Origin of the sequence: Paramicrobacterium humi, from assembly GCF_900105715.1 — a bacterium.
GTDB lineage: Bacteria > Actinomycetota > Actinomycetes > Actinomycetales > Microbacteriaceae > Paramicrobacterium > Paramicrobacterium humi.
In genome coordinates this window covers 509522-566585 of the sequence record NZ_FNRY01000001.1, presented here as the reverse complement: position 1 = coordinate 566585, position 57064 = coordinate 509522, and the positions used below count along the sequence as shown (strand labels likewise).

Sequence of the window (57064 nt, the reverse complement as noted above, 5' to 3'; positions counted from 1 at the left end):
TGAAGCACCTCGAAGAGCAGATGGCGATCGAGCTGACCCGGTGGGACCCGGAGCTCACGATCACCGCCCTGCGTTTCTCGAACGTGATGAACCCCGAGGACTACGCGGCGTTCCCCGACTTCGACGCCGACCCGAGAGGGCGCAAGTGGAACCTGTGGGGCTACATCGACGCGCGCGACGGCGCCCAGGCCGTGGCGAAGGCGCTCGCGCTCGAGAAACCGGGATTCGACCGCTTCATCATCGCGGCCGCCGACACGGTCATGTCGCGCCCGAACGCGGAGCTCATCGCCGAGGTGTTCCCCGGCGTGCGTGTCACTCGCGAGGTCGGCGAGCATGACACGCTGCTCTCGATCGACAAGGCCCGGCGCGAGCTCGGCTTCGAGCCGCGTCACTCATGGCGGGACTCCGTGTAAGTCCCCCGTCCGGGGCCTACCCCTGAAGGGGGAAGCCGCTTACCATGACGACATGCGAACGAGGGTGGGGGTCGTCCGCGTGATTGTGGCGTGCACTCTCATTGCGGCGATCTTCACCGAACTCGTGCGCACCGCCGAGACCGATTCTCTCGACGTCGCCCAACACGCCGCGAACTATTTCAGTTACTTCACGACGATGTCCAATTCGGTGACGGCGCTCACGCTCGCCGCGGGGGCGTGGTTCGCCTTCCGGCGCGCAGCGGATCCCCCGTGGTACGACCGCGTGTTCTCGTCGGCGGTCACCTATATGCTCACGACGGGCGCCGTGTACAACATCGCGCTGCGCGCCGTCGCGACAAACGGCGACAGCTGGGCGAACGAGGTGCTGCACGTGTTCGGGGCGCTGTTCGTGGCGAGCGCATGGGTCGCGAAACCGGGAAAGCCCCTGCTGCCGTGGCGGCGCGTCGCCGGCATCACGGCGGTTCCGCTCGTCTGGCTCGGCTACACCATGGTGCGCGGCGTCGTCACGGGCTGGTACCCGTATGCGTTCCTCGACCCGGGCCAGCCGGGCGGCTACGCGACGGTGCTCGGGTACGTCGGCATCGTCGCGGGCATCATCATGACCGTCGCGTGCGGCGTCGTCGCGGCGAGCCGGCCGCTGCGGCGCCGCGCTCAGTCGTCGAGGAACCGCGCGACGGCCGCGAGCAGCTGGTCGATGCGCGGGGCGCCCGTCGCCCGGAACAGCTCGGCGCCCGCCGCGGAGCGCATGATGATCGTCGGGGTGGATCGGATGCCGTCGGCGACCGCGTCGGTTTCGAACCGGACGACGTCCCTCTCGGTCGTGCGCAGCTGCGGGACGAGCCGCTGCGCCTCTGCGAGCGTCGCGCGCGCGGACGCGCACGGCGCGCAGAACGCCGAGGTGTACAGCACGAGCTCCATGCCGAGGTCAACCTCGCGAGGGCCGGATCTGTTCCCTCAGCCCGCGAGGCTCTCGTTGAGCTTGGCGATCAGATCTCGCAGTCGCCGGATCTCCTCGGCATCCCACGCCATGAGGGTGTCCCGCAGCACGGTGCGGTCACTCGCCATCGCCGATTCGAGCCGGCGCCCCGCATCCTCGGTCAGAGCGACGAGCTGAACGCGCCGATCGTCGGCATCGGTCGTGCGCTCGACGAGCCCCAGCTCCTCGAGGTGACGCACGGTCCTGCTGACCACGCCCTTGTCGGCGTGCAGCGCCTCGACGAGCCCGCCCTGGGGGCACTCGCCTTGGCGCTGCAGCACGCGCAGCGCTTTGAAGCCGAAGATCGAGAGTTCGGGGTGCACCTCGGCGGCGCGCCGCGTGAGCACGAGCCGCGTCTGGTTGTACATCTCGTTGAACTGCGCCTCGACCTGGCCGATGGCTTCGTCCACTTCGGCGTCCGTCTCAGGACGTGGGGTCGTCATGCTCGTCATGCTAGCGAGCGGGGGCCTCGTCGTCGCCGGAGCCGCGCACGACCTCGAGAGAGTCGGTCCGCGGTGTCGCGGCGATGCTCGCCTCCGCGATGTCGGCCAGTTCGTCGCCCGCCGTCGATTCCGTGTGCGCCGTCTTCGAGCTCATGCGCTGGTGGTTCGTCTGCGTGCTGAGCGAGAGGTTCGGCAGGAACGCGATGGCGATGATCGTCACGAGGGCGAGGGGCGCGGCGACGAGGAAGATGTCCGCGACAGCCTGACCGTAGACCGACTCGATGATGATCCGCACGCTCTCCGGCAGGGAGTTCATCTCCGGCAGCTGGCCGCTCGTGAGCGCGTCGGCGACGGCCTGACCCTTCTCGCCGAGCTTCATGATCGCGGCCATGAGGTCCTTCTGGCGGTCGGCCATGAGGCTTGTCGCCTGCGAGCCGAGCACCGCGCCGAGGGCGGAGATGCCGACCGTGCCGCCGAGGCTGCGGAAGAACGCGACGCCCGAGCTTGCGACGCCGAGCTCCTTCGGGTCAACGGCGTTCTGCACGATGAGAACCATGTTCTGCATGACCATTCCGACGCCCGCGCCGAGCAGCACCATGTAGAGCGAGACGAGCGCGAAGTTTGTGTCGTACTCGATCGTGCTCATGAGCACCATGCCGATCGTCAGCAGCACCGAGCCGAGCACCATGTAGCGCTTCCACACACCGGTGCGGCTGATCACCATGCCGATGAGGGTGGACGAGATCAGCATTCCGCCGATCATCGGGATCGTCATGAGGCCCGACTGCGTCGCGTTCGCGCCGCGGGCCAGCTGCATGTACTGGCTGAGGAACACCGACGTGCCGAACATGGCGACGCCAACGGAGATGCTGCCGACGACAGCGAGCGTGAACGTGCGGTTCTTGAAGAGGCTCAACGGGATGATCGGGTTCTTCGCCTTGAACTCGACGATGACGAAGATCGCGAGGATGACGAGCGAGCCGGAGACCATGACGATCGTCTCGGTGCTCCACCAGTCGAACTGGCTGCCTGCGAGGCTGACCCAGATGAGGAGCAGAGAGACACCGGCGGCGAGCAGGACGGTTCCGATGTAGTCGATCGACACCTTCTGCTCGGGAAGCTTCGGCAGGTGCAGCGTCTTCTGGAGGAGCAGGATCGCGACGATCGCGAACGGGATGCCGACGAAGAAGTTCCAGCGCCAGTCGATCGCGTCGGTGAGGAAGCCGCCGAGGAGCGGACCGCCGACCGTTCCGACGCCCATGACGGCGCCGAACAGGCCCATGTACTTGCCGCGCTCACGCGGGCTGAGGATGTCGGCCATGATGATCTGGCTCAACGACGTGAGCCCGCCCGCGCCGAGGCCCTGGAACACGCGGAACGTGATGAGCGTGCCTGGGTCGTGCGAGAAGCCGGCCGCCGCGGAGGAGGCGACGAAGATGACAAGCGAGATCTGAATCAGGAGCTTGCGGTTGAACAGGTCCGCGAGCTTTCCCCAGATGGGCGTCGATACGGTCGTCGCCAGAAGGGTGGCCGTGACGACCCACGTGAACGAGGCCTGCGTGCCGCCGAGGTCCGCGATGATGATCGGCAGCGAGCTGCTCACCACCGTGCCCGCGATGATCGAGACGAACATGCCCATGAGCAGGCCCGAGAGCGCCTGCAGCACCTCGCGGTGCGACATTTTCGCGGAGGGTGATGGTGAAGAAGAAGTCGCCGTGTCGGCGGCGGGGGAAGCGGATGTCACGCGGGAAGGCTCCAGTCCAAGATGGTTGTGTTCAGCAACTAACTATAGAAATATAGTTGACCGATCGCAACTAATAGCCCGGCTCTGCATTCGCATCTCAGTAACTTCTCAGCAACCGCGCCCGACGTGAGACTCTCCTCCGGCAAGGTCAAAGCCGAGACATAGGTTTCTCATAGGCCGCCGCGGATACTGGAGCTATGAGCAACTATCCTTCTGCGTCTCCCGCTGTCGCAACCAAGCTCACGCACCCCGACGGTTCGCCCATCCGCGTGCTGGCGGTCGACGACGAGCCGAGTCTCACCGACCTCATGAAGATGGCTCTCAAGTATGAGGGCTGGGACGTGCGAACGGCCGCAAGCGGGGAGCAGGCGCTCAACGTCGTGCGCGACTTCCGCCCAGACGTCGTCATCCTCGACATCATGCTGCCCGATCTCGACGGCATGAGCGTGCTGCAGCGACTGCGCACCGCCGGCGACGACGTGCCCGTGCTGTTCCTCACGGCGAAGGACTCGCTCGACGACCGGATCGCGGGTCTCACGGCCGGCGGCGACGACTACGTGACGAAGCCGTTCAGTCTCGAGGAGGTCGTCGCCCGGCTGCGCGGACTCATCCGACGCACCGCGCTCACCGCCCCCGCGGCGGACTCCGTCATCACCGTGGGCGACCTCACTCTCGACGAGGACAGTTACGAAGTGAGCCGTGCGGGGCAGCAGATCGATCTCACGGCGACCGAGTTCGAGCTCTTGCGGTTCCTCATGCGGAACCCGCGCCGCGTGCTCAGCAAGGCGCAGATTCTCGATCGCGTGTGGAGCTACGAGTTCGACGGCAAGGCGAGCGTCGTCGAGCTGTACATCTCCTACCTGCGGAAGAAGATCGACAACGGGCGCACGCCCATGATCCACACCGTGCGCGGCGCAGGCTACATGCTGAAGGCCGCTGACTGAAGTGCCTGCGCGACGTTCACCCTGGGCGCTTCGCCGGACCCTCGTCCTGGCGACCGTCGCACTGATCACGACCGCGGCCCTCGTGATCGGCATCGTGAGCGTCGTGAGCGTGCAGTCCATCCTCATGGGGCGCATCGACGCGCAGCTCACGGCGGCCACCTCCCGGTCGACGGACGCCGTCGGGCCGGATCCCGGACAGACTCCGCCGGGGGGAAGCTCGTCGCCGGACTTCATCCGCACGCTCGGCCAGTCCGTCGGGACGCTCGGCGCCGTGAGCGTCGACGGCACGATCGTCGCGGCGGCCTATCTCGACTCGAACCTGAACAGCCCCGTGCTCACGGGCAGGCAGGTCGCGGAGCTGCAGGACGCCCATATCGGGTCTGCTCCCACAACCGTGTATCTCGGCGCCACGCTCGGCAACTACCGCGCCGTCGCGCTCAAGCTCGACTCCCACGTGTCGATAATCGTCGGCCTTCCGCTCGCCGACCTCGAGGCGACGATCTCCGAACTCGTCCTCGCCGTTCTCGCCGTGACCGTCACCGCGCTCGTGCTCGCCGGCGCGGGAGCCTACGCGCTCGTGCGCTTGAGCCTCCGGCCGCTCGAACGCGTCGCGGGAGCGGCGACGGCCGTCTCGAGCATGACCCTCGACCGCGGCGAGGTCGCCCTCGCCGTTCGGGTGCCGGATGCCGATGCCGACGACAGCACGGAGGTCGGCCGTGTCGGCGCGGCCATCAATCGCATGCTCGAGCATGTCTCCCATGCGCTCACCGCGCGGCAGGCGAGCGAGGACAAGGTGCGCCGCTTCGTCTCGGATGCCAGCCATGAGCTGCGCACGCCCCTCGCCTCCATCCGGGGCTACGCGGAGCTCACGCGCATGGGCGGGCAGGAGCTTCCCGAGGATGCCGCCTACGCCCTCGGCCGCATCGAGTCCGAATCGCAGCGGATGACGTCGATCGTCGAAGACCTGCTGCTGCTCGCCCGGCTCGACGAGGGCCGGCAGCTCGAGCGTGAGCCGGTCGATCTGACGAGCGTCGTCGCGGACGCCGTGAGCGACGCTCGCGCTTCGGCGCCCGATCATTCGTGGCGCATCGCCGACGGCGGGGGAGCGGTCGTCGTGCTCGGCGACCGGCAGCGGCTGTTCCAGATCGTCATGAATCTCCTCGCGAACGCGCGTGTGCACACGCCTGCGGGCACGAACGTGACGGCGTCCGTGACGGTGGAGGGGGAGTCGGAGGCGCGCCGTGCTGTCGTCACGGTGCACGATGACGGCCCGGGCATCGATCCCGACCTCGTCGGCGCCGTCTTCGAGCGCTTTGCGCGGGGCGATTCGTCGCGCACGCGTGCGACGGGGAGCACGGGGCTGGGGCTCGCGATCGTGCAGGGTGTCGCCGCGGCACACGGCGGAGCGGCATCCGTCACGAGCGAACCCGGCTCTACCACGTTCCGCATCGAGCTCCCGCTTACGGAAGGGGCGCCGGAGTGAGCCGACCGGACGTCCGTCAGGTCAGGGACCTGGCCGAGCGCCTGCTGACCGTGCCGTGGGCGGAAAACACGAGTGAGGCACGCATCGCGCTGAGCGCTGCTGGTTTTCACCCTGGCTCCGGCGATGGCGAACAGATGAGTGATGGTGACCGCATGCATGAGCTGGTGACGTCAGGGGACGGGGTTGCCGGGCACTGGGTCACGACAGCCAGGGGAGCCCTGCAGTCCATCGTTCTGATGATGGAGGGCACGCGCCAGGAAATCGAGTGGCTGCACGCGGCGGCGACGGTGGAAGTGTCAACCCTGCTCGACGTGCCGAAGCGCGAATTCGGAACTCACGGTGCGCCGCGTCTCAGCTGGGAAACGGGAGACAGAGTCCTGGGTCTTGACGCGTACTGGGCGGATCCGCGCCTGTCGGTGCTGATGCTGAGCGTCGAGAGGGCGCGATGGGGCTGAGTTCTGCGATCTCCGCCTCAGCATCGATTTGTGAGTCTGTCGGTCATGCCGTAGTCTGGGGGAAACCAAAGACCGCTGGTCTGTGCTGTGCCCTCGGGTGCATCCACGAAGGTTCTCCCACGAGAACGGCCCGCGCAGGTGGAATGAAGTTCTCGCAGAATCTCTGCAAACGCTCCGTGCCTCCTGTGCCGGAGCTTTTTTCATGTGCGGGCCACCACGGTTCAGGGACACGTCGCTTCCGCGACGTGGAGACGAATACATAAGGAGTGGCCATGGCGAACAAGGAAGCCGCGGTTGCCGAGCTCACGGACAAGTTCCAGAGCTCGAGCGCCGTTCTGCTGACCGAGTACCGCGGCCTCACTGTTGGCCAGCTCAAGGAGCTGCGCAAGTCAATCAGTGCGGACGCAACCTTTGCCGTGGTGAAGAACACGCTGACCAAGATCGCGGCGAACAACGCCGGCATCTCCTCGCTTGACGCGGAGCTCGCCGGACCGTCCGCTATCGCCTTCGTGCACGGTGACCCTGTCGCCGTCGCAAAGGGCCTGCGCAACTTCGCCAAGGCGAACCCTCTCCTGGTGATCAAGGGCGGTTACTTCGACGGTAACCCGCTGACCGCCGAAGAGGTAGGCAAGCTCGCCGACCTCGAGTCCCGCGAAGTCATGCTGGCGAAGCTCGCCGGTGCCTTCAAGGCCTCGCTGTTCGGAGCCGCATATCTGTTCAACGCACCGCTGTCGAAGGCCGTTCGCACGGTCGACGCGCTGCGTGAGAAGCAGGAGTCCGCTGCGTAGGTTCAAGCCTTCGCGCGGTGAGTACACGAAACAACAAGGAGAAAACAATGGCAAAGCTGTCAACTGAGGAGCTCATCGAGGCCTTCAAGGAGCTCTCGCTCATCGAGCTCAACGAGTTCGTCAAGGCGTTCGAGGAGACCTTCGAGGTCACCGCCGCTGCCCCCGTCGCCGTTGCTGCCGGTGCCCCGGCCGCTGCTGGCGCTGCTGAGGAAGAGGTCGAGGAGAAGTCCGACTTCGACGTCATCCTCGAGGCTGCTGGCGACAAGAAGATCCAGGTCATCAAGGTCGTCCGCGAGCTCACCTCGCTCGGCCTCGGCGACGCCAAGGGTCTCGTCGACGGCGCCCCGAAGGCTGTGCTCGAGGGTGCGAACAAGGAAGCTGCCGAGAAGGCGAAGGCTGCTCTCGAAGAGGCCGGCGCCACCGTCACGCTCAAGTAATCACGCCCCGCAAGGGGGAACACGTGAACGCGCAGGGTCCCGCTCCGATTGGAGCGGGACCCTGTCGCATTTTCCGCCGCGATTTGATTAGATAGATAGGCTATGCATATGATGGATGCCGTGCCCGACGAGTTCCGCAACGAGAACGAGGCGGCGCTCCAGCCCGAGCTGCTCATCACCGACCTCGTGATCTCCGCTCATCGCCTGACCCGACTGGCGGCGCAGGCGATCGTGGATCCGCAGAACCCGGCGGTGTGGCGCACGGTCTCCGCGCTCGACGCGATCGGTCCCTCCCGACTGGGCGAGCTCGCTCGCCAGTCGCGGGTGTCGCAGCCGACGATGACAAAGATCATCAACCATCTCGAGTCGCTCGGCTGGATCACGCGCGTGAGCGATCCGCAGGACGCGCGGGCACAGCTGCTCGAGGTCACCGATGACGGCCGAGCAGCACTGGGAGAGTGGCGAGCCCGAATCGGCCGCGCGCTCGCGCCGTACTTCCACGGGCTCGGCGCCGACGAGATCGACATGATCGCGCGGACGCTCCGGCTTGTGAACGAACGAACGTCGGTGGACCTCAAGAAGCCGAGCGAACAGAAGGAGTAGTTTTCGTGACAGCAGCCTCGGACGGTGGCATGCGCAGCATCCTGACGCAGCCCAAGTCGGTGTGGGCGGTGGCCTTCGCCGCCGTCATCGCATTCATGGGCATCGGGCTGGTTGACCCGATCCTGCCCAGCATCGCGGCGGATCTCGACGCGACGCCGACCGAGACCGAGATGCTCTTCACGAGCTACCTCGCCGTCACGGGAGTCGCGATGTTCTTCACAAGCTGGCTCTCGAGCCGACTCGGCGCGAAGCGCACGCTCATGTTCGGCCTCGCTCTCATCGTGCTGTTCGCTCTGTTCGCGGCTCTCTCCAACAACGTCGAGGCCGTCATCGGCTTCCGCGCCGGCTGGGGGCTCGGCAACGCGCTGTTCATCTCGACGGCGCTCGCGACGATCGTCGGCGCCGCCTCGGGCGGGTCGAGTGCCGCGATCATCCTCTACGAGGCGGCCCTCGGCCTCGGCATCGCCATCGGGCCCCTGCTCGGCGGACTGCTCGGCCACATCAGCTGGCGCGGACCGTTCTTCGGCACGGCCGTGCTCATGGCGATCGGATTCATCGCGATCCTCACACTCCTGAAGTCCGAGGGCAAGGACGAGAACCGGCCGGCGCCCATCGCGCTGTCGGCGCCCTTCAAGGCGCTCGCCCGTCCCGCACTCGGGCTCCTCGCGATCGCCGCGCTGTTCTACAACATGGCGTTCTTCGTCCTGCTCGCGTACTCGCCGTTCCCGCTCGGCCTCGACGCGCTCGGACTCGGCTTCACATTCTTCGGCTGGGGCGTCGGCCTCGCCCTCACGAGCGTCTTCGTCGCTCCGATGCTCTCGGCACGCCTGCACCGCACGACCGTGCTGCGCCTCGCACTGAGCCTGCTCACCCTGACGCTCGTCGCCGCGGGCTTCTCCGTGCATTCGATGCCCGCGCTCATCTGCTGCATCGTCTTCGGCGGGCTCGTGCTCGGTGTGCTCAACACCGTGCTCACGGAATCGGTCATGGAAGCGACGGATCTGCCGCGTTCGGTCGCCTCGTCCGCGTACTCGGGCGTGCGCTTCGTCGGCGGCGCGATCGCGCCGACCGCCGCGACGGCTCTCGCCGAGGTCTTCGGCGATCCGGTCCCGTACTTCGCGGCAGCCGGGGCGGCGCTCATCTCCGTGGTCGTCGTCTTCGCCGGACATCGTGTGCTTCGCCGGGTCAACACCTCGATCTCGAGCGAGCTCGAAGAGGCCGAGGCCATCGCGGCTGGCGAGCCCTCCTGAGCCGATCGTCATGCCCCGGCCGGGGCGGGAACCCTCGCGATTCCCGCCCCGGTCAGGGCATTTATCACGCGCATCCGTCGCGGCTGAGGGTGGCAAGACGTATACCCATTTGTGATCCGGGATCCCTTGAATGCCTCGGAGGGGGTGCGTAAGTTGGCACGTGGGACCGATCCCTGACGGTTCCGTGAGCGGTGAACGTGATCGCCCATTGCACGACTCGATGAGGAGGCAGGCCATGGTACTCACACGGCAACGGAAAGCACTCATTCCCCTGGCAATCGCGGCAGCGGTCGGTATCGCGCTGTCCGGCTGCTCCAGCAGCGGCGGGGGAGGAGGCGGCGGGGAGAGCACCTCGGGCGGCGACCAGTTCTCGGGAAAGACGCTGTCGGTCTCGGCGTCATGGTCGGGCGCCGAGCAGAAGAACTTCGAGGCGGTGCTGAAGAAGTTCGAAGACGACACGGGCGCGAAAGTGAACTACACGAGCTTCGGCGACAAGGCGTCGACGACGCTCGGCACCCAGATCGAAGGCGGGAACCCGCCGAACATCGCCGTGATCTCCCAGCCCGCGCTGCTCGACGAGCTCGCGAAGGCCGGTAACCTCAAGCCGCTCTCCGACGCGACGAAGAAGATCGTCTCCGACAACTACTCGCAGAGCTGGATCGACCTCGCGACCGTCGACGACGAGCAGTACGGCGTGTGGTTCAAGGCTTCGAACAAGTCGACGGTCTGGTACAACAAGGACATCTACGACCAGGCCGGAGCGACAGTTCCGAAGACGTGGGACGACTTCCTCAAGCAGCTTCAGCTCATCACGGATGCCGGCTACGCGGGTATCTCGATCGGCGCCGACGTCGGCTGGCCCCTGACCGACTGGTTCGAGAACGTCTACTTGCGCACGGCTGGCGCTGAGAAGTACGACCAGCTGACGAACCACGAGATCCCGTGGACGGATCCGTCGGTGAAAGAGGCGTTCGACGTGCTCGCCACGCTGTTCGGAACAGACCTCGTCGAGAAGGGCGCGACCCAGCGGACCTTCCCCGAGTCGGTGACCGAGGTGTTCGGGGCGCACCCGAACGCGGGAACCGTGTACGAGGGTGACTTCGTCGCCGGAAACATCGCGGACGACGGAAACTCGACAGTCGGCAAGAACGCGCTGTTCTACAACTTCCCCTCCGTGAACGGCTCGGAGCCCGCCGTCGTCGGCGGCGGCGACGTCGCCGTCGCCTTCTCCGACGACGATGCAACGGACGCCCTCATGCAGTATCTCGCCTCGCCGGACTCGGCGGAGGTGTGGGTGCCGGAGGGTGGACTCACCTCGCCGAACAAGTCTGTGGACACGTCGCTGTACCCGGATGACATCTCGCGTCAGATCGCCGAGGCTCTCGTGAGCGCGAAGACGTTCCGGTTCGACATGTCAGATCTCACGCCGAGCGCCTTCGGCGGAACCGAGGGTCAGGGCTTCTGGCAGATCATGATCGACTTCCTCAAGAACCCGAAGGACGTGTCGGGTACGCAGCAGGCACTTGAGGATGCCGCGGCCAAGGCCTACAAGTAGCGGCGAGCCGACGGGAGGAACTCGCCGTGAGCACGCCACCCGCATCGGTAGCTGTGACCGGCACGGGTGACCGGGGGACATCGAAAGCGTCCCCCGGTCGCTCGGGCCGCAATCGCGGCATCCTGATCGCTCTTGCCTTTCTCGCGCCTGCGCTCGTTCTGCTCGGCGCGATGCTCGTCTACCCGATCGTCTACACGCTCTTCCGGTCGTTCTACGATCCGAGCGGCGACCAGTTCGTCGGGTGGGACAACTACGTGACGATGTTCACGAACGACTCGACGTTCACCGCCATCCGGAACAACATCATCTGGGTGATCGTCGCGCCCATCACGTGCACGGTCCTCGGCCTCGTGTTCGCCGTGCTGCTCGACCGCATCAAGTGGTCGACGGCGTTCAAGCTCGTGATCTTCATGCCCATGGCGATCTCGATGCTCGCGGCAGGCGTGATCTTCCGCGGCATGTTCCAGGAGAGCCCGCAGCTGGGCGTCGTGAACGCGGCGATCGTCGGCGTGAGCAACTGGGTGAACGGCGGCGTGTCCGCGTATCCGGGAGCGACGCCGCGCGAGGATGCCGGCATCGTTGAGGACCACGGGATCATCGCGGGGCAGGACGCCGTGCAGCCCGGTTCCGAGCAGGACTTCCCGCTCGTGCGCATCCGCGCCGAGGACGTCCCCGACAAAGCCGGTCAAGCGCGAGCCGCCGAGTCTCCGGGAGCAGACCAGATCTCCGGCACGGTGTGGCTCGACACCATCCGCGGCGGCGGAGGCACGAACGGGCAGATCGACAAGGGCAAGTTCGGGCTGCCCGGCATCCGCGTGGACGCGGTCGCCGAGGGCGGCACGGTCGCGGCGACCGCGATAACCGATGATTCGGGCCGGTATGTGCTCGAGGGCCTCGATCCCGGTGAGTATCGGGTCTCGCTGCCCGCCTCGAACTTCGGTGAGGGGTATCAAGGCGTGAGCTGGCTCAGCTCCACGTTCATCACGTCCGTCATCATCCTGTCGTACGTGTGGATCTGGGCAGGGTTCGCGATGGTCATGATCGCTTCGGGCCTCTCGGCCATGGACCGCTCGCTCCAAGAGGCGGCGCGGATCGACGGCGCGAATGAGTGGCAGGTGTTCCGCCGCATCACCGCGCCGCTGTTGTCACCAGTGATCATCGTCGTGTTCGTGACGCTCATCATCAACGTGCTCAAGATCTTCGACCTCGTCTACGTCATCCCGCCCGGAGCGTCCAAGCCCGCGGCGAACGTCATCGCCGTCGAGATGTGGCGGGTGTCGTTCGGCGGCGGAAACGACCAGGGGCTCGGGAGCGCGCTCGCGATCCTCCTGCTGATCGTCGTGCTGCCCTCGATGATCATCAATATCCGCCGCTTCCGGCAGGAGCGTGAGCAATGAGCCAGCTCACCCTCGCGGGCAGCCGCAACAAGACCGTCGCGCAGCGCGTCGTCGGATTCTTCGGCAACAGCGTCGTCAACATCGTGCTGATCATCGTCGCCGTGTTCTGGCTGGTGCCGAGCGTCGGGCTGCTCATCCTCTCGCTCCGCAGCGGCGCCGACGACGCCTCGTCGGGCTGGTGGACGGTCTTCGCGAAGCCGGCGCAGCTCACGCTCGAGAACTATGTGAACCTGCTCTCGAACCCGACGATAACGGGGTCCTTCGGCAACACGATCCTGATCGCGGTGCCGGCGACAGCGCTCGTCGTCATCATCGGGGCGCTCGCCGGATACGCGTTCGCGTGGATCAAGTTCCCCGGGCGTGAATGGCTGCTGATCGTCGTGATCGTGCTCCTCGCCGTTCCCGTGCAGGTCGCGCTCATCCCCATCGCCCGGCTGTTCGGCGCGCTCGGCATCTTCGGCTCCGTGCTCGGCGTCGTTCTCTTCCACACCGGGTTCGGACTGCCGTTCGCGATCTTCCTGCTCCGCAACTTCTTCACGCAGATCCCCGGGGAGCTGCTCGAGGCCGCGCGGATCGACGGCGCGAGCGAATGGCGCATCTTCTTCCGCGTCGTGCTTCCGCTCGGCGGACCGGCGATCGCCTCACTCGCGATCTTCCAGTTCCTGTGGACGTGGAATGACATGCTCGTCGCGCTGATCTTCACCGACTCGGAGACGCAGCCTCTCACCGTCGCCATACAGAGTCAGCTGCGGCAGTTCGGCGCGAACATCGACGTGCTCTCGGCGGGTGCGTTCCTCTCGATGATCGTGCCGCTCATCGTCTTCTTCGCGTTCCAGCGTTACTTCGTGCAAGCGCTGCTCGCGGGTTCGCAGAAGTGACGGGCGGTCAGGGCGCGGGGATGAGTCGGCTCGTCGAGTTGCGCACGCGCAGCCGGGTGGGAAGGTAGGTGACGCCGTCGGGGGACTCGCCCGTGTCGATCGCGCGCAGCAGCAGATCGACGACGGCGGTGCCCTGCTCGCGCGGCGCCTGCTCGATGGTCGTGAGTGAGAACATCGCGGCGCACTCGTGTCCGTCGATCCCGATGACGCTCAGCTCTCCTGGCACGGCGATGCCCAAGCGGCGCGCCGCGATGATCGCGCCGACGGCCAGTTCGTCGCACGCCGCGAAGAGCGCCGTGGGGCGGCGCCGCGGATCGCTCAGCACGTCGATTCCGGCCTCGTAGCCCGCGGGGATCGACATCTCCACCTCGAGCGTGCGGGCGCGCTCGCCGAGACCCGCTTCCGCCATCGCCTCCTCGTAGCCGGTTCGTCGCTTGCGCGGCACGGAGAAGTCGGCGCGCTCGCTCGAATCTCCGCCGAGGTGCACGACGTCCGTGTGGCCGAGCCGCAGCAGATGCTCCGTGGCCATCCGCGCGATGCCGACGTCGTCGACGGCGATCGTCGCCAGACGGGAGATCGGGCCGCCGATCCCGACGACCGGGCGGCCCGTGTCGAGGAGTCGAGCCACGTCGTGCTCGTCCGGGTCGATAGCGACGATGATGATGCCGTCGAACCGGCGGCGCGCGATGATGTCGCCGAGCACTTCGTCCCCGCGCGGCCCCGGATGCACGTTGTACACCGTCATGTCGTAGCCGTGTGCGCGCAGGCGCGCTTCGATTCCCTCGAGAACCTCCCCGAAGAACCAGCGGGCGAAGAAGGGGATCATGACGCCGACGTTCTTCGTGCGACCCGTGACGAGGCTCGTCGCGATCGGCGACGCGCTGTAGCCGAGTTCGGCGGCGGCGGCCAGCACCTTCTCTCGCGTCTCCTGCGACACGTAGCCGCCGCCCGAGAGAGCGCGGCTCGCGGTCGACTTGGACACGCCCGCCAGTTTGGCGACGTCGGCGATGACGCTCATGTCTGCTCCGAGGGTTCACAGGGTGGATGCCGCTGCCGCGGCGTTCTCCGCGGCCGCCCCTCCGCGGTATTTGTGAGAATACCGCGACCGACGGGATTGTGGAACCGGTCCCATTATTCGAGAGCGCTCTCATGTGGGTGCGGCGGGGATATCCATTCGTGATCTCGCGCGTCTTGTGTCGAAACTGTGAATTGCGTATGTTGTCACTGGAACCGGTTCCTTACCGGAGGCGGCTGCTTCCCGGCATCCGCGACACAGCACTCAACGAGGAGAAGACTGATGAGGTTCTCACGGCGCAGCAGACGCGCTCTCATCCCCATCGCGTTCGCCGGCGCCGCCGGGCTCGCTCTGACCGGCTGCACGGGAGACATCGCCGCCCAGGACAAGGCAGACGTCGACTGCGCCCCCTACGAGCAGTACGGGACGTTCGACAACGAAGACGTGAGCATCAGCGGCACGATCGTCGACACCGAAGCCGACCTCATGACGCAGACGTGGCAGGACTTCGCCACATGCACGGGCATCGACGTCAAGTACCAGGGCACCCAGGAGTTCGAGACGCAGATCGCGGTGCTCGCGAAGGCCGGAAACGCCCCCGACATCGGCATCGTCCCGCAGCCGGGTCTGTTCAACACCCTCGCCGAGGGCGGATATCTCAAGCCCGCGTCGAAGGCCGTCGAGGACCACGTGGACGAGTTCTGGTCGGAGGACTGGAAGAAGTACGGAACGTACGACGGCACCTTCTACGCCGCGCCGCTCATGGCGAGCGTGAAGGGGTACATCTGGTACTCGCCGAGCGAGTTCAAGGACAAGGGCTACGAGATCCCCACCACTCTTGACGAGCTCACGGCCCTGAGCGAGAAGATCGCAGCCGACGGCGACCACAAGCCGTGGTGTGCGGGCATGGAGTCGGGCGAGGCGAGTGGCTGGCCCGGTACGGACTGGATCGAGGACTTCGTGCTTCGCCAGGCCGGCCCCGACGTGTACGACCAGTGGGTCACGCACGAGATCCCGTTCAACGACCCGCAGATCGTGAAGGCGTTCGACGCCGCGGGCGAGTACCTCAAGAACGGCGACATGGTCAACGGCGGACTCGGCGACGTGTCCACAGTGATCTCGACCGCCTTCGGCGACGGCGGCCTGCCGATCCTCGACGGCGACTGCTCGCTGCACCACCAGGCATCGTTCTACGAGGGCTTCTGGCCCAAGGGAACGAAGGTCGCGGCGGACGGCGACGTCTTCGCGTTCCTCATGCCGCCGGCATCCGCCGACTCCGGCCAGGCCGTGACCGGTGGTGGCGAGCTCGTCGTCGCGTTCACCGAGGGCGACGCCGTCGAGGCCGTGCGCGCGTACCTGTCGAGCGACACGTGGGCGAACAAGCGCGTCTCGCTCGGCGGCGTCATCAGCGCGAACAAGGGACTCGACCCTGAGAACGCGCAGAGCGACATCCTGAAGGACAGCATCAAGATCCTGCAGGACCCTGACACCGTGTTCCGCTTCGACGGCTCCGACCTCATGCCGAGCGCCGTCGGCGCCTCCTCCTTCTGGACGGGCATCATCGAGTGGCTCAACGGCAAGAGCTCACAGCAGGTCGCCGACACGATCGAAGCGAGCTGGCCGAGCAGCTAGCGGCATCCGTCACCGGGTGGGGTCGCACGGCGGCCCCACCCCTCAACTTCGACGACGAAAGGCGCTGATCAATGACGACCGCTGATCTCATCGGCAAGATCATCCAGCTCATCGGCGGGCTCGCTGTCTTCGCCGCCGTGATCGGGCTTCTGCTGTTCTTCCTTGACAAGGCGCCCAAGCGCGGACGCGACATCTGGCAGGTTCTCGCGTTCCTCGCCCCGGCGATGATCCTGCTCATCGTCGGCCTCATCTACCCCGCCGTGCGCACGACGCTGCTGTCGTTCACCGACCGCAACGGCAACTGGAACGGCTGGGACAACCTCATCTGGATGTTCACGCAGCCGACCATCCTGCGCACCCTCCTCAACACCATCGTGTGGGTGCTTCTCGTCCCGACGATCTCCACGACCGTCGGCCTCGCCTACGCGGTGTTCATCGACAAGTCCCGCGGCGAGAAGTTCTACAAGGCTCTCGTGTTCATGCCGATGGCGATCTCGTTCGTCGGCGCGGGCATCATCTGGAAGTTCGTCTACGACTACCGCACGGGAGGCAAGGAGCAGATCGGACTGCTCAACCAGATCGTCGTCTGGTTCGGCGGGGAGCCCGTGCAGTGGCTGCAGACCTCGCCCATCAACACGTTCCTGCTCATCGTCGTCATGATCTGGATCCAGACCGGATTCGCCATGGTCGTGCTCTCGGCGGCGATCAAGGCGATCCCGACGGAGCAGCTCGAGGCCGCGGAGCTCGACGGCACGAACGCGTGGCAGCGGTTCCGCAACGTCACGCTGCCCGGCATCCGCGGAGCCCTCGTCGTCGTCGTCACGACGATCTCGATCGCGACGCTCAAGGTCTTCGACATCGTGCGCACGATGACGGCGGGCAACTTCGACACGAGCGTGATCGCCAACGAGATGTACACGCAGGCGTTCCGGGCGAACGAGCCGGGACGCGGATCGGTTCTCGCTCTCGTGCTGTTCATCCTCGTTCTGCCGATCGTGATCTACAACATCCGCGTGCTGAGAAAGCAGAGGGAAATCCGATGAGCGTGACACCGGTCGAGGTCGCATCGGATGCCGCGACCACGCAGCAGCTGACAACGGGGCGCCGACTCGAGACGGGCAAGGCGGGTCGCGTCAAGCGTCGCCTCACGTCGCGCACCGCGACCGTCGTCGCCCTCGTCATCGCGGTCGTGTGGACGATCCCCACGTTCGGGCTGCTCATCTCATCGTTCCGGCCGCCCGAGCTGCTGCAGTCGACGGGCTGGTGGACGATCTTCCAGAACCCCGGCTTCACGCTCGACAACTACCAGGAAGTGCTGCTCTCGGCATCGCAGTCGTCGCCGCAGCTCGGCGCTTACTTCGCGAACTCGCTCGCGATCGCCATCCCCGGCACCGTATTCCCGCTCGTGCTTGGCGCGATGGCCGCATATGCGTTCGCGTGGATCCGGTTCCGCGGCTCGAACTGGATCTTCATCCTCGTCTTCGCGCTACAGATCGTGCCGCTGCAGATGGCGCTGCTGCCGCTGCTGCAGACGTTCGTCGTCGTGCTGAAGCCACTGCAGGCGGGAATCCACGACGTGCTGCCCATGATTCCCGAGCAGAACTACCTGCCGATCTGGATCGCGCACACGATCTTCGGGCTGCCGCTCGTGATCTTCCTGCTGCACAACTTCATCTCCGAGATCCCGGGCGACGTCATCGAGGCCGCCCGTGTCGACGGAGCGAGCCACGGTCAGATCTTCTTCCGCATCGTGCTGCCGCTCGCGCTGCCCGCGCTCGCCTCTGTCGCGATCTTCCAGTTCCTGTGGGTGTGGAACGACCTGCTCGTCGCCCTCGTCTTCTCGGGCGGCACGCAAGACGTCGCACCGCTCACGCAGCGTCTCGCGGAACTCACCGGCACGCGCGGGCAGGACTGGCAGCGGCTCACGGCGGCCGCGTTCGTCTCGCTCATCGTTCCGCTCATCGTGTTCTTCAGCCTGCAGCGGTACTTCGTGCGCGGCCTGCTTGCGGGATCGACGAAGGGCTGAGTCCCCCATTCCGGCGAATCGTCGCCTCGCGGCATCCGCTCGTGCCCGGGCTGTCTAGGGTGAGTACATGAGCATGCGCGGCGGACGATCGGTGGGCGGTGCAGCGCGCGCCGACTACCAGGCGCTCAAGGAGCAGAACGCCACGGCGCCGCAGATCCCGCACCTCCTGCGGCGCATCCTCGGACTGTTCGCGCCGCACCGAACGGCAATCATCACGACGATGGTGCTCGTGCTCGTCACCGCCGCGGTCTCGGTGATTCCGCCGCTTCTGGTCGAGAACGCGTTCGACGTCGGCCTGTTCCCGGAGCGCGGCGGACCGAACCTCACGGCGCTCGGGGTCATCGTCGCGGCGATGATCGCGCTGTACGTGCTCTCGGCGGGCCTCGGCGTCTGGCAGACCTACCTCACGGCGACCGTCGGCAACAGCGTCATGGGCGCCCTGCGCGTCACGCTGTTCCAGCGGCTGCAGTCGATGGAGCTCAGCTTCTTCGCCCGCACGAAGACCGGCGTCATCCAGTCACGGCTGCAGAACGACGTCGGCGGCGTCGCGAACGCGCTCACGAACACCGTGTCGAGCGTGCTCGGCAATACCGTCAACGTCATCGCCGCGTTCGTCGCCATGGTGCTGATCAGCTGGCAGCTCACGATCGTCGCTCTCGTGCTCATGCCGCTGCTCGTGCTCGTCCAGCGCCGCGTCGGTCAGGTGCGGGCGCGCATCGCGGGGCAGACGCAAGAGTCGCTCTCCGACATGACGGCGATCACGCAGGAGGCGCTGAGCGTGTCGGGCGTGCTGCTGGCCAAAAGCTTCAACCGGCAGGATGCCGAGACCGAACGCTACCGCGAGGCGAACGCCCGCCAGATCGGCCTGCAGGTGAAGCAGTCGATGAGCGGGCAGTGGTTCTTCGCGCTCGTGAACATCTTCATGTCGTCGATTCCGGCGATCGTGTACCTCAGCGCCGGACTGCTCATCACCCGCGGCAACGTCGAGATCACGGCCGGCGCGATCGTCGCCTTCACCACCGTGCAGTCCCGGCTGCTGTTCCCGCTCACGAGCCTCATGCGCGTCGCCCTCGACCTGCAGACCTCGAGCGCCCTGTTCGCCCGCATCTTCGAGTACCTCGACCTCAAGCCCGCGATCACCGAGAGCCCTGACGCTATCGCTGTCGAGCAGGCGCTTGGGCCGCTCGGCTCCGTGCGCTTCGAGGACGTCACCTTCCGCTACCCCGACGCGGCCGCTGAGACCCGGCCGACGCTCGACGCCGTCTCGTTCACGATCGCCCCGGGCCAGTTCGCCGCGTTCGTCGGACCCTCCGGCGCGGGAAAGACGACGGTGTCGTATCTCGTGCCGCGCCTGTACGACGCGAGTGAGGGTCGGGTGCTGTTCGCGGGGGAGGACGTGAAGAACCTCACGCAGTCCTCGCTCATCTCGCACATCGGCATCGTGAGCCAGGAGACCTACCTCTTCCACGCCACGATCGCCGAGAATCTTCGCTACGCCAAGCCCGAGGCGACGGATGCCGAGCTCGAGGCCGCCGCGCGATCGGCGAACATCCACGACACGATCGCGTCCTTCCCCGACGGGTACGCCACCGTCGTGGGGGAGCGCGGCTACCGCCTCTCCGGCGGAGAGAAGCAGCGCATCGCGATCGCGCGCGTGCTGCTCAAGGACCCCGCCGTTATCGTGCTCGATGAGGCGACGAGCGCTCTCGACACGCTCTCGGAGCGCGTCGTGCAGCGCGCCCTCGACGCCGCCGCCGAGGGGCGCACGACCATCGCGATCGCCCACCGGCTCTCGACGATCGTCGACGCGGACGTGATCTTCGTCGTCGACGGCGGCCGCATCGTCGAGAGCGGCACGCACGCGGAACTGCTCACGTCCGGCGGCGTGTACTCCCGCATGCACCACGATCAGGTCGCCGGTCACTCCTGAGCGGCAGCGGGCATGTCCGTAGCATCCGGGCGTGCTCTCCTCGCGCGCAGTAGGCTCGGTGTGACGCCACAAGCGACCGCAGACGAAACGGACTACCGTGCACTACGCCTCATCGATCACCGAACTCATCGGCGACACGCCCCTCGTCAAGCTCAACACCGTGACCGAGGGCATCGCCGCCACGGTGCTCGTGAAGCTCGAGTACCTGAACCCCGGCGGGTCCTCGAAGGACCGCATCGCCGAGCGCATCATCGACGCGGCCGAGGCCTCGGGCGAACTGCGCCCGGGCGGCACGATCGTCGAGCCAACCTCCGGCAACACGGGCGTCGGCCTTGCGCTCATCGCGCAGCAGCGCGGCTACAAGTGCGTCTTCGTGCTTCCCGACAAGGTCGGTGAGGACAAGCGCAACGTCCTCACCGCCTACGGCGCCGAGATCGTCGTCACGCCGACCTCCGTCGCTCCCGACGACCCGCAGTCGTACTACTCGGTGTCCGACCGGCTCGTCACCGAGATCGACGGCGCGTTCAAGCCCAACCAGTACTTCAACCCCAACGGGCCTCTCAGCCACTACGAGACAACCGGACCCGAGATCTGGCGCGACACCGACGGCGCCGTCACGCACTTCGTCGCCGGTGTCGGAACCGGCGGCACCATCAGCGGAACCGGCCGTTACCTCAAGGAAGTCTCGAACTCCGCCGTTCGCATCGTCGGTGCCGACCCCGAGGGCTCCGTGTACTCGGGCGGCACGGGCCGCCCGTACCTCGTCGAGGGCGTCGGCGAGGACTTCTGGCCGGGTGCGTACGACCCGAGCGTCGTCGACGAGGTCATCGCCGTCACCGATGCGGAGTCGTTCGCCATGACCCGGCGGCTCGCGCGCGAAGAGGGCCTGCTCGTCGGCGGCTCGAGCGGCATGGCCATCGTCGCCGCGCTCAACGCTGCGAAGGACCTGCCTGCCGACGCGATCGTCGTCGTGCTGCTGCCCGACGGCGGGCGCGGCTACCTCGGCAAGATCTTCAACGACAAGTGGATGCGCTCGTACGGCTTCCTCGACGACTCGGGGGAGCGCACCGTGGGCGAGGTCGTCGCCGCGAAGAGCGGCGACGTGCCCGCGCTCGTGCACGTGCACCCCGACGACACGGTGCGCGACGCGATCGAGATCATGGCGGAGTACGGCGTCTCGCAGCTGCCCGTGCTCTCGACCGAGCCGCCTGTCGTGATGGGCGAGGTCGCCGGCGCGATCATCGAGCGCGACCTGCTCGACCGCGTCTTCACGGGCGAGAGCGCAATGACGGATGCCGTCTCGACCGTGCTCGGCGACCCGCTCCCGCTCATCGGCTCGGGCGAGTCGGTGTCGGCCGCGCGCGCCGCGCTCGCGGCATCCGACGCCCTTCTGGTCACGCACGACGGGAACCCGACAGCGGTGCTCACCCGCCAGGACCTGCTCACTTACCTCAAGAACTGAACGCAAACCGCACCCACCACACGGAGGGAAGACCATGTCACACGTTCCCGGATTCGCCACGCGAGCCATCCACGCCGGCCAAGCCGTCGACGAGACCACGGGTGCGGTGATCCCGCCCATCCACCTGACGTCGACGCACAAGCAGGACGGCATCGGCGGGCTGCGGAACGGCTACGAGTACGGCCGCGCGGGCAACCCGACGCGCTCGAACCTCGAGGAGCAGCTCGCGGCGCTCGAACAGGCGAAGCACGCGATCTCGTTCTCGTCGGGGCTCGCCGCCGAAGACGCGCTGCTGCGCGGCATCCTGCGCCCGGGCGACCACCTGGTCATCGGCAACGACGTGTACGGCGGAACCTACCGGCTCGTCAGCCGCATTCTCGGCGACTGGGGAGTCGGCCACTCCGTCGTCGACCTGTCGAACCTGCGGGACGTGCAGGCCGCGATCACCCCGGAGACGAAGGTGCTGTGGGTCGAGACGCCCTCGAACCCGCTCATGAAGATCACCGACATCGCCGAGCTCGCCGAGATCGGCCACCACGCGGGCCTCACGGTCGTCGTCGACAACACGTTCGCGACGCCTGCGCTGCAGCAGCCGCTCTCGCTCGGCGCCGACGTCGTCGTGCACTCCACGACGAAGTACCTCGGCGGCCACTCCGACGTCATCGGCGGCGCCGTCGCACTGAACGACGACGCGCTGCACGAGAAGGTGCGCTTCCTGCAGTTCGCGGCGGGCGCCGTGTCGAGTCCGTTCGACGCGTACCTCACCTCGCGCGGAATCAAGACCCTCGACGTGCGCATGGAGCGGCACTCGGCGAACGCACAGAAGATCGCCGAGTTCCTCGACGGTCGCGACGGCGTCGAGCGCGTCTACTACCCGGGCCTCGACTCGCACCCTGGGCACGCGCTCGCCGCGCAGCAGATGTCGCGCTTCGGGGGCATGCTCTCCGTCGCGTTCACCGGGGGAGAGCGAGTCGCACGCCGATTCGCCGAGCGGCTCGAGGTGTTCACGCTCGCCGAATCGCTCGGCGGCGTCGAGTCGCTCGTGAACTACCCGAGCGAGATGACGCACGCCTCGGTCAAGGGCACCGAGCTCGCGGTTCCCGAGAACGTCGTGCGGCTCTCGGTCGGCATCGAAGACGTCGACGACCTGCTCGCCGACGTCGAGCGGGCCACGGCGCGCGCCGCGAAGAAGCGCTGAGCCGGACCGCCGGGCGCGCGGCTCAATAGTCGGCGGGCTTCGTCGCGATGCCGTCGAGCCACAGTCGGTCGCTCGCGTCGGCGTGCGCGCCGTCGGTGCCGACGTGCTTCGTGCTGATGCGATCGCCCTTGGTGATCACGTGCACGAGCGCCATGCCGTGGCCGCGACCCAGACCGTAGTCCTCCTTGAGCCACTCGAGAATCGGCGCGGCCTTCGAGTCGGCGCCGAAACCGCGCTCGGCCGCCTTGTCGACGAGCTGGCGCGGCGTGAGTCCGGTCTTCGCCTCGATCGCGTCGAGGTAGGCCTGAAACGACATCGTCTCTCCCGTTTCTTCGATGAGTGGGGCGCTGCAGCGACCAGACGGCGCTTGGCCTCAACCATAGTTGAGGTTCTAGGGTGAGGACGTGTCAGTGGACGAGAAGAGCGCGGAGGCCGCGGGCGGAATCCTTAACAGGACGTATCGCTGGGTGACGCTGGGATCGACCGCTCTCGTGTTCCTCGCCGCCTTCGAGTCGCTGGCCGTGACAACGGTGATGCCCGTCGTGAGCGCCGACCTGCGCGGAGAGTCGCTGTACGCTCTCGCGTTCGCCGGACCGCTCGCGACGGGCGTCATCGGGATGGTGGGCGTCGGCAACTGGGCCGACCGGCGGGGGCCCGTGACCCCGCTCTATGCGGCGGTGCTCGCGTTCGTCATCGGGCTTCTCGTGGCGGGAACGGCCACGACCATGCCCGTGTTCGTGGCCGGACGGCTCGTGCAGGGACTCGGCGGCGGCGGGCTGACGGTCGCGCTCTACGTCGTGATCGCGCGCGTCTACCCCGGCGCGCTTCATCCGAAGATCTTCGCCGCCTTCGCCGCGGCGTGGGTCGTGCCCTCCCTCGTCGGCCCCGTCGTGGCGGGCGCGGTCGCCGAGCTGTTCAGCTGGCACTGGGTCTTCCTCGGCGTCGTCGGGCTCATCGTCATCGCCCTGCTCATGGTCGTGCCGTCGCTTCGCCGGATCGAGCGCACGCGCGACGACAGCGTCCGCTGGTCGGTGAGCCGGTTCGCGTGGGCGAGCCTCGCGGCTCTCGCGGTGCTCGGCCTCAACCTGCTCGGCAAGCTGCCCGGCGTGGGCTGGTCGCTCGCCCTCGCCTGCTGCGGCGTCGCGTTCGTGAGCGTTCGACCGCTCGTCCCGCGAGGAACCCTCGCCGCCGTGCGCGGCGTGCCCTCCGTCATCGGGATGCGCGGGCTCGCGTCCGCGGCTTTCTTCGGCGCCGAGGTGTACGTGCCCTACCTGCTCACGCGCGAGTACGGCTTCAGCCCCAGTCTCGCCGGCCTCGCCCTCACGTGCGCCGCGCTCAGCTGGTCGGGGGCGTCCGCCGTGCAGGGCCGACTCGGCGCCCGCGTCGCGCACCCGGTATTCACGCGAGTCGGCTCGGCGCTCGTGATCGTCGCGACGGCGGGCGCGTGCGCCACAGCGCTGCTGCACCTGCCGGCCGCTGTCGTGATCGTCGGCTGGGCGATCGGCGGCGCCGGCATGGGGTTCGCGTATCCGCGGCTGTCGGTGATGGTGCTCGAATTCTCGACGCCAAAGAACCAGGGCTTCAACAGCTCAGCGATGTCGATCGCCGACTCGCTCGGCGGCGCCATGTCGCTCGCCCTCACGGGGATCGTGTTCGCCGCGTTCTCCTCGAACGTCGCCTCCTTCGGCGCGGTGTTCGCGCTCACGGTGCTTGTCGCGCTGGGCGCGATGCTCGTGGCGCCGCGAGTCGCGGCATCCGCCCCCGGCACGGGTCAGCCCACGCGTGAGGTCCAGTGACGCGCCGCGCGCACGAGTGATCGGGAGTCGTCGGCGCGGAAGCGCACGTGCGTGACGGTCTCCGTGCGGTTCCGGACGCGGATCGGAGTCGCGGCGCGCAGCGTGATGAGAACGCCGGTCTCGTTCGCGTTCACGAGGCAGAGGATGCGCTCGCCGTCCTCCTCGACGATCTGCACGCTCTTCCCCTTCTCGTACGAGTGCAGCTCGAGAGTGACGGCCTCGATGCCCGGCCAGGGCACGTCGACGCGTGACGAGAAGCCGCCGCGGATGTGGATGCCCGCGTCGTCGAGCGTGTGCGGGTAGACCGTCATGGCGCCCCAGAGCCCGAACATCCAGACGAGCCCCCAGATGCCGATGGCGAGGAAGCCGATCTGCACGGGCGGCCAGGGCCGCAGGAGCAGGTGCGCGATGGGCACTTCGATCGCCGAGAGGATGATGAACACGAGCAGCGCCGTGCGCACCGAGCGAACGTACGAGAACGGGATGCTGCCGGGCGCCGCGACCGGGTCGCGTCGCGCGATCGAGAACCACAGGCTCTGATAGATGCGCAGCTCGTAGACGACGGCGAATCGGATGCCGCGCCAGATGGTGCGCGCGTGCGCTCTCATCCCGCTGACCCGTGTCCCGCCACCATGCCGCCAGATTACGCGAGGACGGAGCACGCCGAGCGGAAATCGGTTTCCCAAATGAATTGACACTCCTCCGGCACGCCGCCTATGATCGAGAGCGTCCCGAAGGGAATACGCTTTCCCGCTTTCTCAATGACGAGGTTTGGTTTCCATGTCCGCACTCTCATCACCGCCCGCCACGGAGGCCATGGCGCTCGCACACGAGAAGGGCGAGCCCGGCTCGGTGGTTCGCTGGTGGCTGCGCAGCTGGCATCCGATCGTGTTCGTCGTCGGAGTGCTCGTCGTCTGGTGGCTCGTCACCGAGCTCGGCCTCGTGCAGCCCTACATCATCCCGTCGCCGGTTGACACCTGGAGCGCCTTCGCCGACAACGTGCCCTACCTCGCGCAGCACACCTGGGTGACGACGTACGAGACCGTCGTCGGCTTCGTCATCGCCGTCGTCGTCGGCCTCGCGGTCGCGGTCGTCATGGTGTACTCGCAGGGACTCGAGAAGACCCTCTACCCGGTCATCCTCTTCGCTCAAGTGATCCCGAAGATCGCTATCGCGCCGCTCTTCGTCGTCTGGCTCGGCTTCGGAGCGAGCCCCAAGATCCTCGTCGCCGTGCTCATGGCGTTCTTCCCCGTCGTCATCTCCGGCCTCGCCGGACTGCGCACGGTCGATCCCGAGATCCTCCAGCTGACCTCGACGATGGGAGCGGGGCGCTTCAAGACCTTCGTCAAGGTGCGCCTGCCGGCCGCCCTGCCCGAGCTGCTCTCCGGCCTCAAGGTCGCGGCGACGCTCGCCGTCACGGGCGCTGTCGTCGGCGAGTTCGTCGGCGCGAACGAAGGCCTCGGCTACGTCATCCTCCAGGCGAACGGCAACCTCGACACCGCCATGCTGTTCGCGGCCCTCATCATCATGTCGCTCATGGGCGTCGTGCTCTTCGGCATCATCCAGATCGCCGAGAAGTTCCTCATCCCGTGGCACGCCTCCAAGCGCGACCTCGGCGCATCCACAGTCCGTCTCTAACCCTCCCCTCCCAACAGAAAGAGTTTCAATGAAGAAGCCAGGCGCCGTCCTCACGGCACTCGCCGCCTTCGCGGCATCCGCACTCGTCCTCTCCGGCTGCAGCGCCGGCGCCTCCGGCGGCTCGGAGGAGAAGGCCGACGGCGCGACTCCCGTGACCCTCATGCTCAACTGGTACCCCTACGGCGAGCACGCTCCGTTCTACTACGGCGTCGAGAAGGGCATCTTCGAGGACCACGGAATCGACCTGACGATCAAGGCCGGGCAAGGCTCGACGAAGACCGCGCAGGCGGTCGGCCAGAAGCAGGTCGACTTCGGCTGGGCCGACACCCCCGCCGTCATGGCGAACATCGACAAGGGCGTCGCGATAAAGAGCGTCGGCGTCTTCCTGCAGACGACCCCGTCGGCCGTGCAGGTGTTCTCCGACTCCGGCATCACCTCGCCGAAGGACCTCAAGGGCAAGACGATCGCGGTCTCGGCCGGCGACGCGCCCACGACGACATTCCCCGCCTACCTCGAGGCCGTCGGCCTGTCCGAGTCCGACGTCAAGCAGCAGAACCTCGACGCCGCGGGCAAGATCGCCGCCATGCTCTCCGGGCAGGTCGACGGACTCATCGGCTTTGCCCACGACCAGGGACCCACGATCGCCGACAAGAGCGGCAAGAAGATCACCTACTTGCGCTACTCCGACGCCGGCCTGAACTTCTACAGCAACGGCCTCATCGCCCCCGACGACACGATCTCGAACGACCCCGACCTCGTGAAGGCCATGGTCGCGGCGACGTCCGAGGCGTTCACCGCGGCGGCCGAAGACCCCGAAGGGGCAGTGGCGGCGATGGACGGCAAGGACCCGCAGATGCCGAACAAGTCCGTGCTGCTCGACCAGTGGAAGGAGACCATCAAGCTCCTCCACACGGATGCGACGAAGGATGCCGCGCCCGGCGTCAACGACGAAGGCGACTGGACCTCCACGATCGAGGTGCTCGCGACAGCGGGACTCATCGAGAAGGCCGGCGACGTCAGCACCTACTTCGACTCGTCCTTCGCCCCGAAGGGCTGACCATGTCACCGACAGCACAGGAACAGGAGGGACTGTCCATGACGGAGGGCGGACAGCCGCGCCGTGAGGCTCCGGCGCTCTCCGTGTCGGACGTCGCCGTCACGTTCGCATCCAAGCGCGGACAGGTGAGCGCGCTCGAGGACATCGACCTCACGGTCGAGCGCGGCGAGTTCATCAGCATCGCGGGACCCTCCGGCTGCGGAAAATCCACGCTGCTCAAGGCGGTCGCCGGTCTCACGAGACCGAGCCGCGGCGCGATTCGCCTGCAGGGCGAGGAAGTGAAGGCGCCCCGCCAGGACATCGGGTACGTCTTCCAGCGCGCCGCGCTCCTCGAGTGGCGCAGCGTGCGCGGCAACATCCTGCTGCAGGCGGAGATGCGCGGCATGAACATGTCCGTCGCGCAGGAGCGCGCGGATCAGCTGATCGAGATGACGGGGCTGACCGGATTCGAGAAGGCCCTGCCGCACGAGCTCTCCGGTGGCATGCAGCAGCGCGTGTCGCTGTGCCGAGCGCTGCTGCACGAACCGCAAGTGCTGCTCATGGACGAGCCGTTCGGCGCGCTCGACGCGCTCACCCGCGAGCGCATGAACGTCGAGCTCAACCGCATCTGGCGGGAGACGGGAACGACGGTGCTGCTCGTCACCCACTCCGTCGCCGAGGCGGTGTACCTCGCGAGCCGCGTTGTCGTGATGAGCCCGAGACCGGGTCGCATCATCGAGGAGCACACCGTCGACCTGCCCGCCGAGCGCGACTACGCCGCCGTGCTCGAGACCCCCGAGTTCCACCGGGTCTCGAGCCGCGTGCGCGAGCTGCTCGGCGCGAGTGGCCACGCCGACTGAGCGCATGCGGCGTGGCCGGGCGGTAGCCTGACAGAGACGGGGAGACCCGGTTCCGGCTTGAGAGGACAGCCATGGCGCGCACGATCGTAATCGCTCCGGACTCGTTCAAGGGCTCCGCCACGGCGGCGGAGATCGCGGAAGCGATCGGGCGCGGCTGGTCGTCCGTCCGACCCGACGACGACGTCCGCCTCCTTCCGATGGCCGACGGCGGGGAAGGCACGCTCGACGCGTTCGAGGTCGCCGTTCCGGGCGCGAAGCGCAAACCGGTGCGCGTCACGGGCCCGGTCGGCGACCCCGTCGACGCCGCATGGCTCCTGCTGCCCGACGGCACCGCCGTCGTCGAGCTCGCCCTCACGAGCGGCATCACCCTGCTCGATCCGCTGCGGCCGTTCGAGGCGCAGACCGTCGGGTTCGGCGAGGCGATCGCCGCGGCCCTCGACGGCGGGGCGACCGCCCTGCTTCTCGCCATCGGCGGAAGCTCCTCCACCGACGGCGGCCTCGGCGCGCTGCAGGCGCTCGGCGCGAAGGCGACGGATGCCGCCGGGCGAGCCGTGTCAGCCGGCAATGCCGGTCTCGCCGACCTCGACACGCTCGATCTCTCCGAACTCAGGCAGCTTCCCGAGCACGGCGCGCGCGTTCTCTCCGACGTCACGAACCCCCTGTTCGGCGAGCATGGGGCCGCCGCCGTGTTCGGGCCGCAGAAGGGCGCGAGCCCGGATGACATCGCGGTTCTCGACGCCAACCTCGCCCGGCTCGCGAAGCACGTCGACGTCGACCCGGGCACTCCTGGGGCGGGAGCGGCAGGGGGAGCCGGGTTCGGCCTGCTCGCCTGGGGTGCCACGCTCGATCCCGGCTCCGCCGCAGTGGGCGACGCGCTCGGTGCTCCCGATGTCATCGGCGACGCCGACGTCGTCATCACGGGGGAGGGCCGGTACGACAGCCAGTCCGCGGGCGGGAAGGTGCCGAGCTACATCGCCGGCCTTGCGGGCGAGCACACCCGCACGCTTCTCGTCGCCGGTCTCGTCGACGCCGACCCGGCCGAGCTCTTCGACGACTCCGAATCCCTCACCGACATCGCCGGAGGCTTGGACGCCGCGATCGCGGATTCCCTCACGCACGCCCGGGAGGCCGGGGCGCGCCTCGCGCGGCGAATGCCCGGCGGCGACTGAGCCGCGCGCGCAGGCGCCTGTCGGCATGTGACGTTGTCACATCCGGGATCGTGGGCATAGTGTGTCTCTCGTCAGGCCGGCACGCGATCGTGAGGAGCCCCATGGCAGACGAGACCGAGCGGCGCCGCGCCCCCAACATTCGCGACGTCGCTCGCCTCGCGGGCGTGAGCCACCAGACGGTCTCGCGCGTGCTGAACGAGCATCCGAGCATCCGGGAATCCACAAAGCAGCGCGTGCTCGATGTCATGGCGGAGCTCAACTACCGGCCGAACCGGGCGGCCCGGGCGCTCGTCACGAGCCGCTCGCGCACGATCGGCATCCTCGCCTCGCAGCGCTCCGAGTACGGGCCGGCGACGATGATCCAGGCCATCGAGAACGCTGGCAAGGACCGCGGCTACCTCGTGAGCACCGTCAACCTGACGGCGACCGACGACGCGGCGATCCGCGTCGCGCTCGACCACCTCATGGCACAGGCGGTCGACGGCATCGTCATCATCGCGCCGCAAGTGCGCGTGCTCAACGCCATCAGCCTGCTCAAGCTCGACGTGCCGTTCGTCACCGTCCACTTGCGCGACGGCGTCGACCAGAACGTCATCGCCGTCGACCAGATCGCCGGGGCGCGAGTGGCGACACGGCACCTGATCGAGCTCGGTCACCGGCACATCTACCACCTGGCCGGGCCGCAGGACTGGATCGAGGCGGAGTCGCGAATGCGTGGGTTCCTCGAGGAGATGAGCGCGCACGACGTGGCGACGACGGCGCCCATCCTCGGTGACTGGTCTTCCGACTTCGGCTACCGAGCCGCGAGGGAGCTGCTGCGCATCCGCGACTTCACGGCGATCTTCTCCTCGAACGACCAGATGGCGCTCGGTCTCATGCACGCGATCCGCGACGGCGGGCTCGACGTGCCGGGCGACATCTCGATCGTCGGATTCGACGACATCCCGGAGGCGAAGCACTTCTGGCCGCCCCTCACGACGGTGCGGCAGGACTTCAGCGAACTGGGGCGGCGAGCGGTCTCGCGGCTGCTCGACAACCTCGGCGAAGAGGGATTCGACGAGGCCATCACGCTCGAGCCGCAGCTCATCGTGCGCGGATCGACCGCGCCGCCTGCGTTCTGATCAGGCGATTTCCCGCCTTTACCAAAACGAGATCTTTCACGCTTGACAGTCGAGGAAAGTTTTGAGCTAGCATGTCACTCACGATGTGAACGGTCACATTCCACTCCGGTGAGAACGCGCCAGTCACTCCCGACACCCTTCGGTGCCGATCCGCATCCCCGGATCGGCGGGCCGGCACCCGGACGCTGCCGACCCTTCTGCCGCGGGTCCGCCCCGCGCGGCAGCGTGCTGCGCTCGAAGTCGTCCATGCACCAATACAGAGAGGTATGAAGCATGAAAAAGTTTCTTCTTGCCGCGCTCACGGCGGGCGCGATGGTGGTCTCCCTTGCCGGCTGCTCCGGCGGCGCGGCAGGTGGCGGAGAAGGCGACGGCGCGCTCGTCGGCGTCGCGATGCCGACGAAGAGCTCCGAACGCTGGATCGCCGACGGCAACTCGGTGAAGAAGCAGCTCGAGGCGGAAGGCTTCCGCGTCGACCTGCAGTACGCCGAGGACGACATCCCGACGCAGGTGTCGCAGATCGAGAACATGATCACCAAGGGCGCCGAGGCGCTCATCGTCGCCTCGATCGACGGAACGACGCTCACGAGCGTGCTGCAGTCCGCGGCCGACAACGACATTCCCGTCATCGCATACGACCGGCTCATCCGCGACACGGAGAACGTCGACTACTACGCCTCCTTCGACAACTACAAGGTCGGCGTGCAGCAGGCCGACTCGGTTCTGAACGGACTCGGCCTCGTCGAGCTCGACGGGTCGAAGAAGGCCGACGCGCCGAAGGGCCCCTTCAACATCGAGCTGTTCGGCGGGTCGCCCGACGACAACAACGCCACGTTCTTCTGGGATGGCGCGATGGACACGCTCAAGCCGTACCTCGACGACGGAACGCTCGTCGTGAAGAGCGGCCAGACCGACTTCGACCAGGCGGCGACGCTGCGCTGGGACGGCGAGACCGCGCAGAAGCGCATGGAGAACCTGCTCACCGCGAACTACTCAGGCGGCGACAAGGTGAACGCCGTGCTCTCCCCGTACGACGGCATCTCGCGCGGAATCATCTCCGCCCTCAACGACGCCGGATACTCGCTCGGCGACGAGTGGCCGGTCATCTCGGGTCAGGACGCCGAGCTCGACTCGGTGAAGGCCATCGATCGCGGCGAGCAGTACGCGACGATCTTCAAGGACACGCGCAGCCTCGCGGCCGAAGCGGTGAAGATGACGATCGCCGTTCTGAACGACGAGGAGCCCGAGGTGAACAACACCGAGGACTACGACAACGGCACGAAGGTCGTTCCGTCGATGCTCCTCGACTCGCAGATCGTCGTGAAGGACAACGTGCAGAAGACGCTCGTGGACAGCGGCTACTGGACCGAAGACGAGATCAAGGGCTGATGCCCTGCCGCTGCCCGCCGTCACGCGACGGCGGGCAGCGGCATCCGTCTGTTTCATCCGGCTCGATGAAGAGAGAACTCCGATGACAAGCACAATTCTCGAGATGCGCGACATCACGAAGACGTTCCCCGGCGTCAAGGCGCTCTCGAATGTGAACCTGACGGTCGAAGCCGGCACGGTGCACGCCATCTGCGGCGAGAACGGCGCCGGGAAGTCGACCCTCATGAAGGTGCTCTCGGGCGTGTACCCGCACGGCACGTACTCGGGCGACATCGTCTTCGCCGGCTCCGTGCAATCGTTCAGCACGATCCGCGACTCGGAGGCGCAGGGGATCGTCATCATCCACCAGGAGCTCGCGCTGAGCCCCTACCTCTCGATCGCCGAGAACATCTTCCTCGGCAACGAGCAGCGCGGCATCGGCGGCCTCATCGACTGGAACAAGACGAACCACGAGGCGGCGAAGCTGCTCGCGCGCGTGGGGCTGCGGGAGAACCCGACGACGAAGATCCTCGACATCGGCGTCGGCAAGCAGCAGCTCGTCGAGATCGCGAAGGCGCTCTCGAAGCGCGTCAAGCTCCTGATCCTCGACGAGCCGACGGCGGCGCTCAACGACGAGGACTCCGACCACCTGCTGAACCTCATCCTCCAGCTCAAGGAGGAGGGGATCACGTCGATCATCATCAGCCACAAGCTCAACGAGATCAAGAAGGTCGCCGACACCGTCACCGTGATTCGCGACGGCCAGACGATCGAGAGCATGGTCAAGAACGAGGTGACCGAAGAGCGCATCATCAAGGACATGGTTGGCCGCGACCTCGAGCACCGCTACCCCGACCACACGCCCAACATCGGCGAGGAGATCCTCCGGGTCGAGGAGTGGACGGCGCACCACCCGCAGGACGTCTCCCGCGTCGTCGTCGACGGCGTCTCGCTCAACGTGCGCGCGGGCGAGATCGTCGGCATCGCGGGGCTCATGGGCGCCGGTCGCACCGAGTTCGCGATGAGCCTGTTCGGGCACTCCTACGGCACCCGCATCTCGGGCCGCGTCTTCAAGAACGGCGAAGAGATCAGGACCCGCACGGTCTCCGAGGCGATCAAGAACGGCATCGCGTACGCGACCGAGGACCGCAAAAACTACGGACTCAACCTCATCGAGGACATCAAGCGCAACATCTCCGTCGCGTCGCTCGACAAGATCTCGAAGGCCGGTCTCGTCAACGACAACGAAGAGTATCGGGTGGCGAACTCGTTCCGGTCCGACATGAACATCAAGTCGCCCACCGTGCTCGCCAAGACCGGCAAGCTCTCGGGCGGCAACCAGCAGAAAGTCGTGCTGTCGAAGTGGATCTACTCCGACCCCGACGTGCTCATCCTCGACGAGCCGACTCGAGGCATCGACGTGGGCGCGAAGTACGAGATCTACGCCATCATCAACAAGCTCGCCGCGGCGGGCAAAGGCGTGATCGTCATCTCCTCCGAGCTGCCCGAGCTGCTCGGCATCTGCGATCGCATCTACGCGCTCAGCGAGGGCCGCATCACCGGGCAGATGCCCGTTGAGGATGCCACTCCCGAAGCGCTCCTCAAGCTCATGACCATGGAAAAGCCGCGCTAGTCGGCCGACGGCAACCCAAGGAGATCACTCTCATGTCTGACACTCAAACCCAGCAGAGCGACACCGTCGCCGGCGGTCTCGTGAATCCGCCGCAGAACAAGTTCACCAGCTGGGTCACCCACCTCGTGACCGATCTCGGCAAGAACGGCATCTTCCTCGCCCTCCTGTTCGTGGTCGTGCTGTTCGCGTTCCTGACCAACGGCATCCTGCTCCGGCCGCAGAACATCTCGAACCTGATCGTGCAGAACGGGTACATCCTCGTTCTCGCCATTGGCATGGTCATGGTGATCATCGCCGGCCACATCGACCTCTCCGTCGGCTCGGTCGCCGCCTTCATCGGAGCCGTGTCCGGGGTGTTCGCCGTGCACTGGGGGCTGCCATGGTGGCTCGCGATCGTGCTCTCCCTCGCGGTCGGCGCGCTCGTGGGCGTCTGGCAGGGATTCTGGGTCGCGTACGTCGGAATACCCGCGTTCATCGTCACTCTCGCAGGAATGCTCATCTTCCGCGGTCTCGCTCTCGCCGTTCTCGGGAACGCGAACATCGGGTCCTTCCCGAAGGAGTATCGCGCGCTCGGCAACGGCTACATCACCGACGTCTTCGGCAAATTCGACGTCGACCCGCTCACGCTCATCGTCGCGGCCATCGCCGTCGTCGCACTCATCGTGCAGCAGGTCCGGCAGCGTCGCGGCCGACTGGCATACGGCCAGGAGGTCGAGCCGATCGTCTGGTTCATCGTCAAGCTCGCGCTCACGACCGTCGCGATCGGCCTTTTCGCGTTCGCACTCGCCTCGTACAAGGGCATCCCGGTCACGCTCGTCGTGCTCGCCGTGCTCGTGCTGCTGTACGCCACGATCATGAACCGCAGCGTCTTCGGCCGACACGTCTACGCGATCGGCGGCAACCGGCACGCCGCCGAGCTCTCCGGAATCAAGACGCGCAAGATCGACTTCCTGCTGTTCGTCAACATGGGCGTGCTTTCCGCCCTCGCAGGCCTGATCTTCACCGCGCGCCTCAATCTCGCCGGACCAAAGGCGGGCGACGGGTTCGAGCTCGAGGCGATCTCAGCGGCGTTCATCGGCGGCGCTGCGGTGCAGGGCGGCGTCGGGACGATCGGCGGCGTCATCATCGGTGGTCTCATTATCGGCGTCCTGAACAACGGCATGTCGATTCTCGGCCTCGGCATCGAATGGCAGCAGGCGGTGAAGGGACTCGTGCTACTTCTCGCCGTGGCGTTCGACGTGTACAACAAGCGTCGCGGCGGCGGGAACTGAGCGAACTCGCCGCCGACCCGGCGCCCGTCGCGGATTACGCTGAGGCTATGTTGAAACCCGCCGAGCGCACGCCGCAGCTCACGGTGGCGCTCGGCGGGCTCCCCACCGACGCGAAGGGCATCCGCTTCACCGTCGGCGAGATGTCGAGCCCGCACCAGAGCGTCGCCGAGAACGTCATGCTCGGGCTCGAGCCGACGCGATTCGGCATCGTGCGCGAGCGCGAGCTTGAACGCCGCGCGGCTCGGCATCTCAGCGTCCTCGGCTGGCACGGCGACCTCAAGCGGCAGCTCGGCGGACTCAGCGTCGTCGACCGGCGCATCATCGAACTGGCCCGCGCCCTCGCGAAGGCGGATGCCGCTCGCGCCGAGCAGCTGCTGATCGACGACACCGTCGACGAGCTCGGCCCGGCCGACAACGCCCGCTGGCAGGACGCTGTAGCCCTTGCCTCGGAGGAGATTCCGATCGTGCTCGCCGTGTCGACGCTGCACGGCGTGAACCCGGGGCTCGACCGCGTGCTGGTCGTTCGCGACGGCCGTGAAGCGGCAAGCATCGATCCCACCGATGGGGAGGCGCTCGAGGCGGCGCTCGAGCTGCGGCACACGCCGCGCCGGCACCCGCGGCGGCCGCCGGGAGAGATCGTGCTCGCGGTGCGGGACCTGACGGTGCAGCATCCGGTCCAAGCGCGCCGCAGCGTGTTCGGGAGCATCGACCTTGACGCGCGAGCTGGAACCGTCACCGGCCTCGCCGGCCCGCACGCCCTCGAGCTGCTCATGAGCCTGTTCGCGCGCTCGTACGGCGAGGTCAGCGCCGGACGAATCCTGCTCGCCGGCACCGACGTCACACGGCTCTCACGCGAGGCGAGCGCGGCGCTCGGCCTCGTGTTCACGACCGAGCACCCGCCGAGCTACGACGTCGGCCTGATCGGCGGAGTGCCGAGCCGCGTCTCGGCGGAGCGATTGCGCGCCCTCGCCCGCAACGGCATGATCGACGCGAGCCGTGACTACCGGCCGAGCACTCGCGCGTCGATCGTGCAGAGCATCGGGACCCAGCGGCCCCCGACGAAAGACCAGTTCGACGCGCTCCTCGAGAGCTTCGTCACCGGCCCCGCTCGCGCCGTCCTGCTGGGGGAGCCGCTGCTCGGACTCGACGCCACCGAGCGCACGGCACGGCTCGATGTGCTCGACCGCATCGCGGCGGCCGGCAAGGCTGTCATCGTTTCGGCGTCGCCGGATGACCTGGCCGAGATCGCGGACGAGGTCGTCGTCATCAGTCGCGGCCACGTCTTCTCCCGGCTGCGAACAGCCGAGATCAGCGCCGGCCGAATCCGCCGGGAACTGCTCGTCTGAGCGGAGGACAACAGCGACGATGCAGACTAAGATGAAATGTGACCGTTCACATTCCGTTTCGGGACGTGCACGGAACGCCTTCCGAGACGACGCCGTCACTCCCGTGAACACCGACGCGGCGCGACGTCGTCGGCTCCGATCCGAACCACCATGTCCGCACTTTCACGAGAGAGGCCCCGCATGAGCACATTCAGTCCGGAAGTCGAGGTCGCCATCGCGCGCGTCCGCGCTGACGTCGCCAAGCTGCACGGCGAGCTCGTGCGCTACAACCTCGTGGTCTGGACGGGCGGCAACGTCTCCGGCCGGGTACCGGGAGCCGAGCTGTTCGTCATCAAGCCGAGCGGCGTCTCCTACGACGAGCTCGCTCCCGAGAACATGATCCTCTGCGACCTCGACGGCAACGTCATTCCGGGCACCCCGGGCAGCGACCGCTCGCCATCGAGCGACACGGCGGCGCACGCGTACGTCTACCGCAACATGCCGGAGGTCGGAGGCGTCGTGCACACGCACTCCACGTACGCCGTCGCGTGGGCCGCTCGCGCCGAGCCCATCCCGTGCGTGATCACGGGCATGGCCGACGAGTTCGGCGGCGAGATCCCCGTCGGCCCGTTCGCCGTGATCGGCGATGACTCGATCGGGCGGGGCATCGTCGAGACGCTGCGCGGGCACCGTTCGCGTGCCGTTCTCATGCAGAACCACGGCCCCTTCACGATCGGGAAGGACGCGAAGGATGCCGTCAAAGCCGCGGTCATGGTCGAGGACTCGGCGCGCAGCGTCCACATCGCCCGTCAGCTCGGCGATGTCGTGCCCATCCCGCAAGACAAGATCGACGCCCTCTATGGCCGGTACCAGAACGTCTACGGCCAGAACCCTCAGGGGACGCTCGCCGCCGAGAACGACTCAGAAGGAGACACGGATGCCTAAGCTCGCCACGTCGCTCGACCACTACGAGGTCTGGTTCCTCACCGGAAGCCAGCACCTGTACGGGGAAGAGACCCTGCGCCAGGTCGCGGAGCAGTCGCAGGCGATCGCCCGAGAGCTGGATGCCGCCGCCGATGTGCCGGTGAAGATCGTGTGGAAGCCCGTGCTCACGGGCTCCAACGAGATCCGCCGCATCGCCCTCGACGCGAACGCGGCCGACAACGTGATCGGCCTCATCGCCTGGATGCACACGTTCAGCCCCGCGAAGATGTGGATCGCGGGACTCGACGCGCTGCGCAAGCCGCTGCTGCACCTTCACACGCAGGCGAACGTCGACCTGCCATGGGGCGAGATCGACTTCGACTTCATGAACCTCAACCAGGCGGCGCACGGCGACCGCGAGTTCGGCTACATCCAGACCCGGCTCGGGGTCGCCCGCAAGACCGTCGTGGGTCACGTGTCCAACCCGGCCGTGCAGGCGCAGGTCGGCACGTGGCAGCGCGCCGCGGCCGGCTGGGCCGCCGTGCACGAGCTCAAGCTCGCGCGCTTCGGCGACAACATGCGCTACGTCGCCGTCACCGAGGGCGACAAGACCGAGGCCGAGCTGCGCTTCGGCGTTCAGGTCAATACGTGGGGCGTGAACGAGCTCGCCGACGCGGTCGACGCGGCAGCGGCATCCGACATCGACGATCTCGTCGCCGAATACGAGGATCTCTACGACGTCGCTGCCGAACTGCGCCGCGGCGGAGACCGCCACCAGTCGCTGCGCGACGGCGCGGCGATCGAGCTCGGGCTGCGTTCGTTCCTCGAGGGCGGCGGCTTCGGCGCCTTCACGACCTCGTTCGAGGATCTCGGCTCGCTCACGCAGCTTCCCGGCCTCGGCGTGCAGCGGCTCATGGCCGAGGGCTATGGCTTCGGCGCGGAAGGCGACTGGAAGACGGCGGTGCTCGTGCGCGCCGCCGCCGTGATGGGCGCCGGCCTCCCCGGCGGCGCCTCGCTCATGGAGGACTACACGTACCACCTCGAGCCCGGCAACGAGCTCATTCTCGGCGCGCACATGCTCGAAGTGAGCCCGAGCCTCACCGATCAGCGCGCGTCGCTCGAGGTGCATCCGCTCGGGATCGGCGGCAAGGACGATCCCGTCCGACTCGTCTTCAACGCGAAGCCCGGACCCGCCGTCGTCGTCGCGATGAGCGACATGCGCGACCGGTTCCGTCTCGTTGCGAACGCGGTCGAGGTCGTCGACCCGCTCGAGGACCTGCCGAACCTCCCCGTCGGCCGTGCCGTGTGGAAGCCGGCCCCCGACTTCACGACGAGCACAACCGCCTGGCTCACGGCCGGCGCCGCGCATCACACCGTCATGTCGACGGCGATCGGCGTCGACGTGTTCCGCGACTTCGCCGAGATCGCCGGGACGGAGCTGCTCGTCATCGACGAGGGAACAACGGTCGAGGGCTTCAAGAACCAGGTGCGCTGGAACAACGCGTACTACCGGCTCGCGCAGGGATTCTGATCCGGGCACTCTAAGCTCGCTTACAGAGTGTGTACGGGCAAGAAAGGGACGATCACCGATGAACGCCGCCGACAAGATCCGCGAAGGCCGCACAGCGCTGGGCATTGAGCTCGGCTCCACGCGCATCAAAGCCTGCCTCGTGGACGCCGACGACCCCGCCACGGTGCTCGCCGACGGCTCGCATGCGTGGGAGAACTCCTACGTCGACGGGTTGTGGACGTACTCGCTCGACGACGTGTGGTCGGGGCTGCAGGCGGCATTCGCGGACCTCGCCGCGAGCACGAAGAAGCGGCACGGCGTCGTCCTCGACACCGTCGGCGCACTGGGGATCTCCGGCATGATGCACGGCTACCTCGCTGTAGACGCCGACGGCGGCCTGCTCGTCCCGTTCCGCACGTGGCGGAACACGAACACGAGCGTCGCCGCAGCGGAGCTCTCGGCTCTCTTCGGCGTCAACATCCCGCTGCGCTGGTCCATCGCGCACCTGCACCAGGCCATCACCGACGGGGAAGCCCACGTCGGCGACGTCGACTTCTTCACGACTCTCGCCGGGTACGTGCACTGGAAGCTCACGGGACGCCGTGTGCTCGGGGTCGGCGACGCGTCGGGAATGTTCCCGATCGACTCCGCCACCCGCGACTACGACGCGAGCTTCGTCTCCCGCTACGACGAACTCGCGGCCGGGCGAGCCCCCGCGCCGCTGCGCAGCCTGCTCCCGGAAGTGCTCGTCGCGGGACAGGAGGCCGGCACGCTCACGACCGACGGCGCCGCGCTTCTCGACCCCACCGGGACCCTTCGCCCCGGAATCCCGCTGTGCCCGCCCGAGGGTGATGCGGGCACGGGCATGGTCGCGACGAACGCTGTCGCGCCTCGTACAGGAAACGTCAGCGCCGGCACGAGCATCTTCGCGATGGTCGTGCTCGAACGGCCGCTGCAGCACGCGCACGAAGAGCTCGACCTCGTCACGACGCCGGCCGGCGACGCGGTCGCGATGGTGCACTGCAACAACGGCGCGAGCGAGCTCGCCGCGTGGGTCTCCCTGTTCGGCCGGTTCGCGGCAGCGGCAGGATCGACGATCGACGCGGATGCGACATTCGACGTGCTGTTCCGGGAGGCGCTCGACGGCGAACCGGATGCCGGGGGACTGCTCGCCTACAATCACCTCGCCGGTGAGCCGATCGCGGGCCTCACCGCGGGACGCCCGCTCTTCGTGCGCTCCCCGGAGAGCCGCTTCACGCTCGCGAACGTCATGCGCGCACAGCTGTACGGCGTCTTCGGCACGCTCGCGCTCGGCATGCGCGTGCTCGACGCGGAAGGCGTCGCGCTCGACCGGATGTTCGCGCACGGCGGCATGTTCCGCACGGCCGGAGTGGCACAGCGCTTCCTCGCGGCAGCACTCGACGCCCCGGTCGCTGTCGGTGACGCCGCCGCTGAGGGCGGGGCGTGGGGGATCGCCGTGCTCGCGGCGTCCCTCGGTCGGGACCTGGAGCTGTCGGTCTTCCTCGACGAGCATGTGTTCGCCGACGCGACCTTCGACATCGCGAACCCCGACGCTGCCGACGTCGCCGGCTTCGCCGACTACCTCGAGCGGTACCGTGCGGGACTCGCCATCGAGGCTGCCGCGGTCGAGGCGCTCTGACCTCGGCGCCCTCCGGCGCAGGGGCGCTCGCGGCTCACCGGGCGCATCTCGAGGTCACGGGTGCACCCACACCTCGGTTCCGGTCTGCGCGAAGTAGTACACGTCCTTCGCCGCCGCGATGGTCATGTTGACGCAGCCGTGGCTCATCATGGCGCCGGCGCCGAAGTTGTGGTGCCAGTAGGTGCCGTGGAAGCCCTGGTCTCCGTTGAAGTAGGTGACCCACGGCACGTTCTTCGTGCAGTAGTCGAAGCCCGGCACGCAGCCCATGTCCTGCTTCGTGAGCTGCCCGTACACGGTGAAGTGGCCGATGTCGGTCGGAGTCGACGGCTTGCCGATCGCCACGGCGTAGGTCGCGACGACCTTGCCGTTCTCGTACAGGATCGTCTTGCCGGCGCTCTTGTCGACCTCGATGTGCCGGTAGAGCTCCTTCGTCTGCGCGGGAACCACGTCGACGGTGAGCTGATAGACGCCGTTTCCGGCGGCGAGCTGCTCGGCGAAGGCCGACGCGATTCCGTCGGTCGACGCGAGCGTCCAGCCGTCCTCGCCCTCCTGCACCGTGCGCAAGTGGTCGCCCTTCGAGTTCGTGACGATCTTCTCGTCCACGACCTTCCGGTCGACCTTCTCGGGGAGCGTCTTCACGAACGCGGCGATCGCATCCTCGTCCGCGGTGACCGTGAAGTCGTCCTCGGTCGCGTCGACGGTGAGCCAGGAGGCCACGAGCTTCGGGTCGAGGGCGACGGCGGTGTCGTCGTTGACGGCGAAGCGCGCATCCGTGATGAGCGTGTTGAGCATCGCCGCTTCCGCTGTCGCCTTCTCCGTCGTGATGGGCGGCTCGACGTCGTTGAACCGGGCGGGAACCGAGATCGTCGATTCTCCTGCGCTCAAGTCCTCGGAGAGGGATGCGGCGATTGCGCTGAAATCCAGTCCCGTGCCGACGAAGGCGTCGACGACCGTGAACTTCCCCGCCTTCTCGTCGTAGGCGACGTCCGCGTTGACGGGGGTCGTGAACACCGTCGAGTCGAGCGACCGCAGGCTCGCGAGAGCCCTGTCGGCGTCGATCGTGACGGTCACGGGACTCGGGCCGTTGTTCCAGCCGGTGACGTTCCAGAGGGCGTGTTCGCTGTGCACGGCGTCGGCAGTCGCCGACTCGTCGATCGCGACGCCGAGCTCGGCGCCGGTGAGAGTGAAGTCACCGGAATAGCCGGAGATCGTGATCTCCGTGGAGGCGAGCTTGTTCGCGATAGCGTCGGCGGCGGATGACGAGGTGTGCCAGCTGAGGTCCGCTCCGGCCGCGCTCACGCCGGGGGCGATGAGAAGCACGGAGCAGGCGGCGGCTCCGGCGACGATGAGGCCGCCCGGAATCCCGAACCACAGCCCCAGGCGGCGTCCGCGCCCGGGCGCGACTGCTCCCTTTTTCGTCATTCCACATGTCCCCCACGAGGCGCCGTACCTCCGGCGCGATCTGAGTACTCATGATAGGTGAGCAAACCGCCCATCAGATGCAAGATCTGTCACGAATCAGGCACAATCTCAGGGATGTCGCCGCCTAGCGGAAACCCGGGGGAGGGGAGGCGTGCGGCGATCGCTTCTATTCCCGTGCCGGCGAGGTCAGCTGGATGAGGTTTCCGCACGTGTCATCGAGCACCGCCGTGACGACCGGGCCCATCGCCGTGGGCTGCTGCGTGAAGCGCACTCCCGCGGCCGAGAGCCGCTCATGCTCCGTCTCGACGTCGTCGACGCCGAACGACGCGGCCGGGATGCCGTCGGCGACGAGCGCGCGCATGTACTGCTTCGCGGCCGGGTGCTCGTCCGGTTCGAGCAGGAGCTCGACGCCGTCGGGCTCCCCCGCGCCGACGACGGTGAGCCAGCGGTGCTCGCCGAGGGGAATGTCGTTCTTCACGACGAATCCGAGCACGTCGGTGTAGAAGGCGAGAGCCCGGGCCTGGTCGTCGACGAAGACGCTCGTCATGGTGATGCGAGGCATGAAATCAGTCCTTGAGGTTCCAGCGCTCGACGATCGAGCGCAGCGGTGCGGTGTCGATGTTGTGGATCTTCGTGCGTCCCACCCGGTGGCTGCGCACGAGCCCCGCCTCCTCGAGCAGGGCGAGGTGCTGCGAGATCGCCTGCCGCGAGGACGTGGTGCCGTGCTTCATGGTCAGACGCCCGCACAGCTCGAACAGCGACTGCCCGTCGGAGTCGAGCAGCTCGTCGATGATCAGGCGCCGCGTGGGATCAGCGAGCGCCTTGAACACGTCTGCCATGCCTCAAGAATAGGCAAGTAAGCACTTGCCTGTCAATCGGATGCCGCTGCCACGTGCAGCCACGACCGCAGCGTCTCCGCCTCCTCCCGCAGCAGGGCGGGATCGTCGCGCGGGACGAATTCGAGCAGCGCGTCGGTCACGCGGGGGAGGGCTGCCACGCGCTCGAACGCGCGCGTCCAGAGCGCCTCGCGGTCGTGCAGGCGCAGCCGCTCGGCGACGGGCCACCACGAGAACACGTGCACCGTCGACACCCACGGCGCCATGATGTCCAGCTCTGCCAGGGCGGTCTCGTCGTCAGCGCCTTGCGTGGGCTGCCAGTAGCTCGACACGTTGTCGTGCGCCGTCTCCTCCATCAGCCGGCGAGCGGACTCCGGCGTGTCCGTCAAGGTGCGGCCGTGGTACTCGAGCGCGAGCTCGACGCCGCGGTCGGCGGCGCGCGTCGCGGCATCCGTCAGGGCCGACACGATGCCGGCGCGCTCGTCCCCCGTCGTGTCAGCCGATCCCTTCTCGCCTGCCCACACGCGGATGCGCGGCGCGCCCATCGCCTCGGCGCTGTCGAGCAGCGGCGTCACGTCGTCGCCCGGGTGGCAGCGGAAGTAGGAGCCGAGCGAGGCGACGACGAGGCCCGCTTCGCGCGTGCGCTCGCCGACGCGGCGCGCGGTCGTCACGTCGCCAGGTGTGAGGTGGCCGCGGTCGCCGACGCCCCACTCGATCGATTCGAGCCCGGCGCCGGCGGCCACGTCGATGACCTCGTCAGCGCTCAGCGCCCGGAACGTGATCGAGCACAGTCCCGCGCGAATCATGTGGACGCCCCCTTCGTGCTGGTGCCTTGAGCTTAGGCGCTGCGGACGGCCGTTGTCGCGGAAAGGTGCGGCGCGACAGCGGCCTCGAAGGCCTCGGCCGTGCGCTCGGCCGCGGTCGCGGCATCCGTGTCCCAGATCTGCTGGTTGAAGATCTCGACCTCGATGTCGCCGTCGTAGCCGGCGTCCTCGACCGCGCGCGTGAGCGAGGCGAAGTCGATCACGCCGTCGCCCGGGTAGTGCCGCGAGAGCAGCACGTCGGCGGGAAGCGGCGTCGCCCAGTCGCACACCTGGTAGCTCGCGATGCGCCCGCCGGCCCCGGCGCGCGCGATCTGCGGCAGCACCTGCGGGTCCCACCAGATGTGGAACGTGTCGACGATCACGCCGACCGCCTCGGCGGGGAACTGCTCGGCGATGTCGAGCGCCTGCCCGAGCGTGGAGATCACGGCGCGGTCCGAGGCGTACATCGGGTGCAGCGGCTCGATCGCGAGCTGCACGCCCGCGGACGCGGCGTCGCCGACGAGCTCGCCGATCGCGTCGCGTACGCGCTCGCGCGCGCCGACGATGTCGCGGTCGCCGTCCGGCAGGCCGCCGGCGACGAGCACGAGCACGGCGCGGGAGCCCGGCGCTCCGGCCGCCGCGAGAGCAGCGGTCTCCTCGATCGCGACGCGGTTGTCGTCGATCGAGGCTCGGCGCTCGGCGCCCTCCGCGACCGTGAAGAAGCCGCCGCGGCAGTGGCTCGAGACGCGAAGGCCCGAGTCAGCGACGAGCGCCGCCGCGCGGGCGAGGCCGACCTCCTGCACGGGCTCACGCCACGTGCCGATCGCCTGGTAGCCCGCAGCCGCCGTTACGGCGAGCGCCTGCTCGAGGTTCGCGTGCTTGATCGTCGCCTGGTTGAGCGAGAGCCGGGGGTGCGTCATGCGGTGATTCCGTTCTGTGCGAGAAGGCCGTTCCAGCGGGCGGCCGCGAGCTCGGGGCGCTCGAGCGCTCCCGAGGCGTTGGCCAGGCGCACGATCTCCGAGAGGCTCGGCAGGCTGCGCGCCGAGTGCATCCCGCCGATCATCGAGAACGCCTGCTGGTGCCCGTTGAGCCACGACAGGAACGCCACGCCGGTCTTGTAGTAGAAGGTCGGGGCCGTGAAGATCTGCCGCGACAGCTCCTCGGTGGGCCCGAGGATGCGCTCGTAGCGCGCGGTCTCGCCGGCGTCGAGCGCCTGGATCGCGGCGGACGCCGACGGTGCGAGCGCCGCGAAGGCGCCGAGCAGCGCGTCGGAGTAGCCCTCGTCGTCCCCTTCGATGAGGCCGACGTAGTTGAAGTCGTCGCCCGTGAACATGCGCGCCGAAGCCGGCAGCCGGCGGCGCACCGCGATCTCGGACTCGGCCTTGAGTAGGCTCATCTTCACGCCCGTGACACGGCCGGCCGAGTTCTCGATGATGCGAAGCAGAGTGTCGGATGCCGCGGGCCAGTCGGCCGCGCCGAAATAGCCGCGCAGCTCGGGGTCGAACGCCTCCCCGAGCCAGTGCAGGATCACGGGCGTCGACGCGGCCGCGAGCACTTCGCCGTACACGCGCTCGTAGTCCGCGGCGGAAGTGGCGACGCGGGCGAGGTGCCGGCTCGCCATGAGCACGACGCCCGCCCCCGCGTCCTCCGTGAAGTGCAGCTGCTCCTTGTAGGCGTCGATGACCTGGTCGAGCGAGAGGGTCGCGTCGTCCACGTGATCGGTGTTCACGCCCACCACGACGGCGCCGCCCGCCGACCGCGCCTCGGCGGCGCTGCGCGCGATGAGCTCGCGTGTGGCGGCGGCATCCAACCCCATATTGCGCTGGGCAGTGTCCATGGCGTCGGCGACGCCGAGGCCCCACGACCAGACGTGGTGGCGGAACGCGAGCGTCGCGTCCCAGTCGATGTCGGCGGGCTGGCCGGGAGTGTTGTCGCCGAACGGCTTCGGAATCACGTGGGCCGCCGCGTAGGCGACGCGCGAGCGCAGCGGCCCGGCAGGCTTGCGGTGCTCGGGCGCCGGCTCAAGCGCGACGGTGCTCACGGCGCCGTCCGCAGCGAGAAGAGTGAGATCGGTCATGGCTGCCCTCAGATGCTCACGGCGGGCAGCTCGATGCGCTGGCCGGATGCCGCCGACTTGAGCCCTTCCTCGGCGAGCAGCACGCCGCGTGCACCCGAGAGGAAGTCGTACTCGTTGGGAGCGTCCTCGAGCACGTGGCGGAGGAACTCCTCCCACTGCACCTTGAAGCCGTTCTCGAACACCTCGTTGTCGGGCACTTCGATCCAGTCGGCGTCGTAGTCGTGCGTGTCGGGGATGTCGGGGTTCCACACGGGCTTCGGCGTCGCATTGCGCGGCTGGATCTTGCAGCCGAACAGCCCGACGACGGCGCTGCCGTGCGTGCCGTCGACCTGGAACTCGACGAGCTCGTCGCGGTTGACCCGGGTCGTCCAGCTCGAGTTCAGCTGGGCGGTGACGCCGCCATCGAGCTGGAACACGGCGTATGCGGCGTCGTCGGCCGTCGCCGTGTAGGCGTCGCCGTTCTCGTCGACGCGCTCCGGAATCTCCGTGGCAGTCTGCGCATAGACGGTCTTGACGCGGCCGAAGAGGTTCTCGAGCACGTAGTTCCAGTGCGGGAACATGTCGACGATGATGCCGCCGCCGTCTTCACTGCGGTAGTTCCAGCTGGGTCGCTGCGCGGGCTGCCAGTCGCCCTCGAACACCCAGTAGCCGAACTCCCCGCGCACCGAGAGGATGCGGCCGAAGAAGCCCGAGTCGATGAGCCGCTTGAGCTTGCGCAGCCCCGGGAGGTACAGCTTGTCGTGCACGACGCCGTTCTTGATTCCGGCCTCCTTCGCGAGGCGCGCGAGCTCGAGGGCGTCTTCGAAGCTCTCGGCCGTCGGCTTCTCGGTGTAGATGGCCTTGCCCGCGGCGATCGCCTTCTTGAGGGCCGGAACGCGCGCCTTCGTGACGAGGAAGTCGGCGTAGATCTGCCAGTGGTCGTCCGCGAGAGCGGCATCCAGATCCGTCGTGTAGTCGGCGATGTCGTGACGCTCGGCCAGCTCCTTGAGCTTGGCTTCGCTGCGTCCGACGAGAATCGGCTCGACCTGCACGCGGCTGCCGTCCGAGAGCAGCACGCCGCCCTGCTCGCGGATCGCGAGGATCGAGCGCAGCAGGTGCTGGCGGTAGCCCATGCGCCCCGAGGCGCCGTTCATGATGATGCCGATTGTCGACTCTGACACGTGAAGCTCTTTCTGTCGGAAGAATGCGGGAAAGCGTTTACCCGAGGGTTAAAGCGAGTGTAGGGCAGATTTCGCGATCGGGCAATCGGATGCCGCCGGTCGAAGCGCCGGCGTCCCGCTCAGCGGGAGCGCGGCGTGCTTGAGCGCACGACGACGTCGCCCGTCACGATCGAGGCCTCCGCGTCGTAGTCCTCGGCGAGGGCGCGCTCGACCGCGATGCGGCCGACCGTCTCGAGCGGGATCGCCACCGTCGTGAGCGGCGGCGTGACATCGCGCGCGGTCGAGATGTCGTCGAAGCCGGCGACGCCGATGTCGCGGCCTGGCTCGAGGCCGGCCTCGCGCAGCGCCGACATCGCGCCGATCGCCATCACGTCGCTCGCGGCGAGCACGAGCTCGATCCCATCGAGCCCGCGGGACACGAGCTGCCCGCCCGCATCGTAGCCGCCGTCGCGCGAGAAGTCCGCGTGCGCGACGTGTCCGGTCTCGACGGCGACGCCGTGCTCGGCGAGTCCGGCGCGGAAGCCCGCCACGCGGTCGGCGGAGGTGATGAGCGTCTCGGGTCCGGCGACGATCGCGACACGACGATAGCCGCGCGCGCCGAGCTCGGCGCCGAGCGCCTTCGCGCCGCCGAAGTTGTCGAGCTGCACCGAGGCGAACGGCAGCGATCCCTGGCTGATGAACACGACGTTCCCGCCGGTCGCGGTGAAGCTCTGCAGCTCCGCCGTCAGCTGCGCCTCGCGCTCGGCGTCCGCGAACCGGGAGCCGGCGAGCAGCAGGGCGCGGGGCCGCTGCCCACGAAGCGTGCGCACGATCTCCAGCTCGGTCTCCGCGTCACGACCGGTGACGGCGAGGGTGACGATGAGTCCCGCTTCGGCCGCGGCAGCCATGGCGCCGGCCGCGATCGTGGAGAAGTAGGGGTCGGCGATGTCGCCGACGAGAAGGCCGATCGTGTTCGTGCGGCCGCGCGCGACGGCCTGCGCCGAGAGGTTCGGCGTGTAGCCGAGCTTGAGGGCTGCGGCCTGCACGCGCTCGCGGTACGAGTCGGCGACCTTGCGCGAGCTGCCGTTGAGCGCGCGCGACGCTGTCGCGAGCGACACGCCGGCTTCGCGGGCGACGTCGTGAAGAGTGACGGACGCTGTCGTTTCCATGCGGGCTCCTGTCGGCTTGAAGCCATTGTGGCATGGAGCCGCACCGCAGGGAATGCGGTTTCCGGGTCGACGGCGTCAGAAGGCCGGCGTCGGAAGCGCCGTGGTCAGCGGCGGTAGCTGCCGCGCCCCATGGCCCAGCCGGCGGCGATCAGCAGGATCCCGCCGACGGCTCCGATTGCGCCGAGGATGGCCAAGAGGATGTGTTCGATCGTCATTGCAGCTCCTTCGTGACTTCTTCCATTGTGTCATCGTGCGGCGCTCGCCGCTGTGGCAGCGCTCTCCGCTGTGTCAGCGCTGCATCGCCATGCTCTGCGTGATGGCGCGGAAGATGTCCTCGCCCGCGTCGACGCCGCTCTCGCGCACGGCGAGCATGGCCGAGCCGACCGCGCCGTCCGATACGTGTGTGATCGCGGGCGCGAACCCGGTCGCGGCGAGCTGCTCCTTGAGGCGCGCCACGGGGTTGCCGGCTTGCGCGAGCACGCTGCCGCCCATCACGAGGGGGCCGGTGATCGCCGGGGTGGCGACGGCGCGAACGGTGTGGGCGAGGTGATCCGCCGCGTCGCTCAGAATGCGCGCGGCCTCCGGGTCGCCCGCGGCCTGGAAGGCGAGCGGAGCGAACCGGGCGAGCTGAACGGGGCGCAGCGCGTACACGGCCGAGATGAGCGCGCCGAGCGCCGCGGGCCGGCCCTGCTCGAGCGGGCCGGTCGCCGCGATGCCGAGGGCGTCGAGAAGCAGGCGAGTGAGCTGCGTCGCCGGTCCGCGGGAGTCCAGCGCGGCGGCGACCGCGAGCACGACCTGATGTCCGATCCAGTACCCGCTGCCCCGATCGCCGAGAAGCCAGCCGAGGCCGTCGGCGGTCGCCTCGATCGCGCCGTCGCGCACACGAATGACGGCCGCGCCCGTGCCGGACACCATGGCGTAGCCGTCGGGTGAAAATGTGCCCGAAAAATACGTCGCAAGAAGATCGGAATGGAACACGAGGCGTCCCGAGAAGCCGCCCTCGACGAGCGGGTCGCGCAGCCAGTCCTGCGGCCCGTGGGTGCTGCTGCCGGCCATCGCGGACACGATGACCCGCACGTCCGAAAGCGCTGCCCCGGCGGGTTGAAGCGCCGCCGAGATCGCGGAGAGAACTTCGGATGCCGCGTGCTCCGGCCCCGATGAGATGGGGTTTCCGCCGCCCGCGCGCCCGTAGCCGACGCACGTTCCGTCCGCTGTCACGAGCGTGGCGCGGGTGGATGTTCCGCCGGCGTCGAGGCCCAGGAGATACATGTTCGTTACCTATTCGTGACAGAGCCGAGTTGACCAATCGCCGCAATAAGAATAGTTTTCATACAAATCTCCCAACGGCGAGACGGATTTTCATGAGGGCAATGGTGTCACAGGCTGCGGCGACCGACAACGGGCGAACCGTTGCGAGCCGGATCCAGGCGAGCCTGCCCGTCATGCCGACCGCGATGTCGAAGATCGCGGACGTGCTCCTCGAGAACCCGGCAGCCCCCATCAACCTCTCGATCACCGAGCTCGCCGAGGAGGCCGGGACGTCGGCAGCGACGGTCACCCGCTTCTGCAAGCTCATCGGCTACTCCGGCTACACCCAGTTCCGCGTCGGCGTGGCCTCCGACATCGGCCGGGGCGACGCCCACGAGTCGTGGCGGGCCGACATCGGCCGCGAGTTCCATCCCGAGGACAAGCCGCGCGAGGTCCTGCGGACCCTGCTCAACGAGCACGTGCGCGGCATCGAGGCGACGGCCGGCATGCTTGACCTCGACGAGCTCGAATCCGTCGCGCGGGCGATCGCGACCTGCCGCCACCTCGACATCTACGGAATCGGCGGCAGCGCCGTCATGGCGGGCGAGCTGCAAGCGAGGCTCTACCGCATCGGCGTCAACGCGCACTGCTGGGGAGAGGTGCACGGCGGGCTCACGAGCGCGGCGCTGCAGAGCAAGAACTCGGTGGCGATCGGCATCTCGAACACGGGCCGCACCGACGAGACGATCCAGATGCTCTCACAAGCGGCGTCGTCGGGCGCCTTCACGGTCGCCGTCACCCACGCGCCCGAGTCCCCTCTCGCCGCTCTCGCGGACGTCACGATCATCACCGCGGCGCCCGACCTGTACCTGCAGCCCGACGACCTGTCGGCCAAGCACTCCCAACTGTTCGTTCTCGACATGCTGTATCTGCTCGTCGCGCAGCAGAACTTCGCCGAGACCGCGACGAAGCTCGCGGCATCCGCCATGGCCGTATCCGGCCACCGTCGCCCGCAGCGTCCCGCACGCCAAGGCCGACGTCCCAGCCTTCGCATCGAGGAGCCAGCCCCATGACCGGAACACCCACCGAATTCCTGCACGAGGCGACGCGACGCCTCGAGCTTCTCGCACGCAACGCCGAAGCCGGTGAGCTCGACCGCGCGATCGACCTCATGGTCGCCGCGATCGCCGGCGGGGGCGTCGTGCAGGCGTTCGGAACGGGCCACTCCGAGGCCTTCGCGATGGAGATCGCCGGACGGGCGGGAGGCCTGATTCCCACGAACCGCATCGCTCTGCGCGACGTCGTGCTGCACGGGAACCGGTCCGTCGACGAACTCGGCGGCTCGTCGCTCGAGCGCGAAGAGGGGATCGTCGACGAGCTCTTCGACGTGTCGCTCATCGGCGAGAAGGACGTCTTCATCATCGCGTCGAACTCGGGCGTCAACGGCTCCATCGTCGGCGTCGCGCTCAAGGCCAAGCAGCTCGGCCACCCGGTCATCGCGGTGACGAGCCTCGAGCACACGGCCGCCGTCGAGCCCAAGCACCCGAGCGGAAAGCGGCTGAGCGAGATCGCCGACGTCGTCATCGACAACCTCGCCCCCTACGGAGATGCCACGCTCACTCTCGCCGGCGGCGTCAGCGCCGGCGCCATCTCGTCGATCACCGCTGCCTTCATTGCGCAGCTGCTCACGATCGGCGTCGCGCAGAAGATTTCCCGTTCGGGGGACGTGCCCCCGATGTACATCTCGGCGAACATTCCAGGAGGTGACGAGCACAACCATGCACTGGAGGATCTGTATCGCGATCGGATCCGACGAAGCGCCTGATGGGCGAGTCGCCACCCGCTGACTCGACGTATCCCCAACCCGAACCACCCCCCTATACGGAAGGTAGACACCACGATGAACATCGAGAATGTCTCGGTCAATCGCAGGAACATCCTGCGCGGAGCGGTCGCAGCAGCGGTGCTGATCCCGTTCAGCACCACCCTCGCCTCGTGCGCGACCGGCGGAGGAGGCGGCGGCGGTGGCGGCGGAGCCACCGGCACGGTCTCCGCTGACAACCCCTTCGGCATCGCCGACAAGTCGACGATCGACGCCGTCATCTTCGATGGCGGCTACGGCGTCGACTATGTCGAGTACGCCGCGAAGATCCTGGAGAAGAACCACGACGGCGTCAGCGCCAAGGTGTCGCCGTCGACACAGATCGCGCAGGAGCTGCAGCCCCGGTTCGTCGGCGGCAACCCGCCTGACCTCGTCGACAACTCCGGCGCCGGATCGATCGGCTTCAACACGATCCTCGACCAGCTCGAGGACCTCACCGACGTCATCGACGCCAAGAACCTCGAGGGCACGAAGATCCGTGACACGCTGTACGGCGGGGTGCTGAAGCCCGGCACGTTCGGCGACAAGTTCGCGGCCATCAACTACGTGCTGACGATCTACGGCGTGTGGTACTCCTCAAGCCTCTTCGAAGAGAAGGGCTGGGACGTGCCGAAGACGTGGGCCGACATGAAGTCGCTCGGCGAGAAGGCGAAGGCCGACGGGAAGTACCTGTTCTGCTGGGGCAAGGAAGCCGCCACGTACTACCAGACGATGGCGATCGACTCCGCCATCAAGCAGGGCGGCGACGAAGTCCGTCTCGCGCTCGAGAACCTGAAGGAAGGCTGCTGGTCGCTGCCGGCCGTGCAGGACGTCTTCAACGCCATGTACGACATCATCAAGGCGGGCTACATCAAGCCGGGCGGCTCGGGAACACAGTTCACGGCCGCGCAGGCGCAGTGGAGCCTCGACGAGTCCGCGATCCTCTACCCCTCCGGGTCGTGGATCGAGAACGAGATGAAGGACCAGACGAAGGAAGGCTTCAAGATGAAGGGCTTCCCGACGCCGACGGTCGACTCGTCGTCCGCCATGCCGGCCGAAGCCATCCACAGCGCCGCTGGTGAGCCGTTCATCGTCCCCAAGGACGGCAAGAACGTCGCAGGCGGCAAGGAGCTGCTGCGCGTCATGCTCTCGAAGGACGCCGCAACCAACTTCTGCAAGGAGAAGCTCGCGCCGACGATCGTCAAGGACCTCGTTCCGGAAGACGGCTTCGGCTCCACGGCGCTCGTGTCGCAGACCGACATGCTGTCCGCGGCGGGAGACAACATCTTCACGCACGGCTTCGTCGACCTCTACGGCACCAACGCCGACCAGCTTGTCATCTGGAACTCGTTCCTCGACGGCAAGATGGACGTCGCCAAGCTCACCAAGTCGCTGCAGGACATCACCGACAAGATCCGCAACGACGACTCGATCAAGAAGATTGAAGTGAAGTAGTGGCTGAAACAGTCATGTCAGTGGTGCCGGACGGGCAGACAAAGCCCGTCCGGCGCCGCCGGCGCAAGCTCACGGTGGACTACGTGAGCTTCATGGCGGTGTTCCTCGGACTTCCCTTGGCGATCTTCGTCATCTTCGTGATCTCGCCGTTCGTCCAGGCGATCTACTACTCGATGACGAACTGGACCGGCTTCACGGCCGAGATGGACTTCACGGGCGCCGAGAACTACATCAGACTCTTCCAGAACGACACGTTCATGCAGGCGATGGGGAACAACATCCTGCTCGCGATCGTCGTGCCTCTGGTCACGCTCTCCCTTGCGCTGCTCTTCGCAACGCTCATCACGGTCGGCGGCGCGAGCCACGGCCAGACCCGCGGGCTCAAAGGATCGAGCTTCTACCGGGTCGTGTCATTCTTCCCCTACGTCATCCCCGCGATCATCATCGGCCTCATGTGGGGCCAGATTCTCGCCCCTGGAGGCCTGTTCAACGGAATCCTCAAGCTTTTCGGGCTCGACATGTTCGACCAGTTCCCCTGGCTCGGCGATGCGCGCACGGCCATGGGCGCTTCGATCTTCGTCATCATCTGGGGCTTCGTCGGCTTCTACATGGTGCTGTTCATCGCGGCGATCAAGGGCATCCCCGCGGAAACGTATGAGGCCGCTCGCCTCGACGGCGCCAGCAGGTTCCGGACTGCGGTATCGATCACCATCCCGTTGATCCGCGACAACATCCAGACGGCGTATATCTACATCGGGATCATGGCGCTCGACGCCTTCGTCTACATGCAGGCGCTCAATCCCGGCGGCGGCCCCGACAACACGACACTCGTGATGCCGCAGTACCTGTTCCGCACCGCGTTCACGCAGGGCAAGTTCGGACTCGCCACAGCCATGGGCGTTGTGCTCGCCGTCATCACGCTGCTGTTCGCCGCGATCGTGTTCATCGTGAACCACTTCGCCGGCGGCAAAGACGACGGAGGTCGACGATGAGCAATGCGACCCTGACACGCAAACACAACAAGGACGACCTCGGGCGCGACCTGCGCAAGCCGAAGCTGTCGACGGGCGACAAGGTCGTCGGCACGTTGTCGCACACGATGCTCGTCATCTGGTCGCTCATCGTCGTGCTGCCGATGCTGTGGACGCTCATGACGTCCTTCAAGTCGACGCGGGAGATCTTCGCCTCGCCGTTCGGCTTGCCCTCGCACTGGGACCTGACGAACTACATCTCGGCCTGGAGCCAGCACGAGATCGGGCGGATGTTCTTCAACACCGTCATCGTGGTGGGCTGTGCGCTCGTCATCGTCATGGTGCTCGGCGCGATGTGCGCGTACGTCCTCGCACGCTTCACGTTCCCGGGCAGCAGGGTGATCTACTACCTCATGCTCGCAGGCCTGACGTTCCCTCCGTTCCTCGCGATCGTTCCCCTGTTCTTCATCCTCCGGAACATGGGGCTGCTCAACAGCCTCCCCGGGCTCATCGTCACGTACGTCGCGTTTGCTCTGCCGTTCACCGTGTTCTTCCTGTTCTCGTTCTTCAAGAACCTGCCGGAGGAGATCCAGGAGGCGGCGTACGTCGACGGGGCGAGTGAGTGGCGGACGTTCTTCCAGGTCATGCTCCCGATGGCGAAGCCGGGGATGGCGTCCGTCGCGATCTTCAACTTCCTCGGACTCTGGAACCAGTTCCTGCTGCCGATCGCGCTGAACACGAACAAGGACAACTACGTGCTGTCCCAGGGCATGGCGGCGTTCGCGTCGTCCGCCGGCTACCAGGTCGACTTCGGCGCCCTGTTCGCCGCCGTGATCATCACGATCGTCCCGGTGCTCATCGTGTACGTGATCTTCCAGCGTCAGCTGCAGGGATCCGTCTCCCAGGGCACCATGAAATAGATCCCGCCCCCACACCGCCTAGCAAAGTTACTCCCTCGGCCGAACCGGCCGAGGGAGTCATCATTTCCGCACCGCGTCAGCTCTTGACCGAGCCGCTCATGAGACCGCCGATGAAGTACTTGCCGAGGATGATGTACACGACGAGCGTCGGCAGCGAGGCGAGCAGCGCACCGGCCATCGCCGCGCCGTAGTTCGCGAGCTGGGCGCCCTGCGCGAGGTTGTTGAGCGAGAGGGAGACGGGCCCGCCCTGCACGTCCGAGAGGAACATCGCGAAGAGGAAGTCGTTCCACGCGCTCGTGAACTGCCAGATGATCGTCACGACGAACCCCGGCAGCGACAGCGGAAGGATTATCGACCAGTAGCTGCGCAGCATCCCGGCCCCGTCAACCCTCGAGGCCTCCATGAGCTCGACGGGCACGCCCTCGTAGTAGTTGCGGAAGATGAGCGTGCAGATCGGCAGCCCGTAGATGATGTGCACGATGAGCAGCGTCACGATGTTGCTCGGCATCCCGAGCGCCGTCTTCATCTCGACGAGCGGCGTCATGATCGCCTGGTACGGAATGAACATGCCGAACAGGATGAGCGTGAACACGAGGCTCGCGTGCGGGAACCGCCAGCGGGACAGCACGAAGCCGTTCATCGAGCCGAGCATCGCCGAGATGAGGGCCGCCGGAATCGCGAGCAGGAAGGTACGACCGATGGATGCCGCGAGGGCATCCCACGCGACCGCCCAGTTGTCGAACCCGGTGGGTCCGCCGTTCACGCTCTCCCACGGCCAGCGAAGCGGCAGCCCCCACGACGACTCGGGGTTCACGTCGGCGGGCGGCTTGAGGCTCGTGACGATGAGCACGTACACCGGCATGAGCACGACGATCACGAACAGCAGGAGCAGCACGTACTTGACCGTGCGGGTGAGCACGACCTTGCCGGTACGGCCCGCCGGCGTGGCGCTCGAGCCCGTTGACCGCTCGAGCTCCGTCGAGACGGCCGGAGTCACTGTCTCGGTCATCGCGACTTCCTCTCTTCGCGCGAGGTGTGGATGAGGTACGGCACGATGAACAGCGACGCGATGATCAGCAGCACCGTCGCGATAGCCGCGGCCTTCGCGTAGTCGTTCGAGGTGAGCGCGACCCACATGTAGGTCGCCGGGACCTCGGTCTGGTAGATCGCCTTCGTGACCGCCATGATCAGGTCGAAGACCTTGAGCGACATGTGGCTGACGATGATGAGCGCCGACAGGGCGACGGGGCTCAGCTGCGGGAAGATGACGTGGCGGTACAGCTTCCACTCGCTCGCGCCGTCCATGCGCGCGGCCTCACGGAGTTCGTCGGGGATGCCGCGGAAGCCGGCGAGGAACAGGGCCATGATGTAGCCGGAGAGCTGCCAGATCGCGGGCATCGCCATCGCGGCCATGCCCCAGATCGGCTCGTTCCACCACGAGTTCTGCAGAAAGCCGAGGCCGATGGTCTCGAGCATGCGGTTGAGGCCCGAGGCGCGATCGCCCTCGGCGCTGTTGAGCAGCCAGCGCCAGACGACACCGGATGCCACGAACGAGACGGCCATGGGGAAGAGGTACACCGAGCGGAACACGCCCTCGGCCTTGACTCCCTTGTCGAGCAGCCAGGCCCAGATGAACCCGAACACCATCGTTCCGGCGATGAACACGACGGTGAACACGGCCAGGTTCAGCAGCGAGTGCAGGAAGCGGCTCTCGGTGAGCAGCTGAATGTAGTTCTGGATGCCGACGAACGAGCCCTCCGCGGCGAGGGAGTGCCGGTCGGTCATCGACACCTGGATGTTCGCGGCGATCAGTCCGTAGACGAAGATCGCGACGAGGATCAGGCTGGGGGACAGCAGCAGGACCGGCGGTCCCCAGTTGCGAATGCCTTTGCGCACGAGTCGCGCCTCCTCACGTGCGGGGCCCGCGGCGCTGCGCCGCGGGCCCCGCGTCGGGGTTTCCTACGACAGCGCCTTGTCGGCGGCTGCGACGAGCGCCGTGATCAGCGCGTCCTGGTCGCGGTCGGAGCCGAACTTGCCCACCGCCGAGGAGATGTCGCCCGACCATGCGATCGAGGCGGCCGCGCCGTGGGCGAGGGAGCTGACGATCGTGTCGTTCGCGAACGAGTCGATGGCGGTCTTCTGGTAGTCGCCGTAGTCGGCGGGGTCGGCGTCGGTGCGCGCCGGGATCGAGCCCTTCGCGACGTTGAACGCCTTCTGGCCCTCTTCCGAGCTGATGGTGGTCAGCCAGTCCTTCGCGGCCTTCTCGTGGGGCGCGCCCTTCGGCAGCGTGAACGAGTCGGCGAGGAAGTCGAAGATGCCGTCGGTGCCCGGGGTCGGCCACGTCGTGTACTCGGTTCCCCACGTCTGGCCCGCTTGCGTGAACGCGGCCTCGGCCCAGTCGCCCATGACGTTGTAGCCGGCGTTGCCGTCGATGAGGATCTGCGTGGCGGCATCCCAGTCGAGACCCGTGTAGTCGCTGTTCACGAAGTCGAGCAGCTGGTCGTACTGGCCGACGGCCTTCTTGACCTCCGGGCTGTCCCACTTCGTCGAGCCGTCCCAGAGGCCGCCGTAGCCGTCGGCGCCGAGGTCGGCGATGAGCACGTTCTCGAGCAGCTGCATCTGCGTCCACTCCGTGCCGAGCGCGAGCGGCGAGTCGACGCCCGAGTCCTTGAGCTTCTGCAGGTCGGCGATCCACGCGTCGATGTCGGCGGGCGCCTTCGTCGGGTCGATGCCGGCGCCCTTGAGCACTTCGGTGTTCACCCACGTGACGTTCGCGCGGTGGATGTTGCTCGGCACCGAGTAGATCTTGCCGTCGACGGTGAGCCGCTCGATCAAGCTGTCGGGGAACACATCGGTGAGGCCGAGGTCGTCGTACAGGCTGCTGAGATCCTGCAGCTGGTCTGCCGCGATGTAGTCGGAGAGCTCGGCTCCCGCGTGCGCCTGGAACGTGTCGGGCGGGTTGCTCGCCTCGAGGCGGGACGCGAGCGCTGCCTTCGCGTTCGAGCCGGCCCCGCCGGCGACGGCCGCGTTGATGAATTCGATGTCGGGGTACTGCTCGTTGAAGACCTTGACGAGGGCGTCGAGGCCGACCTTCTCCGAGCCGGAGGCCCACCACGTGAAGACTTCGACCTGGTTGGGGTCCTTCGGGTCCGAGCCGTTGGACCCTCCTCCTGACGAGCACCCCGTGAGGGCGAGGCCGACGGCG

At 67.5% G+C, this 57064-nt stretch carries 52 protein-coding genes and 1 pseudogene (2 of these 53 cut by a window edge); 36 read left to right on the top strand and 17 right to left on the bottom strand.

The annotated features are described in order from the left end of the window. Together BLV49_RS02755 and BLV49_RS17110 are read left to right on the top strand one after the other, a co-directional pair. Positions 1-413: the end of an NAD-dependent epimerase/dehydratase family protein gene (locus tag BLV49_RS02755; protein WP_091179592.1), read on the top strand. Its footprint begins 439 nt before the window's first position; 413 of the gene's 852 nt are visible here — the last part of the coding sequence; the start codon falls outside the window, past its left edge; it ends in the stop codon at positions 411-413. Next, positions 334-1056, top strand: a pseudogene (locus BLV49_RS17110) (Pr6Pr family membrane protein); the annotation flags it as partial. The gene BLV49_RS02755 and the pseudogene BLV49_RS17110, both read left to right, overlap by 80 nt. Before the next feature lie 332 nt (positions 1057-1388). Here the strand turns inward: BLV49_RS17110 and BLV49_RS17105 are convergent. Together BLV49_RS17105 and BLV49_RS02740 are read right to left on the bottom strand one after the other, a co-directional pair. After that, complete coding sequence (locus BLV49_RS17105; protein ID WP_245723512.1) at positions 1389-1853, bottom strand: MarR family winged helix-turn-helix transcriptional regulator; 465 nt, start codon at positions 1851-1853, stop codon at positions 1389-1391. A gap of 10 nt (positions 1854-1863) precedes the next feature. Next, positions 1864-3597 carry an MDR family MFS transporter gene (locus BLV49_RS02740; RefSeq protein ID WP_281245301.1) on the bottom strand — a complete coding sequence of 578 codons (1734 nt, stop codon included), beginning with the start codon at positions 3595-3597 and terminating at the stop codon, positions 1864-1866. A gap of 197 nt (positions 3598-3794) precedes the next feature. Between BLV49_RS02740 and BLV49_RS02735 the strand changes: the two genes are divergently transcribed. From BLV49_RS02735 to BLV49_RS02690, 10 genes are all read left to right on the top strand, one after another. Further along, positions 3795-4541: a response regulator transcription factor gene (locus tag BLV49_RS02735; RefSeq protein ID WP_091179583.1), complete on the top strand. Its 747-nt coding sequence runs from the start codon at positions 3795-3797 to the stop codon at positions 4539-4541. Position 4542: 1 nt separating this feature from the next. Continuing rightward, positions 4543-6024 (top strand): sensor histidine kinase, encoded by a 1482-nt coding sequence (locus tag BLV49_RS02730; protein ID WP_091179581.1) that lies wholly within the window; start codon positions 4543-4545, stop codon positions 6022-6024. Continuing rightward, positions 6021-6479, top strand: coding sequence for a hypothetical protein (locus tag BLV49_RS02725; protein WP_091179578.1), 459 nt, complete (start codon positions 6021-6023; stop codon positions 6477-6479). The genes BLV49_RS02730 and BLV49_RS02725 overlap by 4 nt, the downstream gene beginning before the upstream one ends. Before the next feature lie 272 nt (positions 6480-6751). Beyond that, the gene (gene rplJ / locus BLV49_RS02720) at positions 6752-7267 is read left to right on the top strand and encodes a 50S ribosomal protein L10 (protein ID WP_091179576.1); all 516 of its coding nucleotides are present in this window, start codon (positions 6752-6754) and stop codon (positions 7265-7267) included. Between the two features lie 47 nt (positions 7268-7314). Next, entirely contained in the window at positions 7315-7704 is a 390-nt protein-coding gene (rplL, locus tag BLV49_RS02715) for a 50S ribosomal protein L7/L12 (protein WP_091179574.1), read from the top strand. Between the two features lie 108 nt (positions 7705-7812). Continuing rightward, positions 7813-8307, top strand: coding sequence for a MarR family winged helix-turn-helix transcriptional regulator (locus tag BLV49_RS02710; protein ID WP_245723511.1), 495 nt, complete (start codon positions 7813-7815; stop codon positions 8305-8307). Between the two features lie 29 nt (positions 8308-8336). Beyond that, positions 8337-9557: an MFS transporter gene (locus BLV49_RS02705; RefSeq protein WP_091179571.1), complete on the top strand. Its 1221-nt coding sequence runs from the start codon at positions 8337-8339 to the stop codon at positions 9555-9557. 235 nt (positions 9558-9792) lie between these two features. Next, on the top strand, positions 9793-11112 hold the full coding sequence (locus BLV49_RS02700) for an ABC transporter substrate-binding protein (RefSeq protein WP_176980696.1): 1320 nt from the start codon (positions 9793-9795) through the stop codon (positions 11110-11112). A 26-nt stretch (positions 11113-11138) separates the two neighbouring features. After that, positions 11139-12509, top strand: a complete 1371-nt coding sequence (locus BLV49_RS02695; protein ID WP_245723510.1) for an ABC transporter permease — start codon at positions 11139-11141, stop codon at positions 12507-12509. Further along, positions 12506-13387, top strand: a complete 882-nt coding sequence (locus BLV49_RS02690) for a carbohydrate ABC transporter permease (RefSeq protein WP_091179567.1) — start codon at positions 12506-12508, stop codon at positions 13385-13387. Before BLV49_RS02695 ends, BLV49_RS02690 begins: the two co-directional genes overlap by 4 nt. Before the next feature lie 7 nt (positions 13388-13394). Here BLV49_RS02690 and BLV49_RS02685 read toward each other — a convergent pair whose 3' ends face one another. After that, positions 13395-14405, bottom strand: coding sequence for a LacI family DNA-binding transcriptional regulator (locus BLV49_RS02685; protein ID WP_091179564.1), 1011 nt, complete (start codon positions 14403-14405; stop codon positions 13395-13397). 279 nt (positions 14406-14684) lie between these two features. On the opposite strand from BLV49_RS02685, the gene BLV49_RS02680 reads away from it, so the two are divergent. From BLV49_RS02680 to BLV49_RS02655, 6 genes are all read left to right on the top strand, one after another. Further along, positions 14685-16034, top strand: coding sequence for an ABC transporter substrate-binding protein (locus BLV49_RS02680; RefSeq protein WP_091179561.1), 1350 nt, complete (start codon positions 14685-14687; stop codon positions 16032-16034). 71 nt (positions 16035-16105) lie between these two features. Then, complete coding sequence (locus tag BLV49_RS02675; RefSeq protein ID WP_091179559.1) at positions 16106-17077, top strand: carbohydrate ABC transporter permease; 972 nt, start codon at positions 16106-16108, stop codon at positions 17075-17077. Continuing rightward, the gene (locus tag BLV49_RS02670) at positions 17074-18060 is read left to right on the top strand and encodes a carbohydrate ABC transporter permease (RefSeq protein ID WP_091179558.1); all 987 of its coding nucleotides are present in this window, start codon (positions 17074-17076) and stop codon (positions 18058-18060) included. Before BLV49_RS02675 ends, BLV49_RS02670 begins: the two co-directional genes overlap by 4 nt. Positions 18061-18127: 67 nt before the next feature. Then, positions 18128-19990, top strand: a complete 1863-nt coding sequence (locus BLV49_RS02665) for an ABC transporter ATP-binding protein (protein WP_091179556.1) — start codon at positions 18128-18130, stop codon at positions 19988-19990. 97 nt (positions 19991-20087) lie between these two features. Then, positions 20088-21452, top strand: a complete 1365-nt coding sequence (locus tag BLV49_RS02660; protein WP_091179555.1) for a cystathionine beta-synthase — start codon at positions 20088-20090, stop codon at positions 21450-21452. Between the two features lie 34 nt (positions 21453-21486). After that, positions 21487-22650, top strand: coding sequence for a cystathionine gamma-synthase (locus BLV49_RS02655; RefSeq protein WP_091179553.1), 1164 nt, complete (start codon positions 21487-21489; stop codon positions 22648-22650). A gap of 22 nt (positions 22651-22672) precedes the next feature. Here the strand turns inward: BLV49_RS02655 and BLV49_RS02650 are convergent, their stop codons facing one another. Continuing rightward, complete coding sequence (locus tag BLV49_RS02650) at positions 22673-22966, bottom strand: DUF4287 domain-containing protein (protein ID WP_091179551.1); 294 nt, start codon at positions 22964-22966, stop codon at positions 22673-22675. 88 nt (positions 22967-23054) lie between these two features. Between BLV49_RS02650 and BLV49_RS02645 the strand changes: the two genes are divergently transcribed. After that, positions 23055-24446 carry an MFS transporter gene (locus tag BLV49_RS02645; protein ID WP_091179549.1) on the top strand — a complete coding sequence of 464 codons (1392 nt, stop codon included), beginning with the start codon at positions 23055-23057 and terminating at the stop codon, positions 24444-24446. Here BLV49_RS02645 and BLV49_RS02640 read toward each other — a convergent pair. Next, on the bottom strand, positions 24422-25054 hold the full coding sequence (locus tag BLV49_RS02640) for a hypothetical protein (protein WP_091179547.1): 633 nt from the start codon (positions 25052-25054) through the stop codon (positions 24422-24424). The two genes, BLV49_RS02645 and BLV49_RS02640, sit on opposite strands and share 25 nt — an antisense overlap. Before the next feature lie 172 nt (positions 25055-25226). Here BLV49_RS02640 and BLV49_RS02635 point away from each other — a divergent pair, with 172 nt between their 5' ends. From BLV49_RS02635 to BLV49_RS02580, 12 genes are all read left to right on the top strand, one after another. Continuing rightward, positions 25227-26084, top strand: a complete 858-nt coding sequence (locus tag BLV49_RS02635) for an ABC transporter permease (protein WP_091179545.1) — start codon at positions 25227-25229, stop codon at positions 26082-26084. Positions 26085-26112: 28 nt separating this feature from the next. Beyond that, positions 26113-27141 carry an ABC transporter substrate-binding protein gene (locus tag BLV49_RS02630; RefSeq protein ID WP_091179543.1) on the top strand — a complete coding sequence of 343 codons (1029 nt, stop codon included), beginning with the start codon at positions 26113-26115 and terminating at the stop codon, positions 27139-27141. Between the two features lie 2 nt (positions 27142-27143). Further along, entirely contained in the window at positions 27144-27980 is an 837-nt protein-coding gene (locus tag BLV49_RS02625) for an ABC transporter ATP-binding protein (RefSeq protein WP_245723509.1), read from the top strand. Between the two features lie 71 nt (positions 27981-28051). Continuing rightward, the gene (locus BLV49_RS02620) at positions 28052-29149 is read left to right on the top strand and encodes a glycerate kinase (RefSeq protein ID WP_091179541.1); all 1098 of its coding nucleotides are present in this window, start codon (positions 28052-28054) and stop codon (positions 29147-29149) included. Positions 29150-29250: 101 nt separating this feature from the next. Continuing rightward, positions 29251-30270: a LacI family DNA-binding transcriptional regulator gene (locus BLV49_RS02615; RefSeq protein ID WP_091179538.1), complete on the top strand. Its 1020-nt coding sequence runs from the start codon at positions 29251-29253 to the stop codon at positions 30268-30270. A 273-nt stretch (positions 30271-30543) separates the two neighbouring features. Next, positions 30544-31656 (top strand): multiple monosaccharide ABC transporter substrate-binding protein, encoded by a 1113-nt coding sequence (chvE, locus tag BLV49_RS02610; RefSeq protein ID WP_091179537.1) that lies wholly within the window; start codon positions 30544-30546, stop codon positions 31654-31656. Positions 31657-31738: 82 nt separating this feature from the next. After that, on the top strand, positions 31739-33268 hold the full coding sequence (gene mmsA / locus BLV49_RS02605; RefSeq protein WP_091179534.1) for a multiple monosaccharide ABC transporter ATP-binding protein: 1530 nt from the start codon (positions 31739-31741) through the stop codon (positions 33266-33268). A 32-nt stretch (positions 33269-33300) separates the two neighbouring features. Next, positions 33301-34539 carry a multiple monosaccharide ABC transporter permease gene (gene mmsB, locus BLV49_RS02600; protein ID WP_091179532.1) on the top strand — a complete coding sequence of 413 codons (1239 nt, stop codon included), beginning with the start codon at positions 33301-33303 and terminating at the stop codon, positions 34537-34539. Positions 34540-34586: 47 nt separating this feature from the next. Then, the gene (locus BLV49_RS02595) at positions 34587-35885 is read left to right on the top strand and encodes a sugar ABC transporter ATP-binding protein (RefSeq protein WP_091179529.1); all 1299 of its coding nucleotides are present in this window, start codon (positions 34587-34589) and stop codon (positions 35883-35885) included. 180 nt (positions 35886-36065) lie between these two features. Further along, positions 36066-36809: an L-ribulose-5-phosphate 4-epimerase gene (locus BLV49_RS02590; RefSeq protein WP_091179527.1), complete on the top strand. Its 744-nt coding sequence runs from the start codon at positions 36066-36068 to the stop codon at positions 36807-36809. Next, positions 36802-38319: an L-arabinose isomerase gene (gene araA / locus BLV49_RS02585; protein ID WP_091179525.1), complete on the top strand. Its 1518-nt coding sequence runs from the start codon at positions 36802-36804 to the stop codon at positions 38317-38319. The genes BLV49_RS02590 and araA overlap by 8 nt, the downstream gene beginning before the upstream one ends. 58 nt (positions 38320-38377) lie before the next feature. Beyond that, positions 38378-39958: a xylulokinase gene (locus tag BLV49_RS02580; protein WP_091179523.1), complete on the top strand. Its 1581-nt coding sequence runs from the start codon at positions 38378-38380 to the stop codon at positions 39956-39958. Between the two features lie 54 nt (positions 39959-40012). On the opposite strand, the gene BLV49_RS02575 is transcribed toward BLV49_RS02580, so the two are convergent. From BLV49_RS02575 to BLV49_RS02535, 9 genes are all read right to left on the bottom strand, one after another. Then, positions 40013-41380, bottom strand: a complete 1368-nt coding sequence (locus BLV49_RS02575; protein ID WP_091179521.1) for a L,D-transpeptidase family protein — start codon at positions 41378-41380, stop codon at positions 40013-40015. Positions 41381-41546: 166 nt separating this feature from the next. Next, the gene (locus BLV49_RS02570; protein ID WP_091179520.1) at positions 41547-41942 is read right to left on the bottom strand and encodes a VOC family protein; all 396 of its coding nucleotides are present in this window, start codon (positions 41940-41942) and stop codon (positions 41547-41549) included. A gap of 4 nt (positions 41943-41946) precedes the next feature. After that, entirely contained in the window at positions 41947-42219 is a 273-nt protein-coding gene (locus BLV49_RS02565; protein WP_091179518.1) for an ArsR/SmtB family transcription factor, read from the bottom strand. Between the two features lie 32 nt (positions 42220-42251). Then, positions 42252-43022: a sugar phosphate isomerase/epimerase family protein gene (locus BLV49_RS02560; RefSeq protein ID WP_091179516.1), complete on the bottom strand. Its 771-nt coding sequence runs from the start codon at positions 43020-43022 to the stop codon at positions 42252-42254. 32 nt (positions 43023-43054) lie between these two features. Further along, positions 43055-43939 carry a sugar phosphate isomerase/epimerase family protein gene (locus tag BLV49_RS02555; RefSeq protein ID WP_091179514.1) on the bottom strand — a complete coding sequence of 295 codons (885 nt, stop codon included), beginning with the start codon at positions 43937-43939 and terminating at the stop codon, positions 43055-43057. After that, positions 43936-45096 carry a dihydrodipicolinate synthase family protein gene (locus tag BLV49_RS02550; RefSeq protein ID WP_091179512.1) on the bottom strand — a complete coding sequence of 387 codons (1161 nt, stop codon included), beginning with the start codon at positions 45094-45096 and terminating at the stop codon, positions 43936-43938. Before BLV49_RS02550 ends, BLV49_RS02555 begins: the two co-directional genes overlap by 4 nt. 8 nt (positions 45097-45104) lie before the next feature. Further along, positions 45105-46229: a Gfo/Idh/MocA family protein gene (locus BLV49_RS02545; RefSeq protein ID WP_091186650.1), complete on the bottom strand. Its 1125-nt coding sequence runs from the start codon at positions 46227-46229 to the stop codon at positions 45105-45107. Positions 46230-46375: 146 nt separating this feature from the next. Beyond that, complete coding sequence (locus BLV49_RS02540; RefSeq protein WP_091179510.1) at positions 46376-47404, bottom strand: LacI family DNA-binding transcriptional regulator; 1029 nt, start codon at positions 47402-47404, stop codon at positions 46376-46378. 288 nt (positions 47405-47692) lie between these two features. Continuing rightward, positions 47693-48673, bottom strand: a complete 981-nt coding sequence (locus BLV49_RS02535; RefSeq protein WP_091179508.1) for an N-acetylglucosamine kinase — start codon at positions 48671-48673, stop codon at positions 47693-47695. A 101-nt stretch (positions 48674-48774) separates the two neighbouring features. On the opposite strand from BLV49_RS02535, the gene BLV49_RS02530 reads away from it, so the two are divergent. The 5 genes from BLV49_RS02530 to BLV49_RS02510 all read left to right on the top strand — a co-directional run bounded on the left by BLV49_RS02530 (position 48775) and on the right by BLV49_RS02510 (position 53859). After that, positions 48775-49725, top strand: a complete 951-nt coding sequence (locus BLV49_RS02530; protein ID WP_091179504.1) for a MurR/RpiR family transcriptional regulator — start codon at positions 48775-48777, stop codon at positions 49723-49725. After that, complete coding sequence (locus BLV49_RS02525) at positions 49722-50477, top strand: sugar isomerase domain-containing protein (protein WP_091179502.1); 756 nt, start codon at positions 49722-49724, stop codon at positions 50475-50477. Before BLV49_RS02530 ends, BLV49_RS02525 begins: the two co-directional genes overlap by 4 nt. A 75-nt stretch (positions 50478-50552) precedes the next feature. Continuing rightward, positions 50553-51968, top strand: coding sequence for an N-acetylglucosamine/diacetylchitobiose ABC transporter substrate-binding protein (gene ngcE / locus BLV49_RS02520; protein WP_091179500.1), 1416 nt, complete (start codon positions 50553-50555; stop codon positions 51966-51968). 14 nt (positions 51969-51982) lie between these two features. Then, positions 51983-52960: a carbohydrate ABC transporter permease gene (locus tag BLV49_RS02515; RefSeq protein ID WP_091179498.1), complete on the top strand. Its 978-nt coding sequence runs from the start codon at positions 51983-51985 to the stop codon at positions 52958-52960. Beyond that, positions 52957-53859 (top strand): carbohydrate ABC transporter permease, encoded by a 903-nt coding sequence (locus tag BLV49_RS02510; protein ID WP_091179496.1) that lies wholly within the window; start codon positions 52957-52959, stop codon positions 53857-53859. Before BLV49_RS02515 ends, BLV49_RS02510 begins: the two co-directional genes overlap by 4 nt. Before the next feature lie 76 nt (positions 53860-53935). Here BLV49_RS02510 and BLV49_RS02505 read toward each other — a convergent pair whose 3' ends face one another. The 3 genes from BLV49_RS02505 to BLV49_RS02495 form a co-directional block, all read right to left on the bottom strand. Beyond that, a complete protein-coding gene (locus BLV49_RS02505) occupies positions 53936-54868 on the bottom strand; it encodes a carbohydrate ABC transporter permease (protein WP_091179493.1) in 933 nt (310 codons plus the stop codon). Next, positions 54865-55755 carry a carbohydrate ABC transporter permease gene (locus BLV49_RS02500; RefSeq protein ID WP_091179491.1) on the bottom strand — a complete coding sequence of 297 codons (891 nt, stop codon included), beginning with the start codon at positions 55753-55755 and terminating at the stop codon, positions 54865-54867. The genes BLV49_RS02505 and BLV49_RS02500 overlap by 4 nt, the downstream gene beginning before the upstream one ends. 63 nt (positions 55756-55818) lie before the next feature. Further along, positions 55819-57064, bottom strand: the 3' portion of a protein-coding gene (locus BLV49_RS02495; RefSeq protein WP_091179489.1) for an ABC transporter substrate-binding protein. 35 nt of this gene lie beyond the right edge of the window; the window shows 1246 of its 1281 coding nt (coding positions 36-1281); its start codon lies beyond the right edge, outside the window — the gene reads right to left on this strand; it ends in the stop codon at positions 55819-55821.

Excerpts from the sequence above, each read along its gene's own strand:
- BLV49_RS02580 (WP_091179523.1), top strand. The coding sequence starts at position 38,378 with ATGAACGCCGCCGACAAGATCCGCGAAGGCCGCACAGCGCTGGGCATT.
- BLV49_RS02655 (WP_091179553.1), top strand. The coding sequence starts at position 21,487 with ATGTCACACGTTCCCGGATTCGCCACGCGAGCCATCCACGCCGGCCAA.
- BLV49_RS02510 (WP_091179496.1), top strand. The coding sequence starts at position 52,957 with ATGAGCAATGCGACCCTGACACGCAAACACAACAAGGACGACCTCGGG.
- BLV49_RS02670 (WP_091179558.1), top strand. The coding sequence starts at position 17,074 with ATGAGCGTGACACCGGTCGAGGTCGCATCGGATGCCGCGACCACGCAG.
- BLV49_RS02735 (WP_091179583.1), top strand. The coding sequence starts at position 3,795 with ATGAGCAACTATCCTTCTGCGTCTCCCGCTGTCGCAACCAAGCTCACG.
- BLV49_RS02525 (WP_091179502.1), top strand. The coding sequence starts at position 49,722 with ATGACCGGAACACCCACCGAATTCCTGCACGAGGCGACGCGACGCCTC.
- BLV49_RS02620 (WP_091179541.1), top strand. The coding sequence starts at position 28,052 with ATGGCGCGCACGATCGTAATCGCTCCGGACTCGTTCAAGGGCTCCGCC.
- BLV49_RS02635 (WP_091179545.1), top strand. The coding sequence starts at position 25,227 with ATGTCCGCACTCTCATCACCGCCCGCCACGGAGGCCATGGCGCTCGCA.
- BLV49_RS02700 (WP_176980696.1), top strand. The coding sequence starts at position 9,793 with ATGGTACTCACACGGCAACGGAAAGCACTCATTCCCCTGGCAATCGCG.
- BLV49_RS02630 (WP_091179543.1), top strand. The coding sequence starts at position 26,113 with ATGAAGAAGCCAGGCGCCGTCCTCACGGCACTCGCCGCCTTCGCGGCA.
- BLV49_RS02665 (WP_091179556.1), top strand. The coding sequence starts at position 18,128 with ATGAGCATGCGCGGCGGACGATCGGTGGGCGGTGCAGCGCGCGCCGAC.
- BLV49_RS02535 (WP_091179508.1), bottom strand. The coding sequence starts at position 48,673 with ATGTATCTCCTGGGCCTCGACGCCGGCGGAACATCCACCCGCGCCACG.
- rplL (WP_091179574.1), top strand. The coding sequence starts at position 7,315 with ATGGCAAAGCTGTCAACTGAGGAGCTCATCGAGGCCTTCAAGGAGCTC.
- BLV49_RS02560 (WP_091179516.1), bottom strand. The coding sequence starts at position 43,022 with ATGATTCGCGCGGGACTGTGCTCGATCACGTTCCGGGCGCTGAGCGCT.
- BLV49_RS02555 (WP_091179514.1), bottom strand. The coding sequence starts at position 43,939 with ATGACGCACCCCCGGCTCTCGCTCAACCAGGCGACGATCAAGCACGCG.
- BLV49_RS02640 (WP_091179547.1), bottom strand. The coding sequence starts at position 25,054 with ATGAGAGCGCACGCGCGCACCATCTGGCGCGGCATCCGATTCGCCGTC.
- araA (WP_091179525.1), top strand. The coding sequence starts at position 36,802 with ATGCCTAAGCTCGCCACGTCGCTCGACCACTACGAGGTCTGGTTCCTC.
- BLV49_RS02505 (WP_091179493.1), bottom strand. The coding sequence starts at position 54,868 with ATGACCGAGACAGTGACTCCGGCCGTCTCGACGGAGCTCGAGCGGTCA.
- mmsB (WP_091179532.1), top strand. The coding sequence starts at position 33,301 with ATGTCTGACACTCAAACCCAGCAGAGCGACACCGTCGCCGGCGGTCTC.
- BLV49_RS02530 (WP_091179504.1), top strand. The coding sequence starts at position 48,775 with ATGGTGTCACAGGCTGCGGCGACCGACAACGGGCGAACCGTTGCGAGC.
- BLV49_RS02545 (WP_091186650.1), bottom strand. The coding sequence starts at position 46,229 with ATGAACGGCGCCTCGGGGCGCATGGGCTACCGCCAGCACCTGCTGCGC.
- rplJ (WP_091179576.1), top strand. The coding sequence starts at position 6,752 with ATGGCGAACAAGGAAGCCGCGGTTGCCGAGCTCACGGACAAGTTCCAG.
- BLV49_RS02710 (WP_245723511.1), top strand. The coding sequence starts at position 7,813 with ATGATGGATGCCGTGCCCGACGAGTTCCGCAACGAGAACGAGGCGGCG.
- ngcE (WP_091179500.1), top strand. The coding sequence starts at position 50,553 with ATGAACATCGAGAATGTCTCGGTCAATCGCAGGAACATCCTGCGCGGA.
- BLV49_RS02615 (WP_091179538.1), top strand. The coding sequence starts at position 29,251 with ATGGCAGACGAGACCGAGCGGCGCCGCGCCCCCAACATTCGCGACGTC.
- BLV49_RS17105 (WP_245723512.1), bottom strand. The coding sequence starts at position 1,853 with ATGACGACCCCACGTCCTGAGACGGACGCCGAAGTGGACGAAGCCATC.
- BLV49_RS02570 (WP_091179520.1), bottom strand. The coding sequence starts at position 41,942 with ATGCCTCGCATCACCATGACGAGCGTCTTCGTCGACGACCAGGCCCGG.
- BLV49_RS02675 (WP_091179559.1), top strand. The coding sequence starts at position 16,106 with ATGACGACCGCTGATCTCATCGGCAAGATCATCCAGCTCATCGGCGGG.
- chvE (WP_091179537.1), top strand. The coding sequence starts at position 30,544 with ATGAAAAAGTTTCTTCTTGCCGCGCTCACGGCGGGCGCGATGGTGGTC.
- BLV49_RS02625 (WP_245723509.1), top strand. The coding sequence starts at position 27,144 with ATGTCACCGACAGCACAGGAACAGGAGGGACTGTCCATGACGGAGGGC.
- BLV49_RS02565 (WP_091179518.1), bottom strand. The coding sequence starts at position 42,219 with ATGGCAGACGTGTTCAAGGCGCTCGCTGATCCCACGCGGCGCCTGATC.
- BLV49_RS02540 (WP_091179510.1), bottom strand. The coding sequence starts at position 47,404 with ATGGAAACGACAGCGTCCGTCACTCTTCACGACGTCGCCCGCGAAGCC.
- BLV49_RS02550 (WP_091179512.1), bottom strand. The coding sequence starts at position 45,096 with ATGACCGATCTCACTCTTCTCGCTGCGGACGGCGCCGTGAGCACCGTC.
- BLV49_RS02685 (WP_091179564.1), bottom strand. The coding sequence starts at position 14,405 with ATGAGCGTCATCGCCGACGTCGCCAAACTGGCGGGCGTGTCCAAGTCG.
- BLV49_RS02515 (WP_091179498.1), top strand. The coding sequence starts at position 51,983 with ATGTCAGTGGTGCCGGACGGGCAGACAAAGCCCGTCCGGCGCCGCCGG.
- BLV49_RS02590 (WP_091179527.1), top strand. The coding sequence starts at position 36,066 with ATGAGCACATTCAGTCCGGAAGTCGAGGTCGCCATCGCGCGCGTCCGC.
- BLV49_RS02690 (WP_091179567.1), top strand. The coding sequence starts at position 12,506 with ATGAGCCAGCTCACCCTCGCGGGCAGCCGCAACAAGACCGTCGCGCAG.
- mmsA (WP_091179534.1), top strand. The coding sequence starts at position 31,739 with ATGACAAGCACAATTCTCGAGATGCGCGACATCACGAAGACGTTCCCC.
- BLV49_RS02595 (WP_091179529.1), top strand. The coding sequence starts at position 34,587 with ATGTTGAAACCCGCCGAGCGCACGCCGCAGCTCACGGTGGCGCTCGGC.
- BLV49_RS02650 (WP_091179551.1), bottom strand. The coding sequence starts at position 22,966 with ATGTCGTTTCAGGCCTACCTCGACGCGATCGAGGCGAAGACCGGACTC.
- BLV49_RS02705 (WP_091179571.1), top strand. The coding sequence starts at position 8,337 with ATGCGCAGCATCCTGACGCAGCCCAAGTCGGTGTGGGCGGTGGCCTTC.
- BLV49_RS02575 (WP_091179521.1), bottom strand. The coding sequence starts at position 41,380 with ATGACGAAAAAGGGAGCAGTCGCGCCCGGGCGCGGACGCCGCCTGGGG.
- BLV49_RS02680 (WP_091179561.1), top strand. The coding sequence starts at position 14,685 with ATGAGGTTCTCACGGCGCAGCAGACGCGCTCTCATCCCCATCGCGTTC.